Origin of the sequence: Phenylobacterium sp., from assembly GCF_030697305.1 — a bacterium.
In the GTDB taxonomy this organism is placed as follows: domain Bacteria; phylum Pseudomonadota; class Alphaproteobacteria; order Caulobacterales; family Caulobacteraceae; genus Phenylobacterium.
This window is the reverse complement of sequence record NZ_JAUYQL010000066.1, coordinates 1-40,435: the sequence shown is the minus strand read 5'-3', so window position 1 is coordinate 40,435 and position 40,435 is coordinate 1. Positions and strand designations below refer to the sequence as shown.

General features: G+C 67.7%; 39 protein-coding genes. 16 read left to right on the top strand and 23 right to left on the bottom strand.

Features of this window, described 5'->3' with window-relative positions:
* From sufB to Q8R27_RS07845, 3 genes are all read right to left on the bottom strand, one after another.
* Positions 1 to 1,054 (bottom strand): Fe-S cluster assembly protein SufB (sufB, locus tag Q8R27_RS07855; RefSeq protein WP_305698488.1); only part of this gene is annotated, 1,054 nt, incomplete at its 3' end.
* A gap of 11 nt (positions 1,055 to 1,065) precedes the next feature.
* Positions 1,066 to 2,208 carry a cysteine desulfurase family protein gene (locus Q8R27_RS07850; protein ID WP_305698487.1) on the bottom strand — a complete coding sequence of 381 codons (1,143 nt, stop codon included), beginning with the start codon at positions 2,206 to 2,208 and terminating at the stop codon, positions 1,066 to 1,068.
* Positions 2,205 to 2,642, bottom strand: coding sequence for an Rrf2 family transcriptional regulator (locus Q8R27_RS07845; protein WP_305698486.1), 438 nt, complete (start codon positions 2,640 to 2,642; stop codon positions 2,205 to 2,207). Before Q8R27_RS07845 ends, Q8R27_RS07850 begins: the two co-directional genes overlap by 4 nt.
* 159 nt (positions 2,643 to 2,801) lie before the next feature.
* Between Q8R27_RS07845 and Q8R27_RS07840 the strand changes: the two genes are divergently transcribed.
* The 5 genes from Q8R27_RS07840 to Q8R27_RS07820 all read left to right on the top strand — a co-directional run bounded on the left by Q8R27_RS07840 (position 2,802) and on the right by Q8R27_RS07820 (position 7,247).
* Positions 2,802 to 3,452: an alpha/beta hydrolase gene (locus tag Q8R27_RS07840; protein WP_305698485.1), complete on the top strand. Its 651-nt coding sequence runs from the start codon at positions 2,802 to 2,804 to the stop codon at positions 3,450 to 3,452.
* A gap of 78 nt (positions 3,453 to 3,530) precedes the next feature.
* On the top strand, positions 3,531 to 4,778 hold the full coding sequence (gene tyrS, locus Q8R27_RS07835) for a tyrosine--tRNA ligase (protein ID WP_305698484.1): 1,248 nt from the start codon (positions 3,531 to 3,533) through the stop codon (positions 4,776 to 4,778).
* 10 nt (positions 4,779 to 4,788) lie between these two features.
* Positions 4,789 to 5,256: a peroxiredoxin gene (locus Q8R27_RS07830; protein ID WP_305698483.1), complete on the top strand. Its 468-nt coding sequence runs from the start codon at positions 4,789 to 4,791 to the stop codon at positions 5,254 to 5,256.
* A gap of 283 nt (positions 5,257 to 5,539) precedes the next feature.
* Positions 5,540 to 6,697, top strand: coding sequence for a peptidoglycan DD-metalloendopeptidase family protein (locus tag Q8R27_RS07825; RefSeq protein WP_305698482.1), 1,158 nt, complete (start codon positions 5,540 to 5,542; stop codon positions 6,695 to 6,697).
* Positions 6,675 to 7,247 carry a polymer-forming cytoskeletal protein gene (locus Q8R27_RS07820; RefSeq protein ID WP_305698481.1) on the top strand — a complete coding sequence of 191 codons (573 nt, stop codon included), beginning with the start codon at positions 6,675 to 6,677 and terminating at the stop codon, positions 7,245 to 7,247. Before Q8R27_RS07825 ends, Q8R27_RS07820 begins: the two co-directional genes overlap by 23 nt.
* A gap of 118 nt (positions 7,248 to 7,365) precedes the next feature.
* Here the strand turns inward: Q8R27_RS07820 and prfB are convergent.
* From prfB to Q8R27_RS07805, 3 genes are all read right to left on the bottom strand, one after another.
* Positions 7,366 to 8,488, bottom strand: a protein-coding gene (gene prfB / locus Q8R27_RS07815) for a peptide chain release factor 2 (protein WP_305698480.1) whose coding sequence is annotated in 2 segments (ribosomal slippage) — positions 7,366 to 8,418 and positions 8,420 to 8,488 — 1,122 coding nt in all. Because the reading frame shifts where the segments join, the coding sequence is not laid out codon by codon here.
* Positions 8,489 to 8,537: 49 nt separating this feature from the next.
* Positions 8,538 to 10,928 (bottom strand): penicillin-binding protein 1A, encoded by a 2,391-nt coding sequence (locus Q8R27_RS07810; RefSeq protein WP_305698479.1) that lies wholly within the window; start codon positions 10,926 to 10,928, stop codon positions 8,538 to 8,540.
* A 90-nt stretch (positions 10,929 to 11,018) separates the two neighbouring features.
* Positions 11,019 to 12,197, bottom strand: coding sequence for an N-acetylmuramoyl-L-alanine amidase (locus tag Q8R27_RS07805; RefSeq protein WP_305698478.1), 1,179 nt, complete (start codon positions 12,195 to 12,197; stop codon positions 11,019 to 11,021).
* A 416-nt stretch (positions 12,198 to 12,613) separates the two neighbouring features.
* Here Q8R27_RS07805 and Q8R27_RS07800 point away from each other — a divergent pair, with 416 nt between their 5' ends.
* The 3 genes from Q8R27_RS07800 to Q8R27_RS07790 all read left to right on the top strand — a co-directional run bounded on the left by Q8R27_RS07800 (position 12,614) and on the right by Q8R27_RS07790 (position 17,583).
* Entirely contained in the window at positions 12,614 to 15,241 is a 2,628-nt protein-coding gene (locus Q8R27_RS07800; RefSeq protein WP_305698477.1) for a ribonuclease E/G, read from the top strand.
* A gap of 173 nt (positions 15,242 to 15,414) precedes the next feature.
* Complete coding sequence (locus Q8R27_RS07795; RefSeq protein WP_305698476.1) at positions 15,415 to 16,818, top strand: M48 family metalloprotease; 1,404 nt, start codon at positions 15,415 to 15,417, stop codon at positions 16,816 to 16,818.
* A 36-nt stretch (positions 16,819 to 16,854) separates the two neighbouring features.
* Positions 16,855 to 17,583, top strand: coding sequence for a DsbA family protein (locus Q8R27_RS07790; RefSeq protein ID WP_305698475.1), 729 nt, complete (start codon positions 16,855 to 16,857; stop codon positions 17,581 to 17,583).
* Between the two features lie 3 nt (positions 17,584 to 17,586).
* On the opposite strand, the gene Q8R27_RS07785 is transcribed toward Q8R27_RS07790, so the two are convergent.
* Entirely contained in the window at positions 17,587 to 17,700 is a 114-nt protein-coding gene (locus Q8R27_RS07785) for a DUF1330 domain-containing protein (RefSeq protein WP_305698474.1), read from the bottom strand.
* 111 nt (positions 17,701 to 17,811) lie between these two features.
* On the opposite strand from Q8R27_RS07785, the gene Q8R27_RS07780 reads away from it, so the two are divergent.
* Entirely contained in the window at positions 17,812 to 19,020 is a 1,209-nt protein-coding gene (locus Q8R27_RS07780) for an MFS transporter (RefSeq protein ID WP_305698473.1), read from the top strand.
* Here Q8R27_RS07780 and Q8R27_RS07775 read toward each other — a convergent pair.
* Positions 19,017 to 19,808: a thiazole synthase gene (locus Q8R27_RS07775; protein ID WP_305698472.1), complete on the bottom strand. Its 792-nt coding sequence runs from the start codon at positions 19,806 to 19,808 to the stop codon at positions 19,017 to 19,019. The genes Q8R27_RS07780 and Q8R27_RS07775 overlap by 4 nt on opposite strands.
* A 1-nt stretch (position 19,809) precedes the next feature.
* Positions 19,810 to 20,010: a sulfur carrier protein ThiS gene (thiS, locus tag Q8R27_RS07770; RefSeq protein WP_305698471.1), complete on the bottom strand. Its 201-nt coding sequence runs from the start codon at positions 20,008 to 20,010 to the stop codon at positions 19,810 to 19,812.
* Positions 20,011 to 20,087: 77 nt separating this feature from the next.
* On the opposite strand from thiS, the gene Q8R27_RS07765 reads away from it, so the two are divergent.
* From Q8R27_RS07765 to aat, 4 genes are read left to right on the top strand one after another with little or no spacing between them, the layout of a single operon-like run.
* Positions 20,088 to 20,525, top strand: coding sequence for a type II 3-dehydroquinate dehydratase (locus Q8R27_RS07765; protein WP_305698470.1), 438 nt, complete (start codon positions 20,088 to 20,090; stop codon positions 20,523 to 20,525).
* A gap of 27 nt (positions 20,526 to 20,552) precedes the next feature.
* Positions 20,553 to 21,020, top strand: coding sequence for an acetyl-CoA carboxylase biotin carboxyl carrier protein (gene accB, locus Q8R27_RS07760; protein WP_305698469.1), 468 nt, complete (start codon positions 20,553 to 20,555; stop codon positions 21,018 to 21,020).
* Between the two features lie 4 nt (positions 21,021 to 21,024).
* Positions 21,025 to 22,374 (top strand): acetyl-CoA carboxylase biotin carboxylase subunit, encoded by a 1,350-nt coding sequence (accC, locus tag Q8R27_RS07755; protein ID WP_305698468.1) that lies wholly within the window; start codon positions 21,025 to 21,027, stop codon positions 22,372 to 22,374.
* A 13-nt stretch (positions 22,375 to 22,387) separates the two neighbouring features.
* A complete protein-coding gene (gene aat / locus Q8R27_RS07750) occupies positions 22,388 to 23,041 on the top strand; it encodes a leucyl/phenylalanyl-tRNA--protein transferase (RefSeq protein WP_305698467.1) in 654 nt (217 codons plus the stop codon).
* Here the strand turns inward: aat and Q8R27_RS07745 are convergent.
* Complete coding sequence (locus tag Q8R27_RS07745; protein ID WP_305698466.1) at positions 22,933 to 23,652, bottom strand: DUF2155 domain-containing protein; 720 nt, start codon at positions 23,650 to 23,652, stop codon at positions 22,933 to 22,935. The genes aat and Q8R27_RS07745 overlap by 109 nt on opposite strands.
* A 7-nt stretch (positions 23,653 to 23,659) precedes the next feature.
* A complete protein-coding gene (locus Q8R27_RS07740; RefSeq protein ID WP_305698489.1) occupies positions 23,660 to 24,061 on the bottom strand; it encodes an NADH:ubiquinone oxidoreductase subunit NDUFA12 in 402 nt (133 codons plus the stop codon).
* A 176-nt stretch (positions 24,062 to 24,237) separates the two neighbouring features.
* Here Q8R27_RS07740 and Q8R27_RS07735 point away from each other — a divergent pair, with 176 nt between their 5' ends.
* A complete protein-coding gene (locus Q8R27_RS07735) occupies positions 24,238 to 26,649 on the top strand; it encodes a ribonucleotide reductase (protein ID WP_305698465.1) in 2,412 nt (803 codons plus the stop codon).
* 68 nt (positions 26,650 to 26,717) lie between these two features.
* Positions 26,718 to 27,206, top strand: coding sequence for a pentapeptide repeat-containing protein (locus Q8R27_RS07730; protein ID WP_305698464.1), 489 nt, complete (start codon positions 26,718 to 26,720; stop codon positions 27,204 to 27,206).
* Between the two features lie 39 nt (positions 27,207 to 27,245).
* On the opposite strand, the gene aspS is transcribed toward Q8R27_RS07730, so the two are convergent.
* The 3 genes from aspS to parC form a co-directional block, all read right to left on the bottom strand.
* Positions 27,246 to 29,024 carry an aspartate--tRNA ligase gene (aspS, locus tag Q8R27_RS07725; protein ID WP_305698463.1) on the bottom strand — a complete coding sequence of 593 codons (1,779 nt, stop codon included), beginning with the start codon at positions 29,022 to 29,024 and terminating at the stop codon, positions 27,246 to 27,248.
* A 61-nt stretch (positions 29,025 to 29,085) separates the two neighbouring features.
* Positions 29,086 to 29,604, bottom strand: coding sequence for a GNAT family N-acetyltransferase (locus Q8R27_RS07720; protein WP_305698462.1), 519 nt, complete (start codon positions 29,602 to 29,604; stop codon positions 29,086 to 29,088).
* 25 nt (positions 29,605 to 29,629) lie between these two features.
* Positions 29,630 to 31,879 (bottom strand): DNA topoisomerase IV subunit A, encoded by a 2,250-nt coding sequence (gene parC, locus Q8R27_RS07715; protein WP_305698461.1) that lies wholly within the window; start codon positions 31,877 to 31,879, stop codon positions 29,630 to 29,632.
* 271 nt (positions 31,880 to 32,150) lie between these two features.
* Here parC and Q8R27_RS07710 point away from each other — a divergent pair, with 271 nt between their 5' ends.
* Positions 32,151 to 32,525 carry a hypothetical protein gene (locus Q8R27_RS07710; protein ID WP_305698460.1) on the top strand — a complete coding sequence of 125 codons (375 nt, stop codon included), beginning with the start codon at positions 32,151 to 32,153 and terminating at the stop codon, positions 32,523 to 32,525.
* Here the strand turns inward: Q8R27_RS07710 and recO are convergent.
* From recO to Q8R27_RS07665, 9 genes are all read right to left on the bottom strand, one after another.
* Positions 32,522 to 33,253 carry a DNA repair protein RecO gene (gene recO / locus Q8R27_RS07705; protein WP_305698459.1) on the bottom strand — a complete coding sequence of 244 codons (732 nt, stop codon included), beginning with the start codon at positions 33,251 to 33,253 and terminating at the stop codon, positions 32,522 to 32,524. The genes Q8R27_RS07710 and recO overlap by 4 nt on opposite strands.
* Before the next feature lie 76 nt (positions 33,254 to 33,329).
* Positions 33,330 to 34,262, bottom strand: a complete 933-nt coding sequence (gene era, locus Q8R27_RS07700; RefSeq protein ID WP_305595031.1) for a GTPase Era — start codon at positions 34,260 to 34,262, stop codon at positions 33,330 to 33,332.
* Positions 34,259 to 34,957: a ribonuclease III gene (gene rnc / locus Q8R27_RS07695; protein WP_305698458.1), complete on the bottom strand. Its 699-nt coding sequence runs from the start codon at positions 34,955 to 34,957 to the stop codon at positions 34,259 to 34,261. The genes era and rnc overlap by 4 nt, the downstream gene beginning before the upstream one ends.
* Positions 34,954 to 35,724, bottom strand: a complete 771-nt coding sequence (gene lepB, locus Q8R27_RS07690; RefSeq protein WP_305698457.1) for a signal peptidase I — start codon at positions 35,722 to 35,724, stop codon at positions 34,954 to 34,956. The genes rnc and lepB (Q8R27_RS07690) overlap by 4 nt, the downstream gene beginning before the upstream one ends.
* A gap of 96 nt (positions 35,725 to 35,820) precedes the next feature.
* Positions 35,821 to 36,597 carry a signal peptidase I gene (gene lepB / locus Q8R27_RS07685; protein WP_305698456.1) on the bottom strand — a complete coding sequence of 259 codons (777 nt, stop codon included), beginning with the start codon at positions 36,595 to 36,597 and terminating at the stop codon, positions 35,821 to 35,823.
* Positions 36,598 to 36,644: 47 nt separating this feature from the next.
* A complete protein-coding gene (gene acpS, locus Q8R27_RS07680; protein ID WP_305698455.1) occupies positions 36,645 to 37,073 on the bottom strand; it encodes a holo-ACP synthase in 429 nt (142 codons plus the stop codon).
* Positions 37,070 to 37,828, bottom strand: coding sequence for a pyridoxine 5'-phosphate synthase (locus tag Q8R27_RS07675; protein ID WP_305698454.1), 759 nt, complete (start codon positions 37,826 to 37,828; stop codon positions 37,070 to 37,072). The genes acpS and Q8R27_RS07675 overlap by 4 nt, the downstream gene beginning before the upstream one ends.
* Complete coding sequence (gene pyrE, locus Q8R27_RS07670) at positions 37,825 to 38,409, bottom strand: orotate phosphoribosyltransferase (protein WP_305698453.1); 585 nt, start codon at positions 38,407 to 38,409, stop codon at positions 37,825 to 37,827. Before pyrE ends, Q8R27_RS07675 begins: the two co-directional genes overlap by 4 nt.
* A gap of 131 nt (positions 38,410 to 38,540) precedes the next feature.
* Positions 38,541 to 40,435 (bottom strand): bifunctional (p)ppGpp synthetase/guanosine-3',5'-bis(diphosphate) 3'-pyrophosphohydrolase (locus Q8R27_RS07665; protein WP_305698452.1); only part of this gene is annotated, 1,895 nt, incomplete at its 5' end.

The window sequence follows — 40,435 nt, the reverse complement described above, 5'->3', positions numbered from 1 at the left end:
CGGTATCGGCCTGCTGGAAGCCGTTGGTCACCGCGATCGAGTAGAACTCTCCCGAACTCCCCTCGCCGCGCAGCACGCAGGATGGATACTTCCAGGTGATCGCCGAGCCGGTCTCGACCTGGGTCCAGGAGACCTTGGAGCGCGCGCCGCGGCAGTCGGCCCGCTTGGTGACGAAATTGTAGATGCCGCCCAGCCCGGTCTTCGGATCGCCCGGGTACCAGTTCTGCACCGTCGAAGATTTGATTTCGGCGTCGTCCAGCACGACCAGTTCGACGACCGCGGCGTGGAGCTGGTTCTCGTCGCGCATCGGCGCGGTGCAGCCCTCAAGGTAGGACACGTAAGCGCCGGCGTCGGCGATGATCAGCGTGCGCTCGAACTGGCCGCTGCTGGCGGCGTTGATGCGGAAATAGGTCGACAGCTCCATCGGGCAGCGAACGCCCGGCGGCACGTAGACAAAGCTGCCGTCCGAGAAGACCGCGCTGTTCAGGCAGGCGAAGTAGTTGTCGGAGACCGGAACGACGCTGCCGAGGTACTGGCGCACCAGATCACCGTGGTCGCGGATCGCCTCGCTCATCGAGCAGAAGATGACGCCGGCCTGGGCCAGTTCCTTCTTGAAGGTGGTGACGACGGAGACGCTGTCGAACACCGCATCCACCGCATAGCGCGGTGCGCCTTCCACGCCGGCCAGCACTTCCTGCTCGCGCAGCGGGATGCCGAGCTTCGCGTAGACCTCCAGCAGTTCCGGATCCACCTCATCGAGGCTCTTTGGGCCGGTCTTCTCCTTGGGCGCTGCGTAGTAGTGGGAGTCCTGGTAGTCGATCTTCGGGAAATTGACCCGCGCCCACTCGGGCTCCTCCAGCACCAGCCAGCGCTCGAACGCCTCCAGCCGCCAGTCCAGCATCCACTGCGGCTCGCCCTTCTTGGCGGAGATGAAGCGCACGGTGTCAGCGTTCAGCCCCTTGGGCGCCAGTTCCTGATCGATGTCGGTGACGAACCCGTGCTTGTAAGCCTCCAGGGCCTCCACGTGCTCGACGGTCTGTTTAACGGCGGCCATACGGCTGTTCCTTAAGCCGCCGACGCGCGGCGGCGCGCGGTTCGGCGGTCATTGGCTTCGATCCAGGCTTCGGCGAGCCTGCTCCAGTCTTGTTCGCACGTCGCCCATCCACCGCTGGCGCGGATGGCGCAGCCGGCCAGATCGCCCGCGCCCATGGCGGCGAGCACGTGGCTCGGCGTGACCTTGCCCGACGAACAAGCGGCCCCGGCGCTGACCATGACGCCGGCCAGGTCCAGCGACATCACCTGGAGGTTGGCGTCGTAGCCCGGCGCGGCGAAGCACAGGGTGTTGGCCAGCCGGTCGACGCGCTCGCCAAACACCACGGCGCCGGCTTCGAGCAGCGCGCGCTCGGCAGTGTCGCGCCAGGTGGAACGGTCGGCGATCGCCTGGAGGTCTTGCAAGGCTTCGGAGGCCGCAGCACCAAAGCCGGCGATCCCGGGGACGTTCTGGGTGCCCGCGCGGCGTCCGCGCTCCTGGCCGCCACCGTGCAGGCGCCGGGAAATCGTCGATCGCGCCCCGGCGACCAATGCGCCGACACCCTGCGGCCCGCCTAGCTTGTGCGCAGACAACGACAGCGTGTCGGCGCCGAGCTCACGGAAATCGATGGCGATCTTGCCCGCGGCTTGCACCGCGTCGGCATGCAGCCAGCCGCCCGCCTCGCGCACCAGGGCGGCGGCTTGTGCGATCGGCTGGATCACACCGGTCTCATTGTTGGCCAGCATCAGGGCGACGAAGGGCGCGCCGTCGGCGGCGTCCCAGCGCGACAGGCGCTCGGCCAGCCAGCCCAGGTCGGCGACGCCTTGAGCGTCTACGGGCATGATCTCAACCGTGAGGGCCGCAGCCTTCGCCGTCTCCAGGACCGTGGCGTGCTCGATGGCGCTGACGATCAGGCGGCGCGCACCGGTGGCGATCGCGCTGTCGATAGCCAGAGCATTGGCCTCGGCCCCTCCGCTCACGAAGGTCACGGACGGCGCGTGGCTGCCGACTAGGGTGGCGACGTCAGCGCGGGCCTGCTCGATCCGCGCGTGCGCCGCACGACCGGCCGAATGCACGGACGAGGGGTTGCCCACCGCCTGCATGGCCTCCAGCGCGGCCTGCGCCGCGGCCGGCCGGACCGGCGCGGTGGCGTTGTAGTCGAGATAGACCTGGGTCATGCGGCCACCGAACGCCCCGCATGCAGCTTGCCGGCGACAACGTCGGCCAACGACACCGAAGCCAGGTAGTCGTGGATTCGCAGGCCCATCTCTTCCCACAGGTCGTGGGTCAGACAGCGTTCGCCCTTGGTCATGCAGCCCTTGCCGGCGTGACCGGCGCAGCGCGTGGCGCGCAGCGGTTCGTCCACCGCCAGCACGATCTCTGCGACATTGGTCCGTTCGGCCTCGCGGGCCAGGCGATAGCCGCCGCCAGGGCCGCGCGCGCTGATCACCAGGCCGCGACGCCGCAGGCGGGCGAACAGTTGCTCGAGGTAGGACAGCGAGATTTCCTGGCGCGCGGCGATCTCGGCCAGCGACACGGCCCGGTCGTCCGGGCGACGGGCCAGGTCAGCCATCGCCATCACGGCGTAGCGTCCTTTCGTCGACAGGCGCATGGCAGTGATTCCGCTTGCAGTTTTCCCGCGCATCCGGCGCCGCCTGTGCTACAAGCCGCCGCCTCGCGGGGCTTGAGCGCAACCGGCCGGATGGTTGCGACTTAGGAAGACCCAGCGCAGCAGTCAAGTATTCTGAACAGTCCGGCACGAGAGGTTGGCATGCCAGAGGTGGTTCTGACCGGCGCGGCCGGGCGGATCGAAGGGCGATATTCCCAGGGCAAGAGCGAGACGGCGCCGATCGCGCTGATCCTGCATCCTCACCCAAAGGCGGGTGGGCAGATGAACCATCCTGTGGCGGTGCAGCTCTATCATCTGTTCATGAAGCGCGGCTTCTCGGTGCTGCGGTTCAACTTCCGCGGCGTCGGCCGCAGCCAGGGCGAGTTCGACGCCGGCATCGGCGAACTGGCGGATGCCGCCACCGCGCTCGACTGGCTGCAGACGACCAACCCTGCCGCGTCGCAGTGCTGGGTTGCCGGCTATTCGTTCGGCGCCTGGGTCGGCATGCAGCTCTTGATGCGCCGTCCGGAGACCGACGGCTTCATTTCCGTCTCGCCGCCGACCAACATGTACGACTTCAGCTTCCTGGCGCCCTGCCCGGCCTCCGGTCTGATCCTGCACGGATCGGCCGACACGGTGGTGCCGCCGGTCGAGGTCGAGCGCGTGGTCTCCAAGCTGCGCACCCAGAAGGGCATCGTCATCGACTATGAGGTGATCGACCAGGCCAGTCATTTCTGGGCCGAGAACCTGCCGGACGTGGAAAAGCGCGTCGGGGCCTATCTCGACAAGCGCCTGGCCGCCGAGCCCGCCTGAGCATCGAGGGCGCTTGACGTGCTTGGGCGCCGTCGGGCGTCCATGCTAGAGGCGCCCACCGACCTGCGAGAGGCCGCAATGTCCGCTGAGACGCCGTTCAAGTCCGAGTTCCTGCGCACGATGCAGGACCGTGGCTACATCCACCAGATCACCCATCCGGTCGAGCTGGACGAGGCGGCGTCAAAGGGCGTGATCACGGCCTACATCGGTTTCGACGCCACCGCGTCCAGCCTCCATGTGGGCCATTTGATCCAGATCATGATGCTGCGGCGTCTGCAGCAGGCCGGGCACAAGCCCATTGTGCTGATGGGCGGCGGAACGACCAAGGTCGGCGATCCCACCGACAAGGACGGCCAGCGTCCGCTGCTCACACACGAGCAGATCCAGGGCAACATCGCCACCATCAAGGGGACGTTCGAAAGATTCCTGACCTTTGGCGACGGGCCGAGCGATGCGGTCATGCTCGACAACGACGCCTGGCTGTCGAATTACGGCTACGTCCAGTTCCTGCGCGACTTCGGCGTCCACTTCACGGTCAACCGGATGCTGGCGTTCGACAGTGTGAAGGCCCGGCTCGAGCGCGAGCAGCCGATGACCTTCCTCGAATTCAACTACATGCTCATGCAGTCTGTGGATTTCCTGGAACTGGAGCGCAGTCACGGCTGCCTGCTGCAGATGGGCGGCTCCGACCAATGGGGCAACATCGTCAACGGGGTGGAGCTGATCCGCCGCGTGGACCAGAAGTCCGCCTTCGGCCTGACCACGCCTCTGTTGTCCACGGCTTCGGGCCAGAAGATGGGCAAGACCGTGGGTGGCGCGGTGTGGCTCAACGCCGACATGCGCAGCCCCTACGATTACTGGCAGTTCTGGCGCAACACGGAGGACGCAGACGTCGGCCGCTTCATGCGTCTGTTCACCGACCTGCCGCTGGACGAGATCGCCCGACAGGAGGCTCTGCCCGGCGCCCAGATCAACGAGGCGAAGAAGCTGCTGGCCAACGCCGCGACCACGCTGCTGCACGGAGAGGACGCCGCGCGCACAGCGGCAGAAGCCGCGTCCGCCGCGTTCGAACAGGGGCGTCTGTCGGCCGACATGCCGACGCTGGAGATCGCGGCGGGCGACCTGGCGGCAATGTCCAACACCGCCCTGATGATTGCGGCCGGCTTCGCCACTTCGAACGGCGACGCGCGTCGACAGATCGCGGGAGGCGCCTTCCGGATCAACGGCGTAAAGGTGGCTGACGCCAATGCGCCGGTGACGATCGACGGCGCCGAGGCCGAGTTGCGTAAGGGCAATGCGCGCATGCGGCTGGTGGTGACAGGCTAGGGAGAACGCGATGGCTGACGTGATCGAAGGCGCCGCGGCGCCGGACTTCGAACTGGCGGGCGCGGACGGGCCGCTGCGTCTGGCCGACTTCAAAGGCAAGCCGGTCGTCCTGTACTTCTACCCCAAGGACGACACGACGGGCTGCACGCGCGAGGCTCAGGACTTCACCGCCGCCCAGGTCGACTTCGCGAAAGCGGGCGTGAGCGTCGTCGGCGTGTCCAAAGACACCGTCGCGAGCCATGCGAAGTTCGCCAAGAAGTACGACCTAAGCGTCCAGCTCGCATCCGACCCTGAGGGCGAGGTGATCGATCGCTATGGCTCCTGGGTCGAGAAGAACATGTATGGGCGTAAATACATGGGCATCGAGCGCTCGACCTTCCTGATCGACGGCGCAGGGCGAATCGCCCGCGTCTGGCGCAAAGTGAAGGTCGCCGGTCACGCTCAGGATGTGCTGACCGCGGCGCGCGCTCTGCCTTGAGCAGCGACCGAGCGTCGCACCCGGCAGGCCGATTATTGGCTCTTGCTGGAACTTTCACCGACCGCATTCAGTTGACGATTTACTGCGTCGCGCCCTAGTGCGCACAGAGAGACGCAGTTCGCGCAGGACGCGAATTGGCGCCGGTCGTTGAAGTCGGCTTAACCAGTTTCGTTTACCCTGCGATGCGTCGGACCTTGTCCGCTCCACGCCGCTAGCCTCTTGCGCGCGGCGGGAGTCTCATTGCATATCGCCCGGACCAGTGCAGGTTTCCCAAGCGGTACGCATGACACGCCTCGCGCGCCTTCGCCAATCGCTAGAGGAGCTGTTCCCGGAACGGCACCTCTACGTACGTTCCGGCGGCGAGATGAGGGCTTTCGTCCTCAGCCCCAGCAAGCAGATGGGCGGCGCCGCGGCGATCGCCGCCGCAGCCCTCTGGATGGGCGTTTCGACCACTGCGCTATTTATCGGCGCCATTTCCCCCTCCTCCGCAGACCAGGAAGCCGCTCGCGTCCAGGCGAAGTACGAACGCTGGATCGCTGACCGCCAGGCTCGCCTGAACAGCGCCGTCGCCCAGCTCAACGCGGCGGACGGATCGATCAACGGCATCGCCATGGAGGTCGAGAAGCGGCATACGGCGCTTGCGCTGCTACTGACCGATGTGAAGGGCGCCCCGGGCGCCGCAGAGGCGCTCGCTCCAGCAATCAACCGCGCCCTCGCCGCCCCGAACGCCAATCCCCTGCGCCGTGTCGAGATGGTGCGTTTGAGCCAGGAGCGCCTGCTGGACGCCGCCGAGACCTTCGCCAAGGGCCGCGCCGAACGGCTGCGCCTGGCGTTCCGTCTCGCCGGGCTGTCGCCCGCCAACTACGTCCGTGAGAGCGGCTCGCTCGGCGGTCCGCTGATCGAGGCCAAGGACCCGCGCGCGCTCGCCGCCATCCTAGATGTCGACGAGTCCTTCGCCGAGCGGGTTCAGCAGGCCGCCAAGGGCTTGTCGGAAGTGCGCACGCTGAGCGCCGCGGCCGAGACCCTGCCGTTCTCGCGCCCCACGGAAGGCACGCCCCAGACCAGCGGCTTCGGGGTGCGATTCGATCCCTTCACCGGGCGGCCCGCGTTCCATTCCGGCCTGGACTTCGCGGGCGCCACGATGACGCCGATCCAGGCGACGGGGCCCGGCGTGGTGTCATTCACCGGTCCGCGCGCCGGTTACGGCAACGCCATTGAAATCGATCACGGTCGTGGCCTGAAAACGCGCTATGCTCACCTGCAATCCATCGGCGTACGTGTTGGACAGAAGGTGGCCGTGGGTCAGAGGATCGGCGGTATGGGCTCCACCGGCCGTTCGACGGGTACACATCTTCATTACGAGGTCTGGGTGAACGGGCGACCGCAGAACCCCGACCGCTTTGTGAAAGCTGGGCGTTATGTTCACGAAAACAACAGCTAAAACTCCTGATCAGGCAGCCGCGCCGATGAAACTTGAACCAGGACCGCCGACCGACACCTCCGCGGCGTCGCCCACCGCGCGCAAGCCCAAGGTCGCGACCTTGATCGCCGAGCATATGACCGTCGAAGGCGGCGTGGTCGGTGAGGGTGAGTTGCACATCGATGGCGTCGTGCGCGGCGACCTGCGGGTCGGCCGTTTGACGATCGGCGACACCGGTCATGTGGAAGGCTCGATCGTCGCCGAATCGGTCGAGATCCGCGGCCGGGTGGTGGGCACTGTCACCGCCAAGAGCGTGCGCCTCCATGGTAGCGCCTATGTCGACGGCGACGTCACCCATGAGCAACTCGCCATGGAGATCGGCGCCTTCTTCCAGGGCCGCAGCCTGAAGTTCCAACGTCCGGCAGGCTCCACGACGACCGCGCAGCCCGCGGTGCAGTCGCCAGCGCCCTCGCCGAGCCCTTCGATCGCCCCGACGACGAGCAGCGTCACGCCGCCGCCCGGGGCGCCGAAGGATGCGCCTCCTTCCGGCGCCGCCAAACCCCTGAACTGATCTCATACACCGCTCATCTCGACGAAAATCGGGACCCATGCGAGCCGTCCTCGCGCTAAACGCGAGTCAGCTTGGGCCCCGGCTTTCGCCGGGGTGAGCGGCGATGAGGCGGAGAAAGTTAACTTGCCGCGGCGTCGCGGGTCGCGCCGACGCGCTGGGCCAGTGACGCGCCCATGAAGGTGTCCAGATCACCGTCCAGCACGCCTTGCGTGTCCGAGGTTTCGACCTCGGTGCGCAGATCCTTGACCATCTGATAGGGCTGCAGGACATAGGATCGGATCTGGTGGCCCCAGCCGATATCGGTCTTCTGGTCCTCAAGTTCGGCGCGGGCGGCCTCACGCTTCTGCAGCTCCATCTCGTAAAGCCGCGCGCGCAGCATCTTCCACGCCTCCTCACGGTTCTGGTGCTGGGAGCGCCCCATCTGGCAGGCCACCGCCACGCCGGTTGGGATGTGGGTCAGCCGCACGGCGCTATCGGTTTTGTTGATGTGCTGGCCGCCGGCGCCGCTTGCCCGATAGGTGTCGGTGCGCACATCGGCCGGGTTGATGTCGATGACGATGGTGTCGTCGACCACCGGATAGACCCATACCGAGGCGAAGCTTGTATGCCGCTTGGCCGCGGAATCGAACGGCGAGATGCGCACCAGACGGTGGACGCCGGCCTCGGTCTTCAGCCAGCCGTAGGCGTTCGGTCCGCTGATCTGCAGGGTCACCGACTTGATGCCCGCCTGCTCGCCGCTGGTCTCCTCCAGGAACTCCACGCTCATCCCGTGCGCCTGGGCCCAGCGGCTGTACATGCGCAGCAGCATGCCCGCCCAGTCGTTGCTCTCGGTGCCGCCGGCGCCGGAGTTGATCTCCATGAAGGCGTCGTTGCCGTCCGCCTCGCCCGACAGCAGCGCCTCGAGTTCGGCGCGCGCGGCGCGATCCTTGATTCCCTTGAGCTGGGCGCGCGCTTCTTCGAGCGAACTCTCGTCACCCTCCTCGTCGGCCATTTCCGCGTAGCCGATCGCATCGGCCAGGTCGCGCTCAAGCGCGCGCACGGCGTCGACCTGCGCGGCCAGGCGGCTGCGATCCTTGGTCAGCGCCTGGGCGGCTTCGGGCTTGTCCCACAAACTCGGGTCCTCGACCCGGGCGTTCAGTTCATCCAGTCGGCGTAGCGCTGGTTCCCAGTCAAAGACGCCTCCTGAGCAGTTCGATCGACTGCTCGATGTCGGCCTTGGAGGCCTCTACATCCGCTCTCATGGGGTGAACTCCGCACAGGGTGGGCGCGCCAGATAGCGCGCGGCCTGGGTCAATACAATCCGCTCATGTCGTCGGCCGGCCGCTTTGGCGCGACGGCGGCGCCGCTCGACGGCGCGCCTGTCGGCTGACCGCTCGGCCAGACCTTGTTGTAGGGCTGGGGTCCGCTGCGCGCCGCGCCGGAATAGATCGGCGCCGTCGCCACCCTGGGCTCGGTGCCCGGCCGGAAGGCTTCGCGGATGCCGCGGACCATGGCGAACTTGGCGTTGGACGGCGCCTTGAACTCGTCCTTGGGCAGGTTCTTGGTCGCCACCTTCATGAAGTCCACGAACACCGGCACGGCGGCCTGTGTGCCCGTCTCGCCATAGCCCAGGCTGCGGTTATCGTCGAAGCCGATGAACACGCCGGCGACGATCTGCGGGGTGAAGCCCACAAACCAGGCGCTGCGATACTCGTTGGTGGTGCCGGTTTTGCCGCCGACGGGACGCTCGAGCACCAGCGCCGCGGTGCCGGTGCCGCGCTGGACCACGCCCTGCAACATGGAAGTGATCTGGTAGGCGGTGATCGGATCCATCACCTGCTCGCCGCCCGCCGCCACGCGCGGGCTCTCGTCACCGTTGAAGCCTGCTCCGCAGCGCGGACAGTTGCGACGGTCGGCGCGGAAGATGGTCTTGCCTTCACGGTCCTGCACCAGCTCGATCAGATGCGGTTCGATCTTGCGGCCACCGTTGACGAAGGAGGCGTAGGCCGCGGTCAGTTTGAATGGCGTCGTTTCGCCGGCGCCCAGGGCCATCGACAGCACCGGCGCCATGTCGCGGACCACGCCCAGCTTGATTGCTGCGTCGCGGATCTTCTTCATGCCGACACCCTGGGCGAGCCGCACAGTCATGGTGTTGCGCGACAGCTCGAGCCCGCGGCGCAGGGTCAGTGCGCCGAGGTAGTTGCGGCTATAATTCTCCGGCGTCCACACCTCGCCGGCCTTTGAGCCTGGCAGGCTGATCGGCGAGTCCATCACCACGCTCGACGGCGTGTATCCGTTCTCCAGCGCGGTCGCATAGACGATCGGCTTAAAGGACGAGCCTGGCTGGCGCTCGGCCTGAGTGGCGCGGTTAAAGTTGGAGAGCGAGAAGCTGTAGCCGCCGACCATCGCCAGCACACGGCCGGAGTGCGGCTCCATGGCCACCAGCGCGCCGTTCACCGCCGGCACCTGCTTCAGGTTCAGCCCGCCGCCAGGGGCCGGCTCGACGAAGATCAGATCGCCGACGTTGAGGCCCTTGCCAGCCTTGGCCCAGGCCACGTCGGCGGCGACGAGCTGCCCGGTGGCGCCGTCGCCGGCCAATTGGACCCGTACGCTCGAGCCGACCTCGGTCACCACGCCGGCTCGCCAATCGCGGCGCTCCGCCGGCAGGGTCTTCTTCTTGGCCGCCGCTTCCCATCCGGGCACGATGTCCACCCTGCCCCAGGCGCCGCGCCAGCCGTGGCGGCGATCATAGCGCTCCAGCCCGTCCATCAGCGCGATCCGGGCCGCGGTCTGCAGCTCCGGGTCGAGCGTCGTGCGCATGTAGTAGCCGCCTTCGTAGAGGCGCGGTCCCAACGTCGCGCGGCCACGACGGCGCACTTCCTCGATGAAGTAGTCGGCGTCTTTGTACTTCGCGCGCGCCGGCTCGGCCTGGACCTTCAAGGGGTCGGCCATGGCGAACTGCGCGTCGGTGCGGCTGACCCAGCCCAGATCGGCCATCTCGCCAAGGATCCAGTTGCGTCGGGCGATGGCGGCGCCGCGCTGGCGGATCGGATGATAATTCTGCGGCCCCTTGGGCAACGCCGCGAGGTAGGCGCATTCGGCCAGCGTCAGGTCGGAGATCGACTTGCCAAAGTAGTTATAGGCCGCCGCGCCTACGCCGTACGATCGGTAGCCCAGCCAGATCTCGTTCAGATAGAGCTCGAGGATCTGCTCCTTGGTCAGGGTCTGCTCCAGGCGGCCGGCGAGAATCGCTTCCTTGAGCTTGCGCCCGACTGTCGCCTCGCTGGTCAGCAGCACGTTCTTGGCGACCTGCTGGGTGATCGTTGATCCGCCTTCCAGCCGGCGACCGCGCGCGGCGTTCAGGACGTTGCGCGACATGGCCCGCGTCAGACCCATGAAGTCCACGCCGCCGTGTCGGAAGAAGTTGCGGTCCTCGGCCGCCAGGAAGGCCTGGGCAAGCTGCGGCGGGATCCGCTCATAGGGAACGAAGATACGGCGTTCATTGGAGAATTCGCCAATCAGCGTGCCGTCTATAGCATAGGCGCGGGTCGCGGTCGGTGGGCGGTAGTCCACCAGGTCGCCGGCGTCTGGCATGTCATGGAACAGCCAGGCGGCGTAGATCGCGAGCGCCAGCCCGGCCACCGCGATAGCGCTCAGCACGGTCACGCCGGCGATCGCCAGCCATCGTGTCGGGGGGTTCAACTGAGCCAGACCTCCGCGGGCGCCTGCATCCCGCAATCTGGGTCTCTATCCTGCATCGCCGCGGGCGCCAACGGCCTGCGGCGTCGCGCCTCAGCGGGCGGCTAGCCTGGTCTGTTGATCGAAATAATCGTCGATCGCGTCGGACACCGCGCCCATCAGCCGGCTGCGCTTTGTCGGATCGCGCAGGATCGCCTCATCGGCCGAGTTGGTGATGAAACCCATCTCCAGAAGCACCGCGGGAACGTCCGGCGCCAGCAACACCACGAAGCCCGCGTCCCGATGACTGCGGCGCAGCAGTTGCGTCTGATCATCCACCCGACCCAGCAGGACTTCGGCGAAGGCCGCCGAGCGGTTCTTGGTGGCCCTCTGGGTGAGGTCGAGCAGGATGTCGCTAACGCCGCCGCCCGCGAGGTTGGCCTTCATGAACCAGTCGTCCTTGTCGACGAACTTGGCGGCTCGCGAAGAGGCCTTGTCCGACAAGGTGTAGACAGTCGCGCCGCGCATCGCCGAGTCGGACCCGGAATCCGCATGCAGCGAGATGAACAGGTCAGCGTCAGCGCGCCGGGCGACCTGCACCCGCGTCTCCAGGGGCACATAGACGTCGCTGTTGCGGGTCATGACCACCTGATAGCGGCCGTTGCGTTCCAGCCGCGCCTTCAGCGCGCGCGCCGCGGCGAGGTTGATGTCCTTCTCGATGGCCTTGGCGCCGCGAGCGCCGGGATCGCGACCGCCATGTCCCGCGTCGATGACGATCACCTTCTTCAGCGACAACGGCTGCTTGAGGATCACCGGCGTAGCGCGCAGCGTGGTCTTGGGCGATGAGGTCAGGCGAACGGCGGGTTCGCGCGCGACCAGGTCGATCACGTAGCGATAATGGCCGACCCCGTCGGCCGGCGGCAGCAGGAAGCGGCGCTTGACCGTGGCGTCGGCGGCGAAATCGACTTTAAGGCGGACGCCAGCGGACGTGTCGTCGAGGGTCCACCCCTTGACCAGGCCCGCGCCCCCGCCCTGCAGGTCGGCGCTCGACACGCCGGCGAGATTGAGCACGAGACGACGATCCACAGCGCCGTCGGCGGCGATCTTGGCGCCGGCCGCTCGGTTCAGGTCGATGACGATCCGGGTTTCGGTGCGGTCGCCGCCAATGCGCACGTTCAGCACGCCGGGGTGACCGGTCGCGGCCTGGGATCCGGCCACGGCGGCAAGGCAAAGCACGCCGCCCGTCAGCAGCACCGCAAAGCGGTTGCCGGCCTCCTTCAAGACGGCGCTCACACGCGCGAGCATCTCGGCCCCACCACTCAATCCATCGCCCTCAAGTGGCCGACTATAAGGGATTTTCGGGGTAACAAAGAGTTAAACACCTATCACGCGAGCGTGCCGCTTTCCTTTTTCCGGCCACTGTTGCAATGTCCGCCCGAGCGCGAGAACCGCACCGGCGTCGGCCGGTCCTTGTTCGCGCCACAGCCGCGTAGCGCCGACCGAGCGGTCGGCTGCGACGCATTCTCCGATACGCGCCGCTCCGGCGCGCCTTAGGAACACACCTTTGGGCAGCGCTGCTCGAGCCTCTGATCGGCCATTCGCCGCCCGCAACGCCCGTTTCGGCGCGGCGATGCGCGGCCTGCGCGCCCACCTTGCCAGCCGGCAGCGCCCGGGCCCAGAGCCCGTGGCGCGCCGCGGAGAGCCACCTTATGTCCAAGCAAATGTTGATCGACGCAGCCCACGCGGAAGAGACGCGTGTGGTGGTCGTCGACGGGAATCGCGTTGAAGAGTTCGATTTCGAAAGTCAAAGCCGCAAACAGCTTCGCGGTAATATCTACCTCGCCAAGGTCACCCGCGTAGAGCCGTCGCTGCAGGCGGCTTTCATCGAATACGGCGGCAATCGCCACGGATTCCTGGCCTTCAACGAAATCCACCCCGACTATTATCAGATCCCGGTCGCAGACCGCGAAGCCCTGATGCTCGAAGAGGCCGAGGAGGAGGAGGACCACCACCATCCGGTCGCCGCGCGTGACCCGGACGGCGAGGACGATGACGAGATCGCCGCCGACGACGACGACGTCATGGAAGAAGAGGTCGCACGCCGCCGCCGGCGGCTGATGCGCAAGTACAAGATCCAGGAAGTGATCCGCCGCCGCCAGATCATGCTGGTCCAGGTGGTCAAGGAGGAACGCGGCAACAAGGGCGCCGCGCTCACGACCTACCTGTCGCTCGCCGGCCGCTACGGCGTCCTGATGCCCAACACCGCGCGTGGCGGCGGCATCAGCCGCAAGATCACCACGGTCACCGACCGCAAGCGCCTGAAGGGCGTCGTCCAGAGCCTGGAAGTGCCGCAGGGCATGGGCCTGATCGTGCGCACCGCCGGCGCCAAGCGCACCAAGGCCGAGATCAAGCGCGACTACGAATATCTGCTGCGACTGTGGGAGAACATCCGCGAGACCACCCTCCACTCGATAGCGCCGGCGCTGATCTACGAGGAGGAGGACCTGGTCAAGCGGGCGATCCGCGACCTCTACGACAAGGATATCGAGGGGGTCTGGGTCGAGGGCGAGCGCGGCTTCAAGGAAGCGCGTGAGTTCATGCGCATGCTGATGCCGTCGCAGGCCAAGAAGGTCCAGGCCTACCGAGAGCCGACTCCGCTATTCGTCAAGCACCGGGTGGAAGACCACCTGTCGCAGATCTATTCGCCGGTCGTGCCGCTGCGCTCCGGCGGCTATCTGGTGATCAACCAGACCGAAGCGCTGGTCGCCGTCGACGTGAACTCCGGCCGCTCGACGCGGGAGCGCAACATCGAAGCCACGGCGCTCAAGACCAATATGGAGGCCGCCGAGGAGACCGCGCGGCAACTCCGCCTGCGCGATCTGGCCGGCCTGATCGTCATCGACTTCATCGACATGGACGAGGGCAAGAACAACCGCGCCGTCGAGAAGAAGCTCAAGGACTGCCTGAAGGACGACCGCGCCCGCGTGCAAATGGGCAAGATCTCCAGCTTCGGCCTGATGGAGATCAGCCGGCAACGCCGCCGCAGCGGCGTGCTGGAGGGCACCACCCACGTCTGTGAGCACTGCGCCGGTACGGGCCGCGTCCGTTCCGTGGAATCCAGCGCCCTGGCCGCTCTGCGCGCGCTGGAGATTGAGGCCCTGAAAGGCGGCGGCGAGGCGACGCTGCGCACGCCTCGCGCGGTCGGCCTCTACATCCTGAACGAGAAGCGGGCCTATCTGGCGCGCCTGCAACAGGCGTCCGGCCTGTTTGTCACGGTGATTGTCGACGATGCGCTGGCTCACGCCGATCACGCCATCGAGCGCACGGCCACCGAGACACGCCCAGACCACATCGCGGCGTTCGCGCCGATTGCAGCGGGCCTGCCCGAACCGGTCTACGACGAAGCCGACTTCGAAGACGACCTCGAGGCTGAAGACGCCGACGAAGTCGAAGACGACATCGAGATCGGCGGCGACGAAGACGATCAGGACGACGAGGACGGTGAAGTCCGCGCCCAGTCCGGTGAAGCGCCGGCGCGAGGCCGCGCCGATGCGGAAGGCGGCGAGGACCGCGACGGCTCACGCCGCCGCCGTCGGCGTCGTGGACGCAGAGGCGACGAGCCGCGAGAAGCTGCGGCGGCTGTGCCTGCGCCAGCGCCCGAACCCCGCGCAGAGGGCGACGACGACAGCGCCAGCGGACGCCGCCGGCGTCGTGGGCGAAGAGGTGGGCGACGTGCACGCGAGGATGGCCGCGCGCCGGACGCCTTCGCCTGGACGCGCCTGTGGGTGCCCTATGGCGACGATCCGTTCGTGTGGCACGATCCCGCGGAAGACGTGCGGAACAACGACAGCGACGACGCAAAGCCCGCCGAGCGCCCGGCGCGGATCGAAGCCAGTGCTCCCGCCTACGAATCCGAGCCCACCACGCAGGCGGCGTTCGAACCCGAAGCTGTCGCCGCTGTGGTTCCATCCAACGACTCCGGCGACGAGATCTGGGTCGAGCTGCCCGCGGTGGAAGAGAAGCCCAAGCGCCGTTCGCGCTCTCGCAGCCGTTCGGCGGCGGTAGCCGAGGACGCGGCGCCCGAAACGGTCGCCGCCCCGGTCCCTGAAGCCGCGCCTCAGGTCGATCCTGAGCCCGAGCGTCAGCCGGAGCCGGTGTCCGAGCCTGCGCTGGCGATGGCCGAGGTCGCGCCCTCGTCGACCGTCGTGGCGGAACCCGACCCCGCGCCGACGAAGCCTGCCCGACGATCTCGGGCCGCCGCGGCCCCGGCTTTGGAGGCGACCGAAATCTCCGCGCCGCCTCCGGCGCCGAAGCGCGGTTGGTGGCGTCGAGGCTGACGCCGCCCATCTATTGGAGATCGGCGCGATCGCTCAGGCGGTCGCGCCGCCCTTCGAGAGTCCCCGTCGCGCTCGCGGGTCTTACAAAAGCCCAGGACGCGGCTACAGTCAGGCGGTCATGATCTTGAACGACGCCAATCAATTCAATGATTTCCAACCTCTCGTGAATTGAGATGGCGCCGCGTCGTCCCCTCGCCCGCATCGTGGTCGCCGCAGGCCTCGTCGCGACCCTGGCGACACAAGGGGCGCCGGCCTTCGCTCAGTCTCAGGGCGTGTCGCTGATCCGCGACACCGAGATCGAAGCGATTATTCACCAGGACGCCGACCCGATCCTGCGCGCCGGCGGGTTCGAGCCGAAGACCGTCAAGATTCTGCTGATCGGCTCGAAGGACCTGAACGCCTCCGCCGGGCCGGGCGTGGTGACCGTCAACACCGGCCTGATTCTGGAATCCAAGAACCCCAACGAACTGCAGGGCGTGCTGGCTCACGAAGTCGGCCACCTTGTCGCCGGTCACAGCTTCCGTTCCGGGGAGATGAACAAGGCCGGCATGACGCCCTTCCTGCTGACCATGGGCCTGGGGGTCATCGCGGCCCTCGCCGGCTCCGGTGAGGCGGCGGCCGGACTGGTCGGCAGCGCCGGATATTTCGGCACGCTCGGCGCCATGGGCTACAGCCGCGAACAGGAGTCCCGCGCCGACCAGGCCGGCGCGCGCCTGTTGGAACAGTCCCAGCTGTCGGGCAAGGGTCTCGCCGACTTCTTCGACAATTTCCGCTACCAGGAGGTGTTCGCCGAGGCGCGGCGCTACGCCTATTTCCGCACTCACCCACTGTCGTCCGACCGCATTGACGCCCTGCGCGCCCGCGTCGAGCGCCAGGCCTACTACGACCAGAAGGACACGCCCGAGGCGCTCGACCAGCACGCCATCATGCGCGCCAAGCTGGACGGCTTCATCAATCCCCAGGCGGCGATGATGAAGTACGACGAGAAGGACAAGTCCTATCCGGCCCGTTACGCCCGCGCGATCGCCTACTATCAGCTCAAGGACTCCGACCGTGCGCTGAAGGCGATCGACGCCCTGCTGGTCGATCAGCCGGACAACCCCTACCTGTGGGAGCTGAAAGGCCAGGTGCTGTTCGAATTCGGCCGCGCGAGCGAGGCCGAAGCCCCACAGCGCCGCTCCGTCGCGCTGATGCCCCAGGCGCCGCTGCTGCGCATCAACCTCGGCCAGACGCTGATCGCGCTCGACAGCCCGGCCAAGATCGACGAGGGCGTGGCCGAGTTGAAGAAGGCGCTGACGCAGGAGGACGACAATGCGGTCGCCTGGCGGATGTTGGCCGAGGCCTATGACAAGCGCGGCCAGGGCGGCATGGCGAGGCTGGCGACGGCCGAATACAATTTCGCCGTCGGTCAGACCCGCGAGGCGCTGGTGTTCGCCATGCGCGCCCGCGAACTCCTCGACAAGGGCACGCCCGAATGGCGGCGCGCCACCGACATCGTGCTGGTCTCCAAGCCCAGCAAGGACGACTTGAAGGATCTGGCCCGCGAAGGCTCCATCGCCAAGGGCTCGTTCCACTGACCCCGCGCTTTCGCAGCGCATGCAACTTCGGACCCCATGAGAACGATCGCCACCGCCCTCTCCGCCTGCGCCGCAGCGCTGATCCTGACGGGATGCAGCAAGCCCGCCGACGACGCCTTCGGCCGGCGCGTGCACGCCTATCTGATGGAACATCCCGAGGTCATCGAGGAGGCGGTCAAGAAGCTGCAGGCCGAACGCCAGACCGCCAGCCTGACCGCTAGCCGCACGGCGCTGGCCAGCCTGCGCCCCCAGTTGGAGCGCGACCCGCGAGACTTTGTCGCCAACCCGGACGGCAAGGTCACGGTGGTGGAGTTCTTCGACTACCGCTGCGGCTACTGCAAGGTGGCCGCTCCCGACGTGCTGAAGATCATCGCCGACAACCCGGACGTCCGCTTCGTGTTCAAGGAGATGCCGATCTTCGGCGAGGTCTCCGACACCGCGGCCCGGATCGCGCTGACTGACGCCGGCAAGGGCGCAGGCCTGAAGCTCTACGGCGCCTTGATGGCCGACAAGGCGCTGGATGAGGCCGCTGTGGACCGCCATCTCGTCGAGGCCGGGATCGACCCCGCCGCCGCCCGCCGCGCAGCCGACGCGCCCGAGATCATCCGCCAGATCGCCGATGTCCGCACCCTGGCCAACGCCCTGCAGATCAGCGGCACGCCAGCGTTCATCGTCGGCGATCGCTTGATCGCCGGCGCCGATATGGACGCCCTCAACGCCGCTATCGCCGAAGCCAAGGAAGGCCCTCTGCAGCAGCCAGGCTAGGGGCTAGCCGAGGCCTTCCAGCAGCAGCACCCGAACCTCACCACCCTTCAGCCCATGCTGGCGCGCCTCCTGATAGGCTGGGCTCTCGTACCAGGCCCTCGCAGCGGCCATGCTCATCGCCGGTAATCCCTCAGCGCCGGAAGAGATCGGGGGATCCACGCGCTTTCAACGGAAGATTCCCATGACCACGCCGCGCGCCCTGGGCCCCTCTGACGTGGCGAAGCGCGCATGACGGCGAGCGACGCGCCAGGCGAGGCCGCCCGCCTCACGCCCCTCGCCTTGCCGGCAATCAGCGCGTGCTATTTCGCTCTGGGCGTCAACATGCTGGCGCCCGTGGGACTCGTTCCGCAGATGGCGCGGGAGTTCGGCGTATCAACGGGCGCCATCGCCTACCTTCTCACCGCTTCAGCGCTCGCCTATGCGCTGTCCGCGCCTGTGCTGCAGATGCTGTTCGGCGCGAGGGATCGGCGGACGCTGATCATCTACGGTCTGTGGATGGCTGGCGTGGGATCACTGATCTGCGCCGCAGCGCCTGTATTCGCCGCCGCGATCGCCGGACGCATGCTTATGGGCATGGGCTTCGCGCTGATCGGTCCCATGGCGACAGCGATGGCGGCCAGCATCGTCCCGGCCAAGCGCGCCGGGCAGGCGATCGGCATCGCGCTCATGGGCATGACCGTCTCCACAGTGCTCGGCGTTCCGTTGGTGACCTTCCTCGGCGCTGCGGTCGGCTGGCGACTGGCGATGGTGACGGCGAGCGCTGTCTGCGTTCTGGTGATCGTGCTGTTGCGGTTCCAGGCTCCCGCGGGGTCGCGCGGCGTCCGCACGACGCCGCTGGCGATGCTGGGCGTCCTGAAGGATCCGGTGATCGCGCCGGCGCTGCTGGCGCCCTACTTTCTGTTCGCCGCCCTGTACGCCACGCACGCCATGATCGTGGTCTTTCTGGTGCAGCGCTACGGGATGCCGACGACGCTCATCCCGGCGGCTCTGTGGGTCCTGGGGGTCTCTGGCGTCCTCGGCTCAATACTGATCACCTGGCTGCAAGGGCGCGCCCGCGCCGATACGCTGATCCCGATCGCGCTGGCGGCGCTGTGTTTCATGTTCTTCATGCTCTTCGTCGCGCCGCCCATTCCCGCGGTGACCTTCGTCCTGCTCGCCTTTTGGGGCGTCGCAGGCTCGACGGGACCGCCTGCCATGTCGAGCCGATTGGTCGCGCTCGCAGGCGATGGCCGAAACATGGTGTTGGCGCTCAACGCCGCCCTGTTGCAGTGCGGCATCGCGAGCGGGGCTGCGATCGCGGGGATCGTCTACGACCATGCGGGTCCGCGTTTCCTGCCTCTGGCCTCGGTCGGTCTGCTGACCTGCTCAGCGCTAGCCTATGTCGTCTCGCGCCTCAGCGCGAAAAGGCGGGCCGAGGCCGCTGCGGCGCCCGCCTAGATCAGGCCAGCCTGGGGCGACGAGGGATCGCCGTAGGTGCGGCGCGCCATGCGGCCGGCCAGATAGGCCTCGCGGCCGGCGATCACCGCGTGTTTCATGGCGATGGCCATGCGGATGGGGTCGCGGGCTTCGGCGATGGCGGTGTTCATCAGCACGGCGTCGCAGCCCAACTCCATGGCGACGACCGCATCGGAGGCGGTGCCGACACCCGCGTCCACCAGCACCGGCACGCTGGTTTGTTCGATGATCAGGCCGAGGTTCAGCGCATTCTGGATACCGCGCCCCGAACCGATCGGAGCCGCAGCAGGCATGATCGCCGCCGCGCCCGCGTCCTCGAGCTTCTTCGCGTACACCGGATCGTCGGAGCAATAGACCATCACCTGGAAGCCCTCGGAAATCAGCAGCTTCAACGCCCTGAGGGTCTCTTCCATATCTGGCAACAGGTGCTTGGTCTGAGAGAGGACCTCCAGCTTCACCAGGTCCCAACCGCCCGCTTCGCGCGCGAGCCGCAGGGTGCGCACCGCCTCCTCGCCGGTGAAGCATCCGGCGGTGTTGGGCAGGTAGGTGAAGCGGTCGGGTTTGACGAAATCCGCCAGCATCGGCTGCGTCGGGTCCGACAGGTTCACCCGGCGCAGCGCCACGGTGACGATCTCGGCGCCCGCGGCCTCGGCGGCGGCGGCGTTCTGTGCGTAATCCTTGTACTTGCCGGTGCCGACGATCAGGCGTGAGCGGAACGTCCGTCCAGCGACGGTCCAGGTTTCGGCGGGCTCGCTCTGTGAACCGTCCATGTCAGCCGCCTCCGATGAAATGCACGATCTCGATCCGGTCGCCGTCGCTTAGGCGTGTCGCCGCATAGGCTGAACGCGGCACGATCTCCAGGTTGTGCTCCACCGCCACCTTGCGTGCGTCCAGCCCCAGCCGCGCCACCAGTTCTGCAAGGTGGGCGATCGCCAGATCGGCGCGGCTTTCGCCGTTGATGGTCAGGTTCATCACCAGGCTCCCAGTCGGCATGCTTGTGACCCCGCGCGAGCCTCGTTACAAGACGGCGGAATCGACGGCGGAGCCGAATGTCGAAACCGATCTATGTGCTGAGCGGCCCCAACCTCAACCTGCTCGGGGTCCGCGAGCCGGAGATTTATGGGAAAGACACGCTCGAGGACGTGCGCCTGCTGTGCGAGGCGCGCGCCAGTGCGCTTGGCCGCACGATCGTGTTCCGCCAATCCAACCACGAAGGCCAATTGATCGACTGGATCCAGGAAGCCCGCGAGCACGGGTCAGCCATGGTGATCAATCCGGCCGGCTATGGGCACACCTCGGTGGCGATCCTCGACGCACTGAAAGCGGTCGACCTGCCGATCGTCGAATGCCACCTGTCCAATCCGGCGGCGCGCGAAAGCTTCCGCCGTCACACCTATGTCTCCCTGGCGGCCACCGGCGTAGTGTCCGGCTTCGGCGCCGCCAGCTACGCATTGGCCGTCGAGGCGGCCGCGGGCCTCTCGGCCTGACGCCCCGCAGAGTTGAGGAACGCATCCATGGCTACTCCCAAGGCCCCCGCCGACCCGATCGACGCGCGCCTGGTGCGTAGGCTGGCCGACATCCTTACGGAGACCGGCCTCAGCGAGATTGAGGTCGAGCGCGACGGCCTGAAGATCCGCGTCGCCAAGACCTTCGCCACGACGCAGATGTACGCCCAGGCCCCGATGATCCAGGCCGCACCTGCGCCGGCGGCGGCAGCCGAGACGCCAGCGGCCCCGGTCCGCGCCCGGGGCGATACCGTCAACTCGCCGATGGTGGGCACCGTCTACATGCAGGCGACGCCCGGCGCGGACCCGTTCATCTCCGTCGGCCAGAATGTCACCGCCGGCGATACGCTGCTGATCGTCGAAGCGATGAAGACTATGAATCCGATCCCCTCACCCAAGTCGGGCCGGATCGTCGAGATCCTCGTCGAGGATGCCCAGCCCGTCGAGTTCGGCGAGCCGCTCGTCGTCATCGAGTAGGGCGATGTTCGATAAAATCCTCATCGCCAATCGCGGCGAGATCGCGCTGCGGGTCCACCGCGCGTGCAAGGAGATGGGCATCTCCACCGTCGCGGTCCATTCCGAGGCCGATTCCGGCGCCATGTGGGTGCGGCTGGCCGACGAGAGCGTCTGCATCGGCCCGCCTCCGGCCGCCAAGAGCTATCTGAACATCCCCTCGATCATCGCCGCCGCCGAAATCACCGGCGCCCAGGCGATCCATCCGGGCTACGGCTTCCTGTCGGAGAACGCCCGATTCGCCGAGATCGTCGGCGCGCACGGCTTCACCTTCATCGGGCCAAAGCCCGAGCACATCCGCATGATGGGCGACAAGATCACCGCCAAGCAGGCGGTGAAGGACGCCGGCATCCCCGTGGTGCCGGGTTCCGACGGGGCCCTGACGACCGAGGCGGAAGCGTTCGAAGCCGCCGCCAAGATCGGCTTCCCGGTGCTGATCAAGGCCGCTGCCGGCGGCGGCGGACGCGGCATGAAGGTCGCCCAGACCGCCGACGACCTGGCTGAAGCCGTCGGCACCGCGCGGAGCGAGGCGCGCGCCGCGTTCGGCGACGACGCGGTCTACATGGAGCGCTATCTCCAGACGCCCCGGCACATCGAGCTGCAAGTGATCGCCGACAGCTTCGGCAACGTCTGCCACCTGGGCGAACGCGACTGCTCGCTGCAGCGCCGCCACCAGAAGGTGCTGGAGGAAGCCCCCTCTCCGGCCATCGATGCGGAGACCCGCGCCAAGATCGGCAAGGTGGTGGTCGATGCGGTCAAGGCGATCGGCTACCTCGGCGTCGGCACCATCGAGTTCCTGTACGAGAACGGCGAGTTCTTCTTCATCGAGATGAACACCCGCCTGCAGGTCGAGCACCCGGTCACCGAGGCGATCACCGGTATCGACCTAGTGCGCGAACAGATCCGCATCGCCGCCGGCCTGCCGCTGTCGTTCAAGCAGTCTGAGGTGGTGTTCGAAGGCCACGCCATCGAGTGCCGGATCAACGCCGAGAACCCGCGCACCTTCATCCCCTCACCCGGCCTGGTCACAGATTTCCATGCCCCGGGCGGCCTGGGCGTCCGCCTGGATTCGGCGCTCTACGCCGGCTACGTGATCCCGCCCTACTACGACAGCCTGGCGGGCAAGCTGATCGTCCACGGGCGCGACCGCGAGGAATGCATCGCCAGGCTCAACCGGTGCCTGGGCGAGATGGTGGTCGGCGGCATCGAGACCACCATCCCCTTGTTCCAGGAGCTGTTGCAGCAGCCCGACATCCTGGCCGGAAACTACAACATCCATTGGCTGGAAACCTGGATGAAGACCCAGCAGACGGCCTGAGGCCGGGTGGGCCATGTACGGCTTCTCGTCGCGTGAGCTGCTCGCCTGCTACGCCCGCGGGGTGTTTCCCATGGCGGACGCCCGCGACGACGAGCGGGTCTTCTTGATTGATCCCGATGAGCGCGGCGTACTGCCGCTGACGGACTTCCATCTGTCCCGCCGCATGGCCCGCACGGTGCGCGCCGACCCCTATGAGGTGCGCATCGACACCGCCTTCGACCAGGTCGTCCGCACTTGCGCCGAGGCGACGCCGGACCGTGGCGAGACCTGGATCAACCAGCCGATCGAGCAGCTTTACGGCGAGCTGCACGAACTTGGCTACGCCCACAGCGTCGAGTGCTGGCGCGGCGACGTGCTCTTGGGCGGGCTCTACGGCGTGGCTCTGGAGGGCGCGTTCTTCGGAGAGAGCATGTTCTCGCGCGCCCGCGACGCCAGCAAGGTGGCGCTGACGCATCTGGTGGCGCGCCTGCTGGCCGGTCGATTCGTCCTTCTGGATTGCCAGTTCATGACCGAGCATCTGGCCCAGTTCGGCGTCGAGGAGATCCCGCGCGCCGAATATCAGCGCAGGCTGGGGCGGGCCTTGGGGGTCGACGGCGCCGACTTCGGCGCGCTGCCGGCCGCAACCACGGGCGCCGTCGCCCTGCAGGTGATCACCCAGGCGTCGTAGACCGGGTGCTCGAGCGGGTTCAGCCCCGGCGACGAGGCGTACATCCAGCCGCGGAACGCCTGGCGCGCCGCCGGCGTCGGCTTGCCCGGGGCGGCCTTGGGCTGCGACTCAATGATCAGATATGCCATGGAATCGTCGACGGCTTCATCGTGCGCGGCGCGCTCGCAGGCCTTCACGGTGAACACCAGATTCTTGTAGCGCACCGGGGTGCCGACCTCGGCCTCGAAGCGCATGTTCTCGGCGGTCACCTTGTCCAGCGCTTGCAGGATGGCGACATCGTAGCGGGCGCGCTTCAGCGTTTCGGCGGGCTTATCCGCCACTTGCGCCTTTGGCGGCGCGGCAGGGGCGACCTCGGCGGCCTGCACCGGTGGCGTGGCGAGCGGCGCAGGCGTGGGCACGTCGACGGGCGGGGCTTCCTCGGTGGGAGTTGGAGGCACGATCACCGGCCCGGGCACGGGCTCAATCACCGGCGCAGCTGTGCTCGGGACGACCGGTGCGGGGGTTATGGGCGGCGGCGCAGGCTGCGCGCTCACCAATCCGGCCACCAGTACGCCTGCGCCTATAGCCGCCAGGGCGGTCACGCGGATCACGACGGTTCGACGAAGGCGCATCCGCGGCTTACTCCGGCTTCCAGGCCTCGTAGTCGCCGCTCGCGGCTTGTCGCTCGCCTCCGCGGCCCAGCGAACCCTTGGGCTTGTAGGCGTGGATGGTGCCGGTGAGGTTCGGCTGGTGGTCCTTCTCCCAGGCCTTGCGCGGCAGAGCCTCTCGGGTCGGGGGCTCGACGAAGGTATGGTGCAGCCAGCCATGCCATTCAGCCGGCACCTTCGAAGCCTCGGCGTAGCCCTCGTAGATCACCCAGCGGCGCTTGCGGTCGTCATAGCTGTCGCTGTTGTCCTTGGCCTCATAGTAGCGGTTGCCGGTGTCGTCCTGGCCGATGAACACGCCACGGCGTCCGATGGTGAAACGCGCGCCGATGGTCGCGCCGTTCCACCAAGTGAAGATCGATTTCAGAAGGTTGATCAAGGGCTGCCGATGGGTTCGGGGGACGAGAAGCGGGCGGACTATAGGGGCGGCGGCGCGAAGCGTCCAGGGTCGCTCAAGTCTCAACATCTTGGGGATAGCGACCTGGAAAACCGCAACATCTATTGATCGCAACCTCCGACGACCGGTACCCTGGGCGTCCTTGGAGGCAGGCCATGGTCACTGTGACGCCAGACGTGCGGTTGGAGCGGCGTGAACTCGAGCGCCCATGGGGATTCGCCGAGGTGAACGCCCCCGCCCACTGGACCTCCGCCCAGACCGAAGCCTGGCTCGATTGGGCGCAGGGGGAAACCGACATCGCCGCGGCGATCGAGGCCTGGACGGGGCGTCTTCCCAAGCCTCTGCGCAAACCGCTGGCCTCCGCCCTATTGGACGGCGCGGCGGCCTTGGCGCCGGGCGCGAGCGGAGTCTTGCATCTGCCTGCTGGCTCGCCGGCCGAAGGCGCGCTCTCAGACCTCATCGCGCGCCATCGCGGCGTCGCTGCAGCGCGTTCGGCCGCCGCGGCTCTGGCGGTTCGCCTCCAGGCGGTGATGGACGCCGTGAGCCGCTGCGACGGCGACGCCGAGGCCTGCGCCGACTCGACTCGCAATGCGAGCCTGGCCCGCGCCGCCGCCGCCGCCCGCGCAGCTGGCGCCGATGACGCCGCGATCCTCGATGCGATCGCTTCGGCCTCAGCCGGCGATAGCGATTGGCTGGCGACGCCGGTTCAAGCGCCTAGCCCGCAGACGCTGGTCTTGTCGCGCGATGACGCCACGCTGGAGGCCTGCGCACGCGCAAGTTGGGCGACCGGACAGGTGGTCGTCGCAGGCGACGGCCAGCAGGCTGAGGCTGTTATGCGCGAAGCCCGCATGAACCGCGCGGCCGTCAAGCTCATGGCGTTTCCCGCGCCGAGCGACCAGGCGGCGCTTGCGGCGCTGCTGGAGGGTCTGGCTGAGGCGCTGTCCCGGGACGGCGGCCGGATCGCGCTGGCCGGCCTAGGCGATTGGCTGGTGGCGCAGGGCCTCGACTATGATTCCGATGAGGGCCGCGCGGCAGCGGCCGGGCTCTTCTCCAACGCAGCCGCCGCGGTGGCCGCCGGCGCGCGTGGCGCCGATGTCGGACTGGCCGTGTTCGACGACCCGGAACTCGCTCTTCGCCTGGGAGGCGGCCCGACCGGGGCCGGCCCGTGGACGGGCCCACTGAACTGGGCCGAGACCGCCGACGGCGCTGTGGTTCGCACCCTGGCGCTCGCCGCATCGTGCGGGCTGCAAGCGCTGGGCGTCGACGCCGCCGCGGCGCGGGACTGGGCGCTGGGACACGGCGACCTGGCTGGCAGCCCGGCGATCGACCACGCCGCGCTGCACGCCCGCGGCTTCACCGCCCACGAGATCGCCACCGTGGAAGCCATCCTGCCCCTGGCCGGCGCGCTCAACGAGGCGTTTGCGCCGGACGTCGTCGGCGAAGGGTTCGTCCGCGACGTGCTCGGCGCGACGGAGGAAGACCTCGCCTCACCCAACTTCGACGTCCTGACGTTCGCCGGGTTTACCAAACCGGACATCGCGCTCGCCCAAGCCTATGCGCTCGGGCACGCGGACTTCGCCGACGCGGACTTGCTGACGCCCGGCCAGGCGCGGGTGTTCCGATCGGGTCAGAGCGTGGGTGACGCAGCGCACCTGGCCATGCTCGCCGCTATTCAGCCTACGCTTGGCGGTCCGGCGACGTTGGAGCTCACAGCACCCTGGGACGCCAGAGCCTCGGACATCCGCGCGACGATCGAGGCCGTCCTGGCCGGTGGCGCACGCGCCGTCCGGGTCTCCCGGGCCGACGCTCCTGCCGACCTCGCGCTGGACTTGCCCGCACCCGCCGAGCCCAGCCCGCGCGCTCAACGCGAGGCGCCGCAGTCGGAGCGGGTGGTGGAGCGTATCATCGAGCGCGAGCGCACCCGCCGCAAGCTGCCCGACCGCCGCAAGGGCTACATCCAGAAGGCCGCGGTCGGCGGCCACAAGGTCTACCTGCACACCGGCGAGTACGACGACGGCGAGCTGGGCGAGATCTTCATCGACATGCACAAGGAAGGCGCCGCCTTCCGATCGCTGATGAACAACTTCGCCATCGCGATCTCCATCGGCCTGCAATACGGGGTGCCGCTAGAGGAGTTCGTCGAGGCCTTCGTCTTCACCCGCTTCGAGCCGGCCGGGCCGGTGACCGGCAACGACTCGGTGAAGTCGGCGACCTCGATCCTCGACTACATCTTCCGCGAGCTGGGCGTCTCCTACATGGGCCGCGACGACCTCGCCAACGCCGACCCTGAGGCGCTCAACGCCGACGGCCTGGGGCGCGGCCAGATGGACGAGAGCGATCCGCAGCCGGCCTCGCGGTTCATCTCGCGCGGTTTCTCGCGCGGAACAGCGCCCGACAATCTGGTCTTCCTGCCCTCGGCGAATGCGCGGGGCGCGAGCAAGGCCGCGTTCGAAACGGCGGACGTCTGCGCTGCCTGCGGCGACGTCGCGGTGGTGCGCAAAGGCGCCAGCCTGATCTGCGACACCTGCGGAACCCGCGCCGGGCGCTTCGGCGAGGACGCCGGTTAGGCGAAGTTGGCCCACAGCTTGCTCGTCGTAGAGGCGAATATGGATTCACCGCAGGATTGAGTTCCAAAATGAAACTCTTCGCCCAAATCGCCTTCGCCGCCGCCATTGTAGCGGCCGTTCCCGCCGCCGCTCAGAACGCCGGCCAGATCAGCAACGCGCGAAACGGCGCCGACTGTCCGAAATGCAATCTCTTCCAGGCCGACTTCGGCGGTGTCGAGATCCGCGGCCGCAACTATTCGGGCGCTCGGCTTCGCCAGGCCGACATGAGCCTGTCGGTGATGAACCGCGCCTCGTTCGCCGGGGCCGACCTTCGCGATGTGGAGGCCTACGGCGGCGTGTTCACCGGCGCCAACTTCCGCGGCGCGAACCTGACCCACGCCTCGTTCGTCGGGACCTATTTGGAGGGCGCCAACTTCGCCGGCGCGGTGCTGGAAGGCTCGAACTTCTCCGGCGCCGAGATGGACCGCGCCGTGGGCCTCAGCCAGGGCCAGCTCAACCGCGCCTGCGGCGATGAGGCCACCACCCTGCCCCGCGGCCTGCGCATCCCCTACTGCTGAGGCGCTCACGCCCGGCTTTCGCCGGGGTGAGGCTAGTCCCTAGACCTTGATCGGCAGGGATAGACGCACGTGCAGCTCCTTGAGCTGCTTGTCGGTGACGTCCGAGGGCGCGCTCATCAGCAGGTCTTGGCCCTGCTGGTTCAGCGGGAAGGCGATGACCTCGCGGATCGCGGTCTCGCCGGCCAGCAGCATGACGATGCGGTCAATGCCGGGGGCCAGCCCCCCGTGCGGCGGCGCGCCGTGGCGGAAGGCGTTCAACATGCCGCCGAACTGCTCTTCGACCACCTCCGGACCGTAGCCGGCGATCTCGAAGGCCTTGAGCATCAGCTCCGGCCGGTGGTTCCGGATTGCACCCGAACACAGCTCGTAGCCATTGCAGACGATGTCGTACTGGTAGGCCAGCACGTCGAGCGGGTCCTTGTTGAGCAGAGCCTCAAGCTCGCCTTGCGGCATCGAGAACGGATTGTGCGAGAAGTCGACGCGCTTCTCGTCGTCGTTCCACTCGAACATCGGAAAGTCGACGATCCAGACAAACTCGAAGCGGTCCTCGTCGACCAGCTTCAATTCGGTCCCGACCTTGGTGCGCGCGGTCCCGGCGAACTTGTAAAAGACGCTGGGATCGCCGGCGACGAAGAAGGCCGCGTCGCCGATCGCGAGACCCAGCTGCTCGCGCACCTTGTCGGTGAGTTCCGGCCCGATGTTCTTGGCGATGGGGCCTGCGCCGCCCTCCTCGCCTTCACGCCAGAAGATGTAGCCCAGGCCCGGCTGGCCCTCGGACTGCGCCCAACTGTTCATGCGATCAGCGAACGCGCGGCTGCCGCCGCTGGGAGCCGGGATCGCCCAGATGGCGTTCTTCGGGTCTTCCAGCATCCGCGCGAACAGGCCGAAGCCCGCGCCGCGGAAGTGCTCGGAGACGTCCTGCATCACCAGCGGGTTGCGCATATCCGGCTTGTCGGACCCGTATTTGGCGATCGCCTCACGATAGGGGATGCGTGGGAACGGATAGGGCGTCACCGGTTTTCCGGCGGCGAACTCCTCGAACACCCCGTGCATCACCGGCTCGATGGCCGCGAATACGTCTTCCGGGGTGACGAAGCTCATCTCCACGTCGAGCTGGTAGAACTCCAGGCTGCGGTCCGCGCGCAGGTCCTCGTCGCGGAAGCAGGGCGCGATCTGGAAATAGCGGTCGAAACCCGAGACCATCAGCAGTTGCTTGAACTGCTGCGGCGCCTGGGGCAGCGCGTAGAACTTGCCGGGATGCAGGCGTGACGGCACCAGGACGTCGCGCGCGCCTTCCGGCGACGAAGCGGTCAGGATCGGCGTCTGGTACTCAAGGAACCCCTGCCCGATCATGCGGTTGCGGATCGAGTGGATGACCTTGGAGCGCAGGACGATGTTCTTGTGCAGGGTCTCGCGGCGCAGATCGAGGTAGCGGTGCTTCAGCCGCAGTTCCTCAGGATAGTCCGGCTCGCCGAACACCGGCACCGGCAGTTCGGCGGCTTCCGACAGCACCTCGATGGCGGCGACGCGCACTTCGACTTCGCCGGTCGGCAGATTGGCGTTGATGGTGTCGGCGGAGCGGGCGACCACCTCGCCGTCAATGCGGATGACGCTCTCGGCGCGCGTGCGCTCGATGCGGTCGAAGCCCGGCGTGCTCGGCGCGATGACCAGCTGGGTCAGCCCGTAGTGGTCGCGCAGGTCGATGAACACCAGCCCGCCGTGGTCGCGCTTGCGATGGATCCAGCCCGATACGCGGACCGTCTGGCCGGTGTCGGCGGCGCGGAGCTGGCCGCAGGTGTGGGTGCGATATGGGTGCATGGGAGTCGCAAAAAGCTGGTCGAAAAGGAGGCGCGGAAGGGCGCATGTAGGCCTGGCCGTGTCAAGAAAGGGCTAAGTCTAGGCTTGGCGCTCGGAGGCTGATCTGCAGGCGGTCCACAACGATAGTGCGCGCACCCCGCGTCTGAATCGTCCGCGTGTCGACGTAAGTGAACCCCAACCGCTCATACAAGCCACGCAGGTTTGGATGACAGTCGAGACGCAGGGCCTTGCAACGCCAAGCACGCGCCGCACGCACGCACCAATCGACAAGGAGCGGCGTCACCCTTGCCCCGGCGAACGAGCGCCGTACGCAAAGCCGATGCAGATAGCCGGCCTCTCCTAGCGGATCATCAGGCCAAAACTCCAGATCCACCCGGGACAGCATGCAGACGCCAACGATCGTGCCTTCGGAACGCGCGCAGATGAACGCGCCCTCTGCAATGCGCGCGGCGAGGGCCGCCGGTGCGATCTCCGCGTACGTCCACGCTGGCGTGCCTTTGGCATGCATCCAAGCCGCACCCTCCGCCAACAGGCCGCCGATCTCGTCGAGGTCGGCAGCCTCGGCGCGCTCCACGATCACGGACCCGAACACTGGAAAGCGACGCCTACTTCGGCCGAAACCGCTTGCTGGCGGGGAAGCCCTTGGGGGCCGCCTTGCCGGCGGCGGCGCGCCGGCCCAGCCAGTCGCGCCACTCGGGCCATACGCGGGTGCGCCCGGCCGCATCGGTCCAGGCCGCGCCCTCCGCCTCGCCGAACACCAGGGCGTCGCGCAAACCACCCTCGCGATAGGCCTGCAGTTTGACCCCCTTGCCGCGAGCCATCTCTGGCAGCTCGGAGGTCGGGAAGATCAGGATCTTGCCGTTGTCGCCCACCACGGCCAGGTGATCGGCGATCAGCGGCAGGGCGAAGGCTGCGCCCTTGGCGCCGGCGTTCAGCACCTGCTTGCCGGCCCGGCGCAGCGCCACGGCCTCGTCCTCGGGCAACACGAAGCCGTATCCCTCCTTCGAGGCCACGATCCGCTTGGACCCTGGCCGGTGCACGAATACGTCGACGACGCCGACCTTGTCGTCCAGGTCGAGCATCAGGCGCAGCGGCTCGCCGTGGCCTCGGGCTGACGGAAGCTTGTCGCAGGCCAGCGTGAAGAAACGCCCGTCCGACGCGAAGATCATCAGCTTGTCGGTGGTTTCCGCCGCCACCATGAAGCCTAGCTTGTCGCCCTCCTTGAACTTGAGCTCGGAGGGGTCCTCCACGCGCCCGCGGGCGGCGCGGATCCAGCCGCGGTCGGAGAGGATGACGGTGATCGGCTCGCGCACGATCATCGCCTCGATGGCCGCCTCCGCATCCACCACGGGCGCGACATCGAAGGTCGAGCGGCGCTTGCCGATCGCGGTGTCCGGGCCCAGCACCGCGCGCACCGCGTTGAGCCCGACGCCCACCAGCTTCCACTGGGCGACGTCGGAGCCCAGCAAGGTCAGCAGGCCGTCGCGTTCTTCCGCCAATTCGGCGTGCTCACGGCGGATCTCCATTTCCTCCAGCCGCGCGAGCTGGCGCAGACGGGTGTTGAGGATGGCGTCGGCCTGGATCTCGGTAAGGTCGAAGGCCGCGATCAGCTTGGCCTTCGGATCCTCCTCGTAGCGGACGATGCGGATCACCTCGTCGAGGTTGAGGTAGGCGATCAGCAGGCCGTCGAGGATGTGCAGTCGCGCCTCGATCTTGCCGAGGCGATGGCGGGCGCGGCGCACCAGCACCTCGCGCCGGTGGGCGAGGAAGGCCTTCAGGGCCTGGCGCAGGTTCATAACGCCCGGCGTGCCGCGGGCGTCCAGCACGTTCATGTTGACCGGGAAGCGGGTCTCCAGGTCGGACAGCCGGAACAGGCTCTCCATCAGCACTTCCGGTTCGACGTTGCGGTTCTTGGGCTCGATCACCAGCCGCACGTCCTCGGCCGACTCGTCGCGCACATCGCCCATCAACGGCGCTCGCTTGTTCTCGATCAGGCCGGCAAGCTGCTCGACCAGGTCGGCCTTGCGCACCTGATACGGCACCTCGGTGACGACGATCTGATAGGTCCCGCGCCCGGTGTCCTCACGCGTCCAGCGGGCGCGCACCCGCACGCCGCCGCGCCCCGTTTCGTAGGTCTCCAGCATCGAGGCGGCGCTTTCGACGATGACCCCGCCGGTGGGGAAGTCCGGTCCGTGGACATGGGCCATCAGCTCGGCCGTGGTCGCATCGGGATTGGCCAGCAGCACGTGGCAGGCGTCGATCAGCTCGGCGGCGTTGTGCGGCGGGATCGAGGTGGCCATGCCGACCGCGATGCCGGTGGCGCCGTTGGCGAGCAGATTGGGGAAGCCCGCGGGTAGGACGACCGGCTCGCTGTCCTGACCGTCGTAGGTCGGACGGAAATCGACCGCGTCCTCGTCGATGCCGTCCAGCATCAGGATCGCAGCCTCGGTGAGCTTGCACTCGGTGTAGCGCATGGCCGCGGCGTTATCGCCGTCGATGTTGCCGAAGTTGCCCTGGCCGTCGACCAGCGGATAGCGCTGGGCGAAGTCCTGCGCCATGCGCACCAGGGTGTCGTAGATCGATTGGTCGCCGTGCGGATGGTACTGGCCCATCACCTCGCCGACCACCTTGGCGCACTTGCGCGCGGTGGACTGCGGGTTCAGACGCATCTCGTTCATCGCGTACATGACGCGGCGCTGCACCGGCTTGAACCCGTCGCGCACGTCGGGCAGCGCGCGCCCCGTGATGGTCGACAGCGCGTAGGCCAGATAGCGCCGCGACAGCGCCTCGCTCAGCGGCTCATCAATGATGCGGTCACCGCCGTCTTCGGGCGGGGGTGGAATGTGCTTGGTCATGAGGCGAATCCCGGGAGCCGATCTCGGTCCATCTGTAGCGTCGCGCAGGTGACGCGTCTCGCCGCGTGGTCGCAGTCGATACGCATATTACACCCGCTCATCCCGACGAAAGTCGGGACCCAAGCGGGCTGTCAGCGCGCAAGCCGCCAACTCAGCTTGGGCCCCGGCTTTCGCCGGGGTAAGCGGAGGAAGGATCGGATTTGCGCATAGGCTCAGACGGTCGCGCCGCGCTATGTCAGCCGATCTTCACCAAACCACACGGACCGGACCCATGCATCTCTTCAATCCGGTGGAGCAGGCCGTGTTCATCTGGACGGTCGGCAACGTGCCGGAAGGGGTGGCGATCTGCGGCCAGTTCACCACCTCGGTGTTCCAGGCCCGCGAGCTGGCCGAGCACGGCTTTCGCACCACCTTCACCGTTGCGGCCAATCCGACCTTTCAACTCCCGCCAAGTTGCGCGGTCTGTACGATCGCCGGACGGGTCCCGGGGCTTGAGCGCGGAATGACTTTCGTGCTGTGGACCGATGACGCGGGCTACCTCATTGCCCTGGAAGGCGCCACGGCGGGCGAGAGCATCGCAGGTCTGGACTTCGACAACCTGGACGTCGAATTGCACCCCGCGCCCGAATTCGGTCCGCCGAACTAGAGCCGGCCGGCGTCGGTCAGGCGGTCGACCAGCCACATCCGCGCAGGCGGTAGGGGGCGGTTGAGCGGCGCGAAGACAAAGCTCTCCAGAAAATGTCCCGTCAGCTCCAGACCCGCGCCGACATCGCCGACCTCCAGCCGCGACTGGGCTGACAGCATGAACTGCGGCAGGGTGAGAAGGCGATCAGCGTAGGGCGTTCCCGCCTCCCGGCTTACCGCGCGACCCGTACGCGGGCTGACGTAGATCAGGTCGTCTACAGTCCCCGTCGCCGCGCATTTCGACAGGTCCAGGCCAAACCCAAGGTCCTGCAGCAAGCCAGCTTCGAAGCGCACGAACACCGCCGGCCACAGCTCCGTCCCGACCAGCGCCGCGCACAGGGCCTCGAACGCCAGGAATGCGCCCGGATGTGGTTCGCGCTCGGGCAAGGCGCCGTTGGCCACCGCCGCAGCCGCGGCCAGACCGGCCAGGGCCAATGGGTCATCGAACAGCGCGGCCGGCCCTTCGCCTATCGCCTCCAGGGTCGCCGATCCGAGCTGGTCAGAGACCCGTGCGCGGTAGCGCAGGTTGACCCGCGCACCGGCCTGCAGCACGGGGCGCATCTTGCGCGACGCGCCGCCCGCGATGTGCGCAGCGTAGCGTCCGTGGCCGGCGGTCAGCAGGTCGGCGATCGCGCCCGTTTCGCCATGCGCTCGAGCCGCCAGCACGAAGGCGTCGTCCTCGAACTCCATCGCTAGTCTTCCCCCTTCCCCCTCGAGGGAGAAGGGCGCGCGGCGGTAAGTCTGGGGGTTAGCGTCATCGCGCCCTTCAGACGTCGAAATCCAGGCCGACATCGCCGTAGAACTCGCGCTTGTCGGCCCAGCGGTCGTCGACCTTCACGTGCAGGAACAGGTGCACCGGGCGGTCCAGCAACTCGGCGAGCTCCTCGCGCGACTTCTGGCCGATCCACTTCAGGGTCTGGCCCTTGTGGCCCAGCACGATGGCGCGCTGGCCCTCGCGTTCCACATAGACCATCTGCTCTATGCGCAACGAGCCGTCTGCGCGCTCCTCGAAGGCTGTGGTCTCGACCGCCGCGGCGTAGGGCAGCTCCTCGTGGACGCGCAGGTAGATCTTCTCGCGCGTGATCTCGGCGGCCAACAGGCGGGCCGGAAGATCCGCGGTCTGGTCGGCGGGATAGAGCCAGGGCCCCTCGGGCATCAATTCCGCCAGGCGATGTTTCAGGTCGTCCACGCCAGCGCCGTCGGCCGCCGAGATCATGAACACCTCGGAATAGGCGCCGGAGTCGAACAGGGCCTTGGCGAGCGCCAGCAGCCGCTCGCGCTTCATCCCGTCGATCTTGTTGAGCGCCAGAATGACCTGCGAGCCCGCGGCCTTCAGCCCTTCGACGATGGTCGCGACATCGGTGGCCGAGCGCCGGTCGGCTGACTTCGCGCCGGGCTCAGCGGCGGCCAGTTCGGCTTGGGCGTCGACCATGTGCACCACGGCGTCGGCGTCCGCCGCGCCGCCCCAGGCGGAGCGCACCATGGCGCGGTCCAGCCTGCGCCGGGGCGCGAAGATGCCTGGTGTGTCGACCAGCACGATCTGCACGTCGCCCTCGATCGCCACGCCGCGCACCGGAAAGCGCGTCGTCTGCACCTTCTGGGTGACGATCGAGACCTTGGCGCCGACAAGGCGGTTGGTCAGCGTCGACTTGCCGGCGTTGGGGGCGCCGATCACGGCTGCGAAGCCCGCTTTGGTCATTGGGAGCCTTCGCGTTTCAACAACATTGTCATGGCGGCCGCCTTCTCCGCCTCCTGCTTGGATCGCCCCTCGGCCTGCTCGGCCTCGAAGCCTTCGATCGTCACCTGTACGACAAATTGCGGCGCATGGTCTGGTCCTGATCGCCCGACAAGGCCGTAAGCCGGCAGCGGCAGGCCGCGGGCTTGCGCCCATTCCTGAAGCTGGGTCTTCGGATCCTTTATGGTCGGGGCGTCGAGATCGGCGAATTCCTCCTCCCAGAAGGTGAGGAAGAAGGTCCGGGCCGCCTCTAGGCCCGCGTCGATATAGATGGCGCCGATCAAGGCCTCGCAGGCGTCGCCCAGCACAGAATCTAGCGCCCGGGCGCCGATCTTGGTGGCGCTCGCCGACAGCCGCAAGGCGTCCGGCAAGCCAATCCGTCGAGCGACCCGCGCGCAGGCGTGGAAATTAACCAGCGCCGCCAGCAGCCGCGACATCTGACCCTCGCGCGCCTTGTCGTCGAGCGCCATCAGCCGTTCGGCGGCCAGCAGGTTGAGCACCCGGTCGCCCAGGAACTCAAGCCGCTCGTAGTGACCCACCGCGCGAGCGCCGTCGCCGACGCTGGCATGGGTCAGCGCGCGCTCCAGCAGTTCGCGGTCGCGGAACGGGACGCCGATGCGGCGCTCCAGCTCCGCCACCGCGGCGGCGCGGGCGTTCATTTGAGCAGTTTGAAGAATCGGCCTGGCCGAGCGTCCATCACCCAGGTCCATGGCTTGAAGATCGAGGCGCTCTGCTTCCACGACAGCAGGATGATCTCAGCCCGCCCCACGAGGTTCTCCGCTGGGACGTAGCCGACGCCGATGGCGCTGGGCGCGCGGCTGTCGAGCGAGTTGTCGCGGTTGTCGCCCATGAAGAAGTAGTGCCCCTCGGGCACGATAAAGCCGCCGACGTTGTCCATCTCGCCGTCCGCGCCATAGTCGTAGGTCACGTAGCGGACGCCTTCGGGCAGGGTCTCGCGGAAGCGCTGCACGGTGCGCACGAAGCCATAGCCGGAATCCACCTCGACCGAGGGCATCACCTCGCGCGGAATCGGCTTGCCGTTCAGGAACACCACGCCGCCGCGCACGTCGATGCGGTCGCCGGGGAGGCCGATCAGCCGCTTAACGTAGTCGGTGCGCCCGTCCCGCGGCAGCTTGAAGACGATGACGTCGCCACGCTTGGGCGCGTGGCCGAACACCCGGCCGCTAAAGATCGGCGGGCTGAACGGGATGGAGTGGTGCGACCAGCCGTAGGCGTACTTGGAGACGATGATGTAGTCGCCTTCCAGCAGGTTGGGCTGCATGGAGGCGGACGGAATGGTGAAGGGCTGGAACAGCAGGACGCGCAGCACCAGCGCGATGGCCAGCGCGTAGACCACGGTCTTGACGACCTCGACGAACTCATGGAGCGCGCCCGCCTTTGCGGAGCTTTGCGCGGTCTTGGTCATTCAGCGTCCCGAAAAGCGTCAGTCCGCGCCCGCGGACGCGCTGTAGCTAGACGCTCGCACCGCGTGGAGCAAGACGGCCGCCCCCAGGAACCGCCCTCAGTAGAGCCCGTGGACGAAGCGGCCCCAACGCGCCTCGGTGATCCATGTCCATGGCTTGAACAGGGACATGCCCGGTCCCCAGGAGCCCAAGACGATCTGCGCCTTGCCGACCAGGTTCTCGGCCGGGACGAAACCGACCCCGATCGCCGCAGGCAGGCGGCTGTCCTGGGAATTGTCGCGGTTGTCGCCCATGACGAAGTAGTAGCCGGCCGGGACGACGAACACCTCGGTGTCATCCAACTCGCCGCCGGGGCCGAAATCGTTCGTCAGGTAGCTGCGGCCGCCCGGCAGGGTCTCTCGGAAGTGCTCCACGTCACGGCCTGAGGCGTTGTCGCCGACGCCCTGGATGGCGGTCTCCTCGCGACGCGGCACCGGCATGTCGTTGACGTACAACCGGTCGGCCTTCATCTGCACCCGGTCGCCGGGCAGGCCGATGATCCGCTTGATGTAGTCGGTATGACCGTCGCGCGGCAGCTTGAACACCACGATATCGCCGCGCTCCGGCGTCCGATCGAGGATCCGCCCTTTGAAGATCGGCGGGCTGAACGGGATGGAGTGGTGGGACCAGCCGTAGCTGAACTTGCTGACCACCAGATAGTCGCCCTGATAGAGGTTCGGCTCCATCGAAGCCGACGGGATCGTGAAGGGCTGGAACACCACGGTCTTCAGCACCACGGCGATCAACAGCGCATAGACGACGGTCTTCGCCGCCTCGAAGACCTCGCGAAACGCACCGGCCTTCTCGGGCTCGGCAGTGGTGGCGCTATCGCTCATCTCGTCCTCGAAGGGTGGCGGGGAGCCGCTAGAGCCTCAGCTATCGCCTAAACATGCTGAACGCTCGTTAACTCGCCGTCATTCGGCACCGCCTCGATGACCATGAAGGCCTGGGCGTAGGGGTGGTCGTCGGTCAGCGTCAGGTGGATGACCGCGCGATGCCCGGCCGGGGTGATCGCCGCCAGCCTCGCCGCCGCGCCGCCGGTCAGCGCCATGGTCGGCTGGCCCGAGCGGGCGTTGACCACGCCCATGTCGCGCCAGAACACGCCGCGACGGATGCCGGTGCCCAGCGCCTTGGCGCAGGCTTCCTTGGCTGCAAAGCGTTTGGCGTAGCTGGCCGCCTTGCCCGGCTTTCGCTCCGAACGCGTGCGCTCGATCTCGGTGAACACCCGGTGGGTGAAGCGTTCGCCGAAGCGCGCCAGGCTAGCCTCGATTCGGCGGATGTCCGACAGGTCCGAGCCGATGCCGAGGATCATGCCGCACGCCCTGCCCGCGCCTCGTCCATCAGCGCCCGCATGCGCTGGATGGCTGGTCCAAGGCCGGTGAAGATCGCCTCGCCGATCAGGAAATGGCCGATGTTCAACTCGGCGACCTCCGGGATCGCAGCGATCGCCTTGACGGTCTCGAAATCGATCCCGTGGCCAGCATGGACCTCCAGGCCCAGCGAGGCGGCCTGGGTTGCGGCGGCGCGCAGGCGTTCGAGGATCTGCGGGGCGTCTGGCGAATGCTCGCGGACCGCCTGGCAGTAGGCGCCGGTGTGCAGTTCGACGACCTGGGCGCCCACCGCCTTCGCCGCAATCACCTGCTCGGGGTCGGCGTCGATGAAGCAGGAGACGCGGATGCCGGCTTCGGACAGCCGCCTGGCCACGGGTGCGATGGTGTTGTGGCCGCCGGCGACGTCCAGGCCCCCTTCGGTGGTGACCTCCTCGCGCCGCTCCGGCACCAGGCAGGCGGCGTGCGGGAGGTGAGCAAGCGCGACGCCCTCCATCTCCATGGTCACCGCCATCTCCAGGTTCAGCGGCCGGCCGCGGCGCCGCGTGATCACGGCGAGCGCGTCGATGTCGGCGTCAGAGATGTGGCGGCGGTCTTCGCGCAGATGCGCGGTGATGCCGTCGGCCCCTGCGGCGACCGCCACCTCGGCCGCGCGCACCGGATCAGGATAGCCCTCGCCGCGTGCGTTGCGCACCGTGGCCACGTGGTCGATGTTGACCCCGAGCCGCAGCCGGTTCACGCCCGCAGCCTCTTCGAACCCGGCTCCTCGGCCGGCAGGGCGGCGAGTTCCGGCGGCAGGGCGTCGGCGGGATAGGACGGCACATCGACAGTGGCCAGCGCCACCAGCGGCCAGCCGACGTCAGCCCGACCGCCCGAACGATCGACGATGCAGGCGCAGCAGAGCACGACGCCGCCGGCGGCCTGGATCGGCTCCACGGCTTCGCGGAACGATCCTCCGGTGGTGATCACGTCCTCGACCACGACGACCTTGGCGCCCGGCGCGATGGTGAAGGCGCGTCGCAGTTTGAACTGGCCGTCCTCGCGCTCGACATAGATCGAGGGCACGCCCAACCAGCGGGCGGTCTCGTAGCCCGGGATGATCGCACCCACCGCGGGTGCGACGATCAGGTCCGGCTTTCCGAACTCCAGCTCGATCTTCTGGGCCAGCGCGCGGCACAGCCGCTCGGTGCGATCAGCGTGCTGGAAGACCAGGTTCTTCTGCAGGAACATCGGGCTGTGCCGGCCGGAGGCCAGGATGAAATGGCCCTCGCGCAGCGCGCCTGCTCCGCGGAATTCGTTCAGCACGTCTTCGGTGTTCATCGCCGCCCTCCAGGTTGTCGGGGAATAGCCGAAAGCACCGGCGCCTGTCATCCGCGCGCGCATTTACGGGCAGTCGGCGAGCGCATGCAGGTCGAGGTGCTGACATCCGAAGACGCCGCGAAAACGCGCGACTAGGCTGGTGCGCCCTCGCCCTCGCCTTTGGCGCGGTCGACCGTCTCGACGCTGGGGTTGGCGCGCAACGCCGCGGCGATATGGGTCAGGTGGCGAGCGTCCTTGACGTCTATGTCGAAATCCACGTCGAAGAAGTCCTGCTGGCGATAGCGCATGCGCAGGTTGACGATGTTGCCGCCAGCGTCGCCGATCACCGTACAGGCCTGGCCCAGCACGCCCGGCGCATTTCGCACTGTGGCGATCAATCGGGCGCGGGCGATGGTGTTACGTTCGGCCTCCGGCGTCCATTGCAGGTCGCGCCAGACCTCCTCGTTGTCCTCGAACCTGGCCAGGCGTTCGCAGTCGATGGTGTGCACCGTCAGCCCGCGGCCGTCGGCCTCCAGGATGCCGACGATGCGGTCGCCAGGAACGGGATTGCAGCAGTCGCCGAAATGCAGCGATACGCCTGGGGTCAGGCCTCCGCCGCGCACGTACAGCCGGGCGCTCTTGCCGTCCTCGATGCGGCGCTGGGCGACGGCGGCCTCACGCTCGGCGGCCTTGAGGCCAGGGAAGACGACGTCCAGCACTTGGGTCGGGGTGACGCGTCCGCGGCCGATGGACTCGAACAGCTCGTCTTCGGAGGGCGCAGCGAACCGATCAAGCGCAGGGCGCAGCGACACCTGCGAGCGCGCCTTGCCGGCGCGTTCGAAGGTTTGGTCCACGGTGGCGCGGCCGAGCCGGGTGAACTCTTCCTTCTCGGTCTGGCGGATGTGGCGGCGGATGGCCGAGCGCGCCCGTCCGGTGACGGTGAGCGAGCGCCAGTCCGGCGGCACCACGGGCTTGCCGCCGCGCACGACCTCGACCACGTCGCCATTCTGCAACTCCGTGCGCAGTGGCTTCAGCTCGCCGTTGATCTTCACGCCGATGCAGGTGTCGCCAACGTCGGTGTGGACGGCGTAGGCGAAGTCGAGCGACATCGCCCCACGCGGCAGGCTGACGAGCCGGCCCTTCGGCGTGAACACGAAAACCTGGTCCAAGTACATCTCGAGCTTGGCGTGCTCGACCAGCTCCTCGGCGTCGCCGCCGTGCTCCAGCACCTGTACGAGATGACGCAGGTTGATCAGCGGGTCGCGTCCGCCGGCCGCCGCCTGCGCCTCGGCGTCGAAACCATAGGACTTGTCCTTGTAGCGCCAGTGGGCGGCGACCCCGTCCTCGGCGACGCGGTCCATCGCCTCAGTGCGGATCTGCATCTCGATGCGCATGCCGCGCGGGCCGACCACAGTGGTGTGCAGCGAGCGGTAGTTGTTACGTTTCGGCGTCGAGATGTAGTCCTTGAACCTCTCGGGCACGCTGGGCCAGGCGCGGTGGATCACTCCCAGCGCACGGTAGCAATCATCCTCGCCATCGACGATCACCCGGAAGGCATAGATGTCGGAAAGCTGAGAGAAACCAATAGTCTTGCGCTGAAGCTTACGCCAGATCGAGAACGCGCCCTTCTCCCGGCCGAACACGCGAGCAGGTATCCCGGCAGCCTCCAGGCGGGTGGAGATTTCCCCGGACACCACGGCCACGGCGCCGCCCTGCGACTGGCGCAGCGCCTCCAGCCGGCGACTGATCGCGTCACGCGCCACCGGGTTCAGGTGCTCGAACGCGAGCTCCTCGAGCTCGGTGCAGATGCGGTGACAGCCGATCGATCGGGCCAGCGGCGCGTAGATGTCGAGCGTCTCGCGCGCGATGCGCTCGCGCTTCGCCGGGCTCGGGATGTGCTGCAGCGTGCGCATGTTGTGCAGCCGGTCGGCGAGCTTGACCATCAACACGCGCACGTCGCGTGAGATCGCCAGGATGAACTTGCGAAGGTTCTCGGCCTGCTTGGTGTGTTCGCTGTTGAGCTCGAGCTTGGTGAGCTTGGTCACGC

What these genes read in the sequence shown, in the direction of transcription:
- Q8R27_RS07795 (WP_305698476.1), top strand. Translation starts at nt 15,415, where the DNA reads ATGGCGCCGCGTCGTCCCCTCGCCCGCATCGTGGTCGCCGCAGGCCTC.
- parC (WP_305698461.1), bottom strand. Translation starts at nt 31,879, where the DNA reads ATGACCAAGCACATTCCACCCCCGCCCGAAGACGGCGGTGACCGCATC.
- aspS (WP_305698463.1), bottom strand. Translation starts at nt 29,024, where the DNA reads ATGCACCCATATCGCACCCACACCTGCGGCCAGCTCCGCGCCGCCGAC.
- thiS (WP_305698471.1), bottom strand. Translation starts at nt 20,010, where the DNA reads ATGAACCTGACCATCAACGGCGAAAGCCGCGCCGATCTGGCGATCGCC.
- Q8R27_RS07845 (WP_305698486.1), bottom strand. Translation starts at nt 2,642, where the DNA reads ATGCGCCTGTCGACGAAAGGACGCTACGCCGTGATGGCGATGGCTGAC.
- tyrS (WP_305698484.1), top strand. Translation starts at nt 3,531, where the DNA reads ATGTCCGCTGAGACGCCGTTCAAGTCCGAGTTCCTGCGCACGATGCAG.
- lepB (WP_305698456.1), bottom strand. Translation starts at nt 36,597, where the DNA reads ATGAGCGATAGCGCCACCACTGCCGAGCCCGAGAAGGCCGGTGCGTTT.
- Q8R27_RS07850 (WP_305698487.1), bottom strand. Translation starts at nt 2,208, where the DNA reads ATGACCCAGGTCTATCTCGACTACAACGCCACCGCGCCGGTCCGGCCG.
- pyrE (WP_305698453.1), bottom strand. Translation starts at nt 38,409, where the DNA reads ATGAACACCGAAGACGTGCTGAACGAATTCCGCGGAGCAGGCGCGCTG.
- Q8R27_RS07780 (WP_305698473.1), top strand. Translation starts at nt 17,812, where the DNA reads ATGACGGCGAGCGACGCGCCAGGCGAGGCCGCCCGCCTCACGCCCCTC.
- accB (WP_305698469.1), top strand. Translation starts at nt 20,553, where the DNA reads ATGGCTACTCCCAAGGCCCCCGCCGACCCGATCGACGCGCGCCTGGTG.
- lepB (WP_305698457.1), bottom strand. Translation starts at nt 35,724, where the DNA reads ATGACCAAGACCGCGCAAAGCTCCGCAAAGGCGGGCGCGCTCCATGAG.
- accC (WP_305698468.1), top strand. Translation starts at nt 21,025, where the DNA reads ATGTTCGATAAAATCCTCATCGCCAATCGCGGCGAGATCGCGCTGCGG.
- era (WP_305595031.1), bottom strand. Translation starts at nt 34,262, where the DNA reads ATGACCAAAGCGGGCTTCGCAGCCGTGATCGGCGCCCCCAACGCCGGC.
- Q8R27_RS07730 (WP_305698464.1), top strand. Translation starts at nt 26,718, where the DNA reads ATGAAACTCTTCGCCCAAATCGCCTTCGCCGCCGCCATTGTAGCGGCC.
- Q8R27_RS07735 (WP_305698465.1), top strand. Translation starts at nt 24,238, where the DNA reads ATGGTCACTGTGACGCCAGACGTGCGGTTGGAGCGGCGTGAACTCGAG.
- rnc (WP_305698458.1), bottom strand. Translation starts at nt 34,957, where the DNA reads ATGAACGCCCGCGCCGCCGCGGTGGCGGAGCTGGAGCGCCGCATCGGC.
- Q8R27_RS07800 (WP_305698477.1), top strand. Translation starts at nt 12,614, where the DNA reads ATGTCCAAGCAAATGTTGATCGACGCAGCCCACGCGGAAGAGACGCGT.
- Q8R27_RS07710 (WP_305698460.1), top strand. Translation starts at nt 32,151, where the DNA reads ATGCATCTCTTCAATCCGGTGGAGCAGGCCGTGTTCATCTGGACGGTC.
- recO (WP_305698459.1), bottom strand. Translation starts at nt 33,253, where the DNA reads ATGGAGTTCGAGGACGACGCCTTCGTGCTGGCGGCTCGAGCGCATGGC.
- Q8R27_RS07785 (WP_305698474.1), bottom strand. Translation starts at nt 17,700, where the DNA reads ATGAGCATGGCCGCTGCGAGGGCCTGGTACGAGAGCCCAGCCTATCAG.
- aat (WP_305698467.1), top strand. Translation starts at nt 22,388, where the DNA reads ATGTACGGCTTCTCGTCGCGTGAGCTGCTCGCCTGCTACGCCCGCGGG.
- Q8R27_RS07790 (WP_305698475.1), top strand. Translation starts at nt 16,855, where the DNA reads ATGAGAACGATCGCCACCGCCCTCTCCGCCTGCGCCGCAGCGCTGATC.
- Q8R27_RS07775 (WP_305698472.1), bottom strand. Translation starts at nt 19,808, where the DNA reads ATGGACGGTTCACAGAGCGAGCCCGCCGAAACCTGGACCGTCGCTGGA.
- Q8R27_RS07745 (WP_305698466.1), bottom strand. Translation starts at nt 23,652, where the DNA reads ATGCGCCTTCGTCGAACCGTCGTGATCCGCGTGACCGCCCTGGCGGCT.
- Q8R27_RS07765 (WP_305698470.1), top strand. Translation starts at nt 20,088, where the DNA reads ATGTCGAAACCGATCTATGTGCTGAGCGGCCCCAACCTCAACCTGCTC.
- Q8R27_RS07825 (WP_305698482.1), top strand. Translation starts at nt 5,540, where the DNA reads ATGACACGCCTCGCGCGCCTTCGCCAATCGCTAGAGGAGCTGTTCCCG.
- acpS (WP_305698455.1), bottom strand. Translation starts at nt 37,073, where the DNA reads ATGATCCTCGGCATCGGCTCGGACCTGTCGGACATCCGCCGAATCGAG.
- Q8R27_RS07820 (WP_305698481.1), top strand. Translation starts at nt 6,675, where the DNA reads ATGTTCACGAAAACAACAGCTAAAACTCCTGATCAGGCAGCCGCGCCG.
- Q8R27_RS07840 (WP_305698485.1), top strand. Translation starts at nt 2,802, where the DNA reads ATGCCAGAGGTGGTTCTGACCGGCGCGGCCGGGCGGATCGAAGGGCGA.
- Q8R27_RS07830 (WP_305698483.1), top strand. Translation starts at nt 4,789, where the DNA reads ATGGCTGACGTGATCGAAGGCGCCGCGGCGCCGGACTTCGAACTGGCG.